53 protein-coding genes (1 of these 53 cut by a window edge) are annotated in these 57,149 nt (G+C 72.0%); 32 read left to right on the forward strand and 21 right to left on the reverse strand.

Translation table 11 applies throughout. The features are described 5' to 3' along the window. Positions 1-21: 21 nt before the first annotated feature. The 4 genes from prmC to O7635_RS15770 are packed head-to-tail and all read left to right on the forward strand — an operon-like array spanning position 22 to position 2,824. The gene (gene prmC, locus O7635_RS15755) at positions 22-882 is read left to right on the forward strand and encodes a peptide chain release factor N(5)-glutamine methyltransferase (protein WP_278081177.1); all 861 of its coding nucleotides are present in this window, start codon (positions 22-24) and stop codon (positions 880-882) included. Further along, the gene (locus O7635_RS15760; RefSeq protein WP_278085490.1) at positions 882-1,523 is read left to right on the forward strand and encodes an L-threonylcarbamoyladenylate synthase; all 642 of its coding nucleotides are present in this window, start codon (positions 882-884) and stop codon (positions 1,521-1,523) included. The genes prmC and O7635_RS15760 overlap by 1 nt, the downstream gene beginning before the upstream one ends. Positions 1,524-1,525: 2 nt before the next feature. Beyond that, positions 1,526-2,146 carry a phosphotyrosine protein phosphatase gene (locus tag O7635_RS15765; protein WP_278085491.1) on the forward strand — a complete coding sequence of 207 codons (621 nt, stop codon included), beginning with the start codon at positions 1,526-1,528 and terminating at the stop codon, positions 2,144-2,146. Between the two features lie 18 nt (positions 2,147-2,164). Beyond that, positions 2,165-2,824: an L-threonylcarbamoyladenylate synthase gene (locus O7635_RS15770; RefSeq protein WP_278081178.1), complete on the forward strand. Its 660-nt coding sequence runs from the start codon at positions 2,165-2,167 to the stop codon at positions 2,822-2,824. Here the strand turns inward: O7635_RS15770 and O7635_RS15775 are convergent. Next, positions 2,745-4,268, reverse strand: coding sequence for an SDR family oxidoreductase (locus O7635_RS15775; RefSeq protein ID WP_278081179.1), 1,524 nt, complete (start codon positions 4,266-4,268; stop codon positions 2,745-2,747). The genes O7635_RS15770 and O7635_RS15775 overlap by 80 nt on opposite strands. Before the next feature lie 79 nt (positions 4,269-4,347). On the opposite strand from O7635_RS15775, the gene O7635_RS15780 reads away from it, so the two are divergent. From O7635_RS15780 to O7635_RS15835, 12 genes are all read left to right on the forward strand, one after another. After that, complete coding sequence (locus tag O7635_RS15780; RefSeq protein WP_278081180.1) at positions 4,348-4,788, forward strand: hypothetical protein; 441 nt, start codon at positions 4,348-4,350, stop codon at positions 4,786-4,788. A 146-nt stretch (positions 4,789-4,934) separates the two neighbouring features. Further along, entirely contained in the window at positions 4,935-5,195 is a 261-nt protein-coding gene (locus tag O7635_RS15785; RefSeq protein WP_278081181.1) for an AtpZ/AtpI family protein, read from the forward strand. 13 nt (positions 5,196-5,208) lie between these two features. After that, positions 5,209-6,003 carry a F0F1 ATP synthase subunit A gene (atpB, locus tag O7635_RS15790; protein WP_278081182.1) on the forward strand — a complete coding sequence of 265 codons (795 nt, stop codon included), beginning with the start codon at positions 5,209-5,211 and terminating at the stop codon, positions 6,001-6,003. 96 nt (positions 6,004-6,099) lie between these two features. Further along, entirely contained in the window at positions 6,100-6,324 is a 225-nt protein-coding gene (locus O7635_RS15795) for an ATP synthase F0 subunit C (RefSeq protein WP_089246440.1), read from the forward strand. A gap of 24 nt (positions 6,325-6,348) precedes the next feature. After that, entirely contained in the window at positions 6,349-6,882 is a 534-nt protein-coding gene (locus O7635_RS15800; RefSeq protein ID WP_278081183.1) for a F0F1 ATP synthase subunit B, read from the forward strand. Further along, positions 6,882-7,703, forward strand: coding sequence for a F0F1 ATP synthase subunit delta (locus O7635_RS15805; protein WP_278081184.1), 822 nt, complete (start codon positions 6,882-6,884; stop codon positions 7,701-7,703). The genes O7635_RS15800 and O7635_RS15805 overlap by 1 nt, the downstream gene beginning before the upstream one ends. A 62-nt stretch (positions 7,704-7,765) precedes the next feature. Beyond that, the gene (atpA, locus tag O7635_RS15810; protein WP_278081185.1) at positions 7,766-9,409 is read left to right on the forward strand and encodes a F0F1 ATP synthase subunit alpha; all 1,644 of its coding nucleotides are present in this window, start codon (positions 7,766-7,768) and stop codon (positions 9,407-9,409) included. 7 nt (positions 9,410-9,416) lie between these two features. Further along, positions 9,417-10,346, forward strand: a complete 930-nt coding sequence (locus tag O7635_RS15815) for a F0F1 ATP synthase subunit gamma (protein ID WP_278081186.1) — start codon at positions 9,417-9,419, stop codon at positions 10,344-10,346. Further along, positions 10,343-11,788, forward strand: coding sequence for a F0F1 ATP synthase subunit beta (gene atpD, locus O7635_RS15820; protein WP_278081187.1), 1,446 nt, complete (start codon positions 10,343-10,345; stop codon positions 11,786-11,788). The genes O7635_RS15815 and atpD overlap by 4 nt, the downstream gene beginning before the upstream one ends. Before the next feature lie 196 nt (positions 11,789-11,984). Next, entirely contained in the window at positions 11,985-13,226 is a 1,242-nt protein-coding gene (locus O7635_RS15825) for an LCP family protein (RefSeq protein ID WP_278081188.1), read from the forward strand. Between the two features lie 145 nt (positions 13,227-13,371). After that, on the forward strand, positions 13,372-13,653 hold the full coding sequence (locus O7635_RS15830; protein WP_278081189.1) for a F0F1 ATP synthase subunit epsilon: 282 nt from the start codon (positions 13,372-13,374) through the stop codon (positions 13,651-13,653). Positions 13,654-13,666: 13 nt separating this feature from the next. Then, entirely contained in the window at positions 13,667-14,125 is a 459-nt protein-coding gene (locus O7635_RS15835; RefSeq protein WP_278081190.1) for a DUF2550 domain-containing protein, read from the forward strand. Between the two features lie 2 nt (positions 14,126-14,127). On the opposite strand, the gene O7635_RS15840 is transcribed toward O7635_RS15835, so the two are convergent. Further along, positions 14,128-14,982, reverse strand: a complete 855-nt coding sequence (locus O7635_RS15840) for a 3-hydroxyacyl-CoA dehydrogenase family protein (RefSeq protein ID WP_278081191.1) — start codon at positions 14,980-14,982, stop codon at positions 14,128-14,130. 243 nt (positions 14,983-15,225) lie between these two features. On the opposite strand from O7635_RS15840, the gene O7635_RS15845 reads away from it, so the two are divergent. Then, positions 15,226-15,459 (forward strand): hypothetical protein, encoded by a 234-nt coding sequence (locus O7635_RS15845; RefSeq protein ID WP_278081192.1) that lies wholly within the window; start codon positions 15,226-15,228, stop codon positions 15,457-15,459. Between the two features lie 897 nt (positions 15,460-16,356). Here O7635_RS15845 and murA read toward each other — a convergent pair. Beyond that, on the reverse strand, positions 16,357-17,685 hold the full coding sequence (gene murA / locus O7635_RS15850) for a UDP-N-acetylglucosamine 1-carboxyvinyltransferase (protein ID WP_278081193.1): 1,329 nt from the start codon (positions 17,683-17,685) through the stop codon (positions 16,357-16,359). A gap of 67 nt (positions 17,686-17,752) precedes the next feature. Here murA and O7635_RS15855 point away from each other — a divergent pair, with 67 nt between their 5' ends. Beyond that, complete coding sequence (locus O7635_RS15855; RefSeq protein WP_278081194.1) at positions 17,753-18,334, forward strand: cob(I)yrinic acid a,c-diamide adenosyltransferase; 582 nt, start codon at positions 17,753-17,755, stop codon at positions 18,332-18,334. Positions 18,335-19,112: 778 nt separating this feature from the next. Here the strand turns inward: O7635_RS15855 and O7635_RS15860 are convergent. Further along, entirely contained in the window at positions 19,113-19,931 is an 819-nt protein-coding gene (locus O7635_RS15860) for an ABC transporter permease (protein WP_278081195.1), read from the reverse strand. After that, positions 19,928-20,779: an ABC transporter ATP-binding protein gene (locus O7635_RS15865; RefSeq protein WP_278081196.1), complete on the reverse strand. Its 852-nt coding sequence runs from the start codon at positions 20,777-20,779 to the stop codon at positions 19,928-19,930. The genes O7635_RS15860 and O7635_RS15865 overlap by 4 nt, the downstream gene beginning before the upstream one ends. 177 nt (positions 20,780-20,956) lie before the next feature. Between O7635_RS15865 and O7635_RS15870 the strand changes: the two genes are divergently transcribed. Further along, on the forward strand, positions 20,957-22,948 hold the full coding sequence (locus tag O7635_RS15870) for a protein meaA (RefSeq protein ID WP_278081197.1): 1,992 nt from the start codon (positions 20,957-20,959) through the stop codon (positions 22,946-22,948). Between the two features lie 115 nt (positions 22,949-23,063). Here O7635_RS15870 and O7635_RS15875 read toward each other — a convergent pair whose 3' ends face one another. The 5 genes from O7635_RS15875 to O7635_RS15895 form a co-directional block, all read right to left on the reverse strand. Then, a complete protein-coding gene (locus tag O7635_RS15875; protein ID WP_278081198.1) occupies positions 23,064-23,732 on the reverse strand; it encodes a hypothetical protein in 669 nt (222 codons plus the stop codon). 17 nt (positions 23,733-23,749) lie between these two features. Continuing rightward, positions 23,750-26,638: an FtsK/SpoIIIE domain-containing protein gene (locus O7635_RS15880; RefSeq protein WP_278081199.1), complete on the reverse strand. Its 2,889-nt coding sequence runs from the start codon at positions 26,636-26,638 to the stop codon at positions 23,750-23,752. 84 nt (positions 26,639-26,722) lie between these two features. After that, positions 26,723-27,445: a hypothetical protein gene (locus tag O7635_RS15885; protein WP_278081200.1), complete on the reverse strand. Its 723-nt coding sequence runs from the start codon at positions 27,443-27,445 to the stop codon at positions 26,723-26,725. Further along, positions 27,442-27,702, reverse strand: coding sequence for a hypothetical protein (locus O7635_RS15890; RefSeq protein ID WP_278081201.1), 261 nt, complete (start codon positions 27,700-27,702; stop codon positions 27,442-27,444). The genes O7635_RS15885 and O7635_RS15890 overlap by 4 nt, the downstream gene beginning before the upstream one ends. Before the next feature lie 95 nt (positions 27,703-27,797). Further along, entirely contained in the window at positions 27,798-28,382 is a 585-nt protein-coding gene (locus O7635_RS15895; RefSeq protein WP_278081202.1) for a DUF4126 domain-containing protein, read from the reverse strand. 44 nt (positions 28,383-28,426) lie between these two features. Here O7635_RS15895 and nucS point away from each other — a divergent pair, with 44 nt between their 5' ends. Together nucS and O7635_RS15905 are read left to right on the forward strand one after the other, a co-directional pair. Next, positions 28,427-29,086 (forward strand): endonuclease NucS, encoded by a 660-nt coding sequence (gene nucS / locus O7635_RS15900; protein ID WP_278081203.1) that lies wholly within the window; start codon positions 28,427-28,429, stop codon positions 29,084-29,086. Between the two features lie 26 nt (positions 29,087-29,112). After that, complete coding sequence (locus O7635_RS15905; protein ID WP_278081204.1) at positions 29,113-30,168, forward strand: hypothetical protein; 1,056 nt, start codon at positions 29,113-29,115, stop codon at positions 30,166-30,168. Here the strand turns inward: O7635_RS15905 and O7635_RS15910 are convergent. Then, positions 30,134-31,645, reverse strand: a complete 1,512-nt coding sequence (locus O7635_RS15910; protein ID WP_278081205.1) for an aldehyde dehydrogenase family protein — start codon at positions 31,643-31,645, stop codon at positions 30,134-30,136. The genes O7635_RS15905 and O7635_RS15910 overlap by 35 nt on opposite strands. Before the next feature lie 90 nt (positions 31,646-31,735). On the opposite strand from O7635_RS15910, the gene O7635_RS15915 reads away from it, so the two are divergent. The 4 genes from O7635_RS15915 to O7635_RS15930 all read left to right on the forward strand — a co-directional run bounded on the left by O7635_RS15915 (position 31,736) and on the right by O7635_RS15930 (position 35,830). Next, positions 31,736-32,785, forward strand: a complete 1,050-nt coding sequence (locus tag O7635_RS15915; protein WP_278081206.1) for an alpha/beta hydrolase — start codon at positions 31,736-31,738, stop codon at positions 32,783-32,785. Then, complete coding sequence (locus O7635_RS15920; protein ID WP_278081207.1) at positions 32,782-33,654, forward strand: alpha/beta hydrolase; 873 nt, start codon at positions 32,782-32,784, stop codon at positions 33,652-33,654. The genes O7635_RS15915 and O7635_RS15920 overlap by 4 nt, the downstream gene beginning before the upstream one ends. Positions 33,655-33,712: 58 nt before the next feature. Next, the gene (locus O7635_RS15925) at positions 33,713-35,500 is read left to right on the forward strand and encodes a 3-hydroxyacyl-CoA dehydrogenase (RefSeq protein WP_278081208.1); all 1,788 of its coding nucleotides are present in this window, start codon (positions 33,713-33,715) and stop codon (positions 35,498-35,500) included. A gap of 111 nt (positions 35,501-35,611) precedes the next feature. Then, a complete protein-coding gene (locus O7635_RS15930; protein ID WP_278085492.1) occupies positions 35,612-35,830 on the forward strand; it encodes a hypothetical protein in 219 nt (72 codons plus the stop codon). Here the strand turns inward: O7635_RS15930 and O7635_RS15935 are convergent. The 6 genes from O7635_RS15935 to O7635_RS15960 are packed head-to-tail and all read right to left on the reverse strand — an operon-like array spanning position 35,821 to position 41,926. Continuing rightward, a complete protein-coding gene (locus tag O7635_RS15935) occupies positions 35,821-36,639 on the reverse strand; it encodes a serine hydrolase domain-containing protein (protein WP_278081209.1) in 819 nt (272 codons plus the stop codon). The two genes, O7635_RS15930 and O7635_RS15935, sit on opposite strands and share 10 nt — an antisense overlap. Positions 36,640-36,649: 10 nt before the next feature. Continuing rightward, positions 36,650-37,483 carry a glycosyltransferase gene (locus tag O7635_RS15940; RefSeq protein ID WP_278081210.1) on the reverse strand — a complete coding sequence of 278 codons (834 nt, stop codon included), beginning with the start codon at positions 37,481-37,483 and terminating at the stop codon, positions 36,650-36,652. Beyond that, positions 37,477-38,298 (reverse strand): glycosyltransferase, encoded by an 822-nt coding sequence (locus tag O7635_RS15945; RefSeq protein WP_278081211.1) that lies wholly within the window; start codon positions 38,296-38,298, stop codon positions 37,477-37,479. The genes O7635_RS15940 and O7635_RS15945 overlap by 7 nt, the downstream gene beginning before the upstream one ends. A 30-nt stretch (positions 38,299-38,328) precedes the next feature. Then, on the reverse strand, positions 38,329-39,666 hold the full coding sequence (locus tag O7635_RS15950; RefSeq protein WP_278081212.1) for an O-antigen ligase family protein: 1,338 nt from the start codon (positions 39,664-39,666) through the stop codon (positions 38,329-38,331). A 2-nt stretch (positions 39,667-39,668) separates the two neighbouring features. Beyond that, a complete protein-coding gene (locus O7635_RS15955; RefSeq protein ID WP_278081213.1) occupies positions 39,669-40,610 on the reverse strand; it encodes a Wzz/FepE/Etk N-terminal domain-containing protein in 942 nt (313 codons plus the stop codon). Positions 40,611-40,654: 44 nt separating this feature from the next. Then, positions 40,655-41,926: a glycosyltransferase family 4 protein gene (locus O7635_RS15960; RefSeq protein ID WP_278081214.1), complete on the reverse strand. Its 1,272-nt coding sequence runs from the start codon at positions 41,924-41,926 to the stop codon at positions 40,655-40,657. 351 nt (positions 41,927-42,277) lie between these two features. On the opposite strand from O7635_RS15960, the gene O7635_RS15965 reads away from it, so the two are divergent. The 3 genes from O7635_RS15965 to O7635_RS15975 all read left to right on the forward strand — a co-directional run bounded on the left by O7635_RS15965 (position 42,278) and on the right by O7635_RS15975 (position 50,899). Then, complete coding sequence (locus tag O7635_RS15965) at positions 42,278-45,955, forward strand: PQQ-dependent sugar dehydrogenase (RefSeq protein WP_278081215.1); 3,678 nt, start codon at positions 42,278-42,280, stop codon at positions 45,953-45,955. A 134-nt stretch (positions 45,956-46,089) separates the two neighbouring features. Next, positions 46,090-49,761, forward strand: coding sequence for a PQQ-dependent sugar dehydrogenase (locus O7635_RS15970; protein WP_278081216.1), 3,672 nt, complete (start codon positions 46,090-46,092; stop codon positions 49,759-49,761). A 70-nt stretch (positions 49,762-49,831) separates the two neighbouring features. Continuing rightward, positions 49,832-50,899 (forward strand): DUF2855 family protein, encoded by a 1,068-nt coding sequence (locus O7635_RS15975; protein WP_278081217.1) that lies wholly within the window; start codon positions 49,832-49,834, stop codon positions 50,897-50,899. Here the strand turns inward: O7635_RS15975 and O7635_RS15980 are convergent. From O7635_RS15980 to O7635_RS15990, 3 genes are read right to left on the reverse strand one after another with little or no spacing between them, the layout of a single operon-like run. Further along, on the reverse strand, positions 50,886-51,404 hold the full coding sequence (locus O7635_RS15980) for an FBP domain-containing protein (protein WP_278081218.1): 519 nt from the start codon (positions 51,402-51,404) through the stop codon (positions 50,886-50,888). The two genes, O7635_RS15975 and O7635_RS15980, sit on opposite strands and share 14 nt — an antisense overlap. A gap of 42 nt (positions 51,405-51,446) precedes the next feature. Then, positions 51,447-52,313, reverse strand: a complete 867-nt coding sequence (locus O7635_RS15985; protein WP_278081219.1) for a class I SAM-dependent methyltransferase — start codon at positions 52,311-52,313, stop codon at positions 51,447-51,449. Beyond that, positions 52,297-52,866, reverse strand: coding sequence for a hypothetical protein (locus O7635_RS15990; protein ID WP_278081220.1), 570 nt, complete (start codon positions 52,864-52,866; stop codon positions 52,297-52,299). Before O7635_RS15990 ends, O7635_RS15985 begins: the two co-directional genes overlap by 17 nt. 110 nt (positions 52,867-52,976) lie before the next feature. Between O7635_RS15990 and O7635_RS15995 the strand changes: the two genes are divergently transcribed. After that, entirely contained in the window at positions 52,977-54,182 is a 1,206-nt protein-coding gene (locus O7635_RS15995) for an MFS transporter (RefSeq protein ID WP_278081221.1), read from the forward strand. A gap of 4 nt (positions 54,183-54,186) precedes the next feature. Here O7635_RS15995 and O7635_RS16000 read toward each other — a convergent pair whose 3' ends face one another. After that, positions 54,187-55,074: a winged helix-turn-helix transcriptional regulator gene (locus O7635_RS16000; protein WP_278081222.1), complete on the reverse strand. Its 888-nt coding sequence runs from the start codon at positions 55,072-55,074 to the stop codon at positions 54,187-54,189. A gap of 47 nt (positions 55,075-55,121) precedes the next feature. Here O7635_RS16000 and O7635_RS16005 point away from each other — a divergent pair, with 47 nt between their 5' ends. The 3 genes in view from O7635_RS16005 to O7635_RS16015 are tightly spaced (each overlapping or abutting the next) and all read left to right on the forward strand, a layout consistent with a single transcriptional unit that may run on beyond the window. Continuing rightward, positions 55,122-55,931: an ABC transporter permease gene (locus tag O7635_RS16005; protein WP_278081223.1), complete on the forward strand. Its 810-nt coding sequence runs from the start codon at positions 55,122-55,124 to the stop codon at positions 55,929-55,931. Further along, entirely contained in the window at positions 55,928-56,905 is a 978-nt protein-coding gene (locus tag O7635_RS16010) for an ABC transporter ATP-binding protein (protein WP_278081224.1), read from the forward strand. The genes O7635_RS16005 and O7635_RS16010 overlap by 4 nt, the downstream gene beginning before the upstream one ends. After that, positions 56,902-57,149: the 5' portion of an ABC transporter permease gene (locus O7635_RS16015; RefSeq protein ID WP_278081225.1), read on the forward strand. Its footprint extends 574 nt past the window's final position; only the first 248 of its 822 coding nucleotides appear in the window; its start codon is at positions 56,902-56,904; the stop codon falls past the right edge of the window. Before O7635_RS16010 ends, O7635_RS16015 begins: the two co-directional genes overlap by 4 nt.

The raw sequence follows: 57,149 nt of genomic DNA on the forward strand, positions 1-57,149 counted from the left end.
ACGACGATCCGCGTCGCACCAATGATCGCCGATGCGACGGCGAGGTTGGCGTCCGCGGGGGTCGAATCCCCACGAAACGACGCCGAGCTGCTGGCGGCTCACGTTCTCGGCGTGTCGCGCGGGCGCCTGTTGCTCGCCGACGGGTTCACCGCGGCGCAGGCCGACGCGTACCGCCGGCTGGTCGATCGCCGTCATGATCGGGAGCCTCTGCAATATCTGACGGGTACGGCGGCCTTCCGGCACCTGGAGCTCGCGGTCGGACCGGGCGCCTTCGTGCCCCGCCCGGAGACCGAGCTGCTGGCCGGCTGGGGGATCGACCTGGCCCGCACCCTCGCCGCGCCGGTGGTGGTCGACCTGTGCGCGGGACCAGGCCCGATCGCCCTGTCGGTGGCCCAGGAGGTGCCGACCGCGACGGTGTACGCCGTGGAGAAGTCACCGGCCGCCCTCGAGTGGCTGCGCCGCAACGCCGCCGACCTCGCCCCCGACGCCCGGGTGGTGGCGGGCGACGTGGCCGACCCGAGCCTGCTGGCGGAGCTGCGCGGCCGGGTGGACGTGCTGCTGAGCAACCCGCCCTACGTACCGGAGGGCACTCCTGTCCCACCGGAGGTGGACAGGTTCGATCCCGCGACCGCGGTGTTCGGCGGCCCCGACGGGCTGGCCGTGGTGCGTCCGGTGATCGAGCGGGCGGCGGCGCTGCTGCGCCCCGGTGGCGGGCTGGCCCTCGAACACGACGAGGAGCACGCGGTGGTGCTGCCGGAGCTGCTGCGAAACGACGGCCGCTTTGACCGGGTCGAGGCGCATGCGGATCTCACAGGCCGTCCTCGATTCACCACTGCCCGCCGTAGGTCGGACAGCTTGTCGTGGCAGACTGGCTCCTCGTGATGCTCTATGACTGCCGGTCGATCGCCGACCGCGACCGGGGGATCGCCGCCGCGATCGAGGCGGTCAAGTCCGGCGAGCTGGTGGTGTTCCCGACCGACACGGTCTACGGGCTGGGCGCCGACGCGTTCACCCCGCACGCGGTGGCGCAGTTGCAGACGGCCAAGGGCCGCGACCGGGGCGCCGCGCCGCCGGTCATGGTCGGCTCCCGGCACACCCTCGACGGCCTGGTCTTCTCGCTGCCGCAGTCGGCCCGCGACCTGGTCGAGGCGTTCTGGCCCGGCCCGTTGACGATCATCATCGAGCACTCGCCCACCCTCCAGTGGGACCTGGGCGAGACCGGCGGGCAGATCGCGGTGCGGATGCCGCTGCACCCGGTCGCGCTCGAGGTGCTGCGCGAGACCGGCCCGATGGCGGTGCTCTCCGCCAACAAGGGCAGCCGGCCCGCGCCGACCACCGCCGAGGAGGCCCGGGAGCAGCTCGAGTACGCGGTCCGCGTCTACCTCGAGGCCGGCCCCAGCGCCGACCCGGTGCCCAGCACGATGGTCGACGTGACCGGCGACGTGCCGCGGCTCCTGCGCGAGGGCGGCATTCCCATCGAGAAGCTGCGCGACGTGGTCCCCGGCATCGCCGTGGAGCTGTGACCGTGCCGCCGTTCACCGTCCTGCACGTGTGCATGGGCAACATCTGCCGGTCGCCGATGGCCGAGCGCCTGCTCGTGCTCGCGGTGCGGCAGCGGTTGGCCCGCGTGCCGGCGGGAGCGGCGGCCCCCGACGCCGACGAGCTGGTGCTCAGCCACAGCGCCGGCACCGGCGGCTGGCACGACGGCGAGGAGATGAACCCGCCGGCGGCCCGCCAGGTCCGCGCCCGCGGTGGCGACCCGGCCGGGTTCGCCGCCCGCAAACTCCTCTCGGAGCACATCGACGCGGCCGACCTGGTGCTGACGGCGACCGCCGACCAGCAGGACTACGTCGTCGCCCTGCGCGCCGACGCCGCACCGCGCACGTTCGTGCTCGGCGAGTTCGGCCGGCTGCTGCCGGTCGTCGACCCGGCGGCCCTGCCCGACGGCGAGCTCACCCCCGACTCCGTGTACGCCCGCGGTGTGGCCCTGGTCGAGGCGGTCGACGCCGCCCGCCGGGGCGCCGCGCCGCTGCCCGGCGACGACCTCGACGACCCGTGGGGCCGCGGCGACCAGACGTTCAGCCGCGTGGCCGACGAGATCGAGGAGACCGTCGTGCCGCTGGCCCGCCTGCTCATCCCGAACTGACGTCCCGAAAGGACAGACATGGTCAACGCCCGCTGGCTCACGCCCGGCTCACCGTCGGGGCTGTTGCGGCTCGGCGACGCCGAGGACGTGGCGGCCGTGCTGGCCGGTGGCGGGCTGGCGGTGCTGCCGACCGAGACCGGCTACATGCTGGCCGGGGCCGCGACCATCGAGGCGGCCGTGCTGCGGGTGTTCAAGGCCAAGCAGCGCGACCTCAACCACCCGATGCACATCGCCTGCGCGTCGCTCGAGATGGCCGCGCACTACGGGGTGCTGACGCCGGAGGCCCGGCGGGTGATCGGCGCGTTCACCCCGGGCCCGCTGACCGTCGTGGTCGAGCAGACCAGCGAGCTGCCCGACAAGCTGGTGACCCACCAGGGCACGGTCGGCATCCGGGTGCCCGACCACCCGGCCACGCTGCAGGTGATCGCCGCGGCCGGCGTCCCGGTGACGGCGACCAGCCTCAACCCGTCGGGCGCGGAGTCGCGGCCGGTCGACGCCGACGTGCTCGCCTCGCTGGAGTGGGAGGCGGGGGAGCAGGTCCCGGTGGTGGTCGACCACACGTCGATCCGGCACACGCTGGCCTCGACGCTGGTGACCCTCACCGGTCCGGACGGTCCGCGGGTGCTCCGTGAAGGCCCGGTCTCGGCGACGCAGGTGAGGGAAGTCCTGGGTCGCTAGGGTTCTCGGCGCCGCGGGCGATGTTGCGGGCCATCCCGCCGAAGATCACCGCATGGAACGGCGAGACCGCCTTCCAGTACGCGTGCCCGGCCAACCCGTGGGGCAGGAACACCGCCCGCTGCCGATAGCGGGACCGACCCGGACCGTCGGGCTCGGCCCGCAGCTCCAGCCAGGCGCGCCCGGGCAACCGCATCTCGGCCCGCAGCCGCAGCAGCTCGCCCGGCACGATCTCCTCGACCCGCCAGAAGTCGAGCGCGTCGCCCGCGTGGAGTCGGTTCGGGTCACGCCGGCCGCGGCGCAGGCCGACGCCGCCGACCAGCCGGTCCAGCCAACCCCGGACCGACCAGGCCAGCGGGAACGAGTACCAGCCGTTCTCGCCCCCGACGCCCTCGATGACCCGCCACAGCATCGCGGCGTCGGCGTCGACCGCCCGCTCGCGCACGTCGGTGTAGACGCTGCCACCGGACCAGCCCGGGTCGGTGGGCAGCGGATCGGCCGGTGACCCCGCGCCGGACCAGCGCGTCTCCACGTCGAAGTCGCGCACCTTGGCCAGCGCGAGCTCGACGGCCCGGTCGAAGCCGATCAGGCCGCCCGGCGGGTCCGGCACGTAGTCGGCGATGTCGTGCTCGTGCGCCACCGCCTCGTGGATCAGGCTCTCCACCAGCGGCCGGGCGATCGAGTTGGGCACGGGGGTGACCAGGCCGACCCAGTGCGAGGACAGGCTCGGGGTCAACGGCCGGACCGGCACGATGACCCGGCGGGGGAGTCCGGCCACCGCGGCGTACCGCCGCATCATGTCGGCGAAGGTCAGCACGTCCGGTCCGCCGATGTCGAAGCCCCGGTTGACGTCGGCCGGCAACGACGCCGCCCCGATCAGGTAGCGCAGCACGTCGCGGACGGCGATCGGCTGGATCCGGTTGCGCACCCAGCGCGGGGTGACCATGGCCGGCAGCCGCTCGGTGAGGTAGCGCAGCATCTCGAACGACGCCGACCCCGAGCCGAGGATGATCGGGGCGCGCAGCACCGCCGTCGGGGTGCCGCTGTCGAGCAGGATCCGCGCGACCTCGGCCCGGGAGCGCAGGTGGGCCGAGCTCTGGTCACCGGGCGGCGGCTCGGGGCCGCCGAGGTAGACGATGCGGCGCACGCCGGCGTCGCGGGCGGCCGTGGCGAACGCGGTGGCGTTGGCCCGGTCGAGGTCCTCGAAGTCGGGGCGGCCGAGGGAGTGGACCAGGTAGTAGGCGACGTCGACGCCCTCGAACGCGGCGGGCAGCGAGGCCGGGTCGCCCAGGTCGCCCTTGGCCACCTCGACCCGGTCGGCCCACGGGACGTCGCGCAGCTTCTCGGGCGAGCGGCTCAGGCAGCGGACCTGGTGGCCGGCGTCGAGCAGGCGGGGGGCGAGGCGGCCGCCGATGTAGCCGGTCGCGCCGGTGACGAGGCATCTCACCTGTTCCACTATGCCCGGGTGTTTCCGAATCAACGGCACGTTCCGGGCGGCTGGCCGGGCCGACGTAGACTGCGACGCGATGTCGACGACCTCTGCCCGTACCCCTGACGCGTCCGCGGCCGACGCGGACCGCAACTGGCGCCTGCGGCACCTGCCGCCCATCCTGATCGCCGCCGCGGTGATGACCGTGGGCGCGGCCGTCCTGGGTGCCGTGTTCGCGGGCGGTGTCGGCGCGTTCGCCGCCGCCCTCGGTGTGCTGATCGCTACGGGCAGTTACCTGGCATCCACTTTGGCCATCGCCTGGGCCGACAAGCTCGACAGCAAGCTGGTCATGCCGTTCGGCATGGGCGTCTACGTCGCCAAGCTGAGCCTGCTGGGCGGCCTGATGCTGGTCGTCGCGTCGACCGGGTGGGCGGGCTTGAAGCCACTCTCCGTAGGCATCGTGGCCGGCGTGTTGGCATGGACAGCGACCCAGATCTGGTGGATCGTGACCGTGCACGCCAGAAGATTTCGTCGTTAACGCGACCCTTGGGTGACCCCACTGCGGGGGCCGGAGGAGTAGCGTGAGCGCAGAGGCAGATCCATCATCCCATTACCCCCGCGCAGCCTGAGCGTGCGGGGGTCGTGTCTTCGCCTCCCTCTACCGGCTGATACGGTTCCCGCGTCATGGCCGGTGACCAACCCTCGCAGCACTCCGACAAGGACCCCGACGCCCGACCGGCGACGGGGGCCGACCTCGGCTGGACCGCTCTGTCCTACCTCATCGGTGGGATGGCGGTGTGGGGGTTCATCGGCTGGCTGGTCGACCGGTGGCTCCACACCGGCGGCGTGATCACCGGGATCGGTGTGGTGATCGGCTGCGCGGGCGGGATCTATCTGGTCATCCAGCGCATCGGCGCCCCACCACCGGGGCCCGGCAGTTCATGAGGGAAGGGACGCGGTGATCGGACAGGCGGTCGCTCTCCAGAGCGACGTTCCGTTTCCACCAGAGGTGGGCGACTTCTACCTGCCCGCGATCGTGCCGTGGGGCGCCCCCGACTCGCTGTGGTTCACCAAAATCACGGCGCTGGTCTGGGTCAGCACCGCGATTATCATGATCTTCTTCCTGCTCGCCTACCGGAAGCCCCAGCTGGTGCCGGGCCGCGCGCAGTGGATCGCCGAGTCGGCCTACGGCTTCGTCCGCAACAACATCGCGGTCGAGATGCTGGGCGCCCGTGGTGTGCGCTTCGCGCCCTATCTCGCCACGCTCCTGCTGTTCATCATCTTCAACAACCTGTGGAGCATCGTCCCGGTCGCCCAGATCTCGCCGAACTCGCACATCGCGTTCCCGGCGTTCCTGGCGCTGATCAGCTACGTGCTCTTCAACTACGTCGGCATCAAGAAGTTCGGGTTCCGCAAATACATGCGCAACTCGCTCATCCCCCCGGCGCCGTGGTTCGTCCTGCCGATCCTGATCCCGATCGAGTTCTTCTCGACGTTCCTGGTGCGGCCCTTCTCGCTGGCCGTCCGGTTGTTCGCCAACATGTTCGCCGGGCACATGCTGCTGCTCGTCTTCACCCTCGGCGGGTTCGCGATGCTGAACGCGAACGTCGCCCTGGCGCCCATCTCGGTCCTGTCCTGGCTGATGACCATCGCGCTCACGCTCCTCGAGCTCCTGGTGGTCTTCCTGCAGGCCTACGTCTTCACCGTGTTGACCGCGAGCTACATCCAGGGCGCGGAAGCCGAGGAGCACTGAGCCCCGGGGCGGCCCCGGAAAGTGGTCCACCCCCCGCACCACAAGTTGTCCGTCCCGCGTGAACGTCACGCGTGATAACCAGGAGGAACCTCAGCAATGGACATCGCCGCAGTTGAGGGCAGCGTTGCCGCAATCGGTTACGGCCTCGCCGCCATCGGCCCGGGCATCGGCGTCGGGCTGATCTTCGCGTCCTACATCCAGTCGACCGCCCGCCAGCCCGAGTCGTCCCGCATGACCCTGCCGTTCGTCTGGATCGGCTTCGCCGTCGTCGAGGCGCTCGCGCTGTTCGGTATCGCGTTCGGCTTCATCTGGGCCGGCTGACCCGAAGCAACCAGGAGGGTTTCCATGTTCCTAGCAGCGGAAGGGGCCGTCGAGCACAGCCCGATCCTGCCGCTCTGGCAGGAGATCGTGGTCGGCGGCGTCGCGTTCGCGGTGCTCTGCTTCGTGCTGATGAAGTTCGTCTTCCCGCGCATGGAGGAGACCTTCCGGGCGCGGGTCGACGCGATCGAGGGCGGCCTCAAGCGGGCCGAAGAGGCCCAAGCCGAGGCCAACCAGCTGCTCGCGCAATACAAGGCGCAGCTGGCCGAGGCGCGCACCGACGCAGCGAAGATCCGCGACGACGCGCGGGCCGACGCCGAGGAGATCCGGCAGGAGATCCAGGCGCGCGCCCGTGAGGAGTCCGACCGGATCATCGCCGCCGGGCGCGAGCAGCTCAACGCCGAGCGCCAGCAGATCGTGCGCGAGCTGCGGGCCGAGGTGGGCACGCTCGCCGTCGACCTGGCCGGCCGGATCGTCGGTGAGTCGCTCACCGACGAGGCGCGCCGCCGTGGCACGGTCGACCGCTTCCTGTCCGAGCTCGAGTCGACCGGGAGCCGTTGATGCAGGGCGTCAGCCGGGAGTCCTTCCGCTCCGCCGCGGAGCGGCTGGACTCCTACGCGGCCGGGGCGTCCGCCGCCGACGTCGCGACCACCGGTGGCGAGCTGCTGTCGGTGGCCGACGTGCTGCGGCGGCAGCCGACGCTCCGGCGGGCGCTGTCCGACCCGGGGCGGCCCGGCGAGGACCGGGCGGAGCTGATCCGCTCGCTGCTCACCGGCAAGGTCGGCGACGAGACGCTCGAGCTGGCCACCACCCTGGCCGGCGGCCGCTGGTCGGCCGCCTCCGAGCTGCTCGACGCCACCGAGCGGCTGGGCGTCGAGGCGTTGCTGGCCAGCGCCGACCGCGCCGACGACCTGGCCGAGGTCGAAGACGAGCTGTTCCGCTTCGGGCAGGTCGTCGACGCCTCGCCGGAGCTGTCCGGCGCGCTCTCCGACGTGGTGGCTCCGCCCGCCCAGCGGGCCGAGCTGGCCAAGGCGCTGCTCGAGGGCAAGGCCAGGCCGATCACGTTGCGGCTGGTCGAGGTGGCCCTCGGCGGCTTCGGTGGCCGGTCGTTCCAGGGGTCACTGACCCGCATGGTGGAAATGTCCGCAGAACGGCGCGATCGCCAGGTCGCCTATGTCACCGTCGCTGCGCCTCTGTCCGATGACGAGGAGCGCCGGTTGGGCACGAAGCTGTCACAACTGTACGGTCGAGACGTCACTGTCAAGCAGACGGTCGATCCGCAGGTGCTGGGCGGCATGAGCGTGCTTGTCGGCTCCGACCTCTACGACGGCACCGTGCTGCGCCGCCTCAACGACACCCGCAAGGCGCTCTCCCAGCGCTGACACCCCCGTCTACGACCCTGACACCGCACCGGTAACCCGGGCCTGAATAGAGGAAGCAGAGGATGGCCGAGCTGACCATCTCGTCGGAGGAAATCCGCGGCGCCCTGGAGCGCTACGTCTCCTCCTACACGCCCGACATCTCCCGCGAGGAGGTCGGCACCGTCGCCGACGCCGGTGACGGCATCGCCCACGTCGAGGGCCTGCCCTCGACCATGGCCAACGAGCTGCTGGAGTTCGAGGACGGCACGCTGGGCGTGGCGCTCAACCTCGACGCCCGCGAGATCGGTGTCGTGGTCCTGGGTGACTTCTCCGGCATCGACGAAGGCCAGCGCGTCAAGCGCACCGGCCGCGTGCTCTCCGTGCCGATCGGGGACAAGTTCCTCGGCCGCGTGGTCGACGCGCTGGGCAACCCCGTCGACGGCCTCGGCGAGATCGAGAACGAGGGCTACCGCGAGCTCGAGCTCCAGGCGCCCAACGTGGTCTCCCGCCAGTCCGTCAGCGAGCCGATGCAGACCGGCATCAAGGCGATCGACGCCATGACGCCGATCGGCCGTGGCCAACGCCAGCTGATCATCGGCGACCGCAAGACGGGCAAGACCACGATCGCGCTCGACACGATCCTCAACCAGAAGGACAACTGGGCGTCCGGCGACCCGAAGAAGCAGGTCCGCTGCATCTACGTCGCGATCGGCCAGAAGGCCTCCACGGTGGCGTCGATCAAGGGCATCCTCGACGAGGCCGGCGCGATGGAATACACCACCATCGTCACCGCGCCCGCGTCCGACCCGGCCGGCTTCAAGTACATCGCGCCCTACACGGGTTCGTCGATCGGCCAGCACTGGATGTACGCCGGCAAGCACGTCCTCATCGTCTTCGACGACCTGTCCAAGCAGGCCGAGGCGTACCGTGCCGTGTCGCTGCTGCTGCGTCGCCCGCCGGGCCGCGAGGCGTACCCCGGTGACGTCTTCTACCTGCACTCCCGCCTGCTGGAGCGCTGCGCGAAGCTCTCCGACGAGCTGGGCGCGGGCTCGATGACCGGTCTGCCGATCATCGAGACGAAGGCCAACGACATCTCGGCCTTCATCCCGACCAACGTCATCTCGATCACCGACGGCCAGATCTTCGTCGAGCCGGACCTGTTCAACCAGGGCGTACGCCCGGCGATCAACGTCGGCACCTCGGTGTCCCGGGTCGGCGGCGCCGCCCAGGTCAAGCCGATGCGCAAGGTGGCCGGCTCGCTGCGGCTCAACCTGGCGCAGTACCGCGAGCTCGAGGCGTTCGCCGCGTTCGCGTCGGACCTCGACCGCGCGTCCCGCTCGCAGCTCGAGCGCGGCGCCCGGCTGGTCGAGCTGCTCAAGCAGCCCAACTACTCGCCGTACCCGGTCGCCGAGGAGGCGGTCGTGATCTGGGCGGGCGTCGAGGGCAAGCTCGACGACGTCGCGGTCGGCGACGTGCGGCGGTTCGAGGCGGACTTCCTCGACCACGTGCGGCGGCACGACAAGGCGACGCTGCAGGCGATCGCCGACGGCCAGTGGGACGACGACATCGCGGGCGCGCTCGACAAGTCCCTGACGGACTTCAAGGCGAACTTCCTGGCCCGCGGCGAGACGACCACGGTCAACGAGCCGCCGGCCGAGGCCACCGAGGGCGAGCTCGAGAGCGAGTCGGTCACCCGCTACACCGACCAGCCGGCAGAGAAGGCGTAGGCACCGCATGGCGGCCCAGGTACGCGTCCTTCGCCAGCGCATCCGCTCGGCGAAGGGCATGAAGAAGATCACCAAGGCGATGGAGCTCGTCGCGACGAGCCGCATCGCCAAGGCGCAGGCACGGGTCGAGGCTTCGCTGCCGTACGCCCAGGCGATCACGGGTGTGCTGTCGGCGCTGGCGTCCAACGCCAGCATCGACCACCCGCTGCTCACGCCGCGCCCGCGGGTGCGTCGGGCCGGGGTGCTGCTCATCACCAGCGACCGTGGGCTGGCCGGTGGTTACAGCACCAACGCGATCCGGACCGCCGAGTCGCTCATCGCGCGGCTGCGCGAGGACGGCAAGGAGCCGGTGCTCTACGTCATCGGTCGCAAGGGCGTCGGCTACTACCGGTTCCGCCAGCGGCCGATCGAGGCCAGCTGGACGGGCTTCTCGGAGCAGCCGTCGTTCGAGGACGCCCGCACGGTGGGTGACACGCTGATCGAGGCGTTCACCCACGGCGCGGACGACACCGACGACGGCCCGGGCGCCGACTCGGTCACCGGGGTCGACGAGCTGCACATCGTCTACACGCAGTTCAAGTCCCTGCTGACCCAGGCGCCGGTGACCCGGATCATCGGGCCGATGGAAGTCGAGGACCGGCCGAAGTCGGAGGGCCTGCTGCCGGCGTACGAGTTCGAGCCCGAGGCCGAGGCGCTGCTCGACGCGCTGCTGCCGCGCTACGTCAACACCCGCATCTACGCGGCGCTGTTGGACTCGGCGGCCAGCGAGTCGGCGGCGCGCCGGCGGGCGATGAAGAGCGCGACCGACAACGCGGAAGAAATGATCCAGACCTACACGCGCCAGATGAACTCCGCGCGGCAGGCCGGGATCACCCAGGAGATCAGTGAGATTGTCGGCGGCGCGAACGCGCTGGCCGCGGCGGGAAGTGAAGCGTGATGACTGCGACTGTTGAAACTCCGACCACCACGGCCACGGGCCGTGTCGTCCGGGTCATCGGCCCGGTCGTCGACGCGGAGTTCCCGCGCGACGCGATGCCCGAGATCTACAACGCGCTGCACGTCGAGGTGCACCTGGCCGAGGGCGACAAGACGCTGACGCTCGAGGTCGCGCAGCACCTCGGCGACAACATGGTGCGGGCGATCTCGATGCAGCCCACCGACGGCCTCGTCCGCGGCGCCGAGGTGAAGAACACCGGCACCGGCATCACGGTTCCGGTCGGCGACATCACCAAGGGCCACGTCTTCAACGCCATCGGCGAGGTGCTCAACCTCAAGGAGGGCGAGAAGTTCGAGGTCACCGAGCGCTGGCCGATCCACCGCGAGCCCCCGAAGTTCGCGGACCTCGAGCCGAAGACGGAGATGCTGGAGACCGGCATCAAGGTCATCGACCTGCTGACCCCCTACGTCAAGGGCGGCAAGATCGGCCTGTTCGGCGGCGCGGGCGTGGGCAAGACGGTGCTCATCCAGGAGATGATCACCCGCGTCGCCCGGAACTTCGGTGGCACCTCGGTGTTCGCCGGCGTCGGCGAGCGTACGCGTGAGGGCAACGACCTCATCACCGAAATGACCGAGTCCAACGTGCTCCCGCAGACCGCGCTGGTGTTCGGTCAGATGGACGAGCCGCCGGGCACCCGGCTGCGCGTCGCCCTCTCGGCGCTGACGATGGCGGAATACTTCCGCGACGTGCAGAAGCAGGAGGTGCTGCTCTTCATCGACAACATCTTCCGCTTCACGCAGGCCGGTTCCGAGGTCTCCACGCTGCTCGGCCGCATGCCGTCCGCGGTGGGCTACCAGCCCACCCTGGCCGACGAGATGGGCCAGCTGCAGGAGCGGATCACCTCTGTCCGTGGTCAGGCGATCACGTCGATGCAGGCGATCTACGTGCCCGCCGACGACTACACCGACCCGGCGCCGGCCACCACGTTCGCCCACCTCGACGCCACCACCAACCTGGAGCGGTCGATCTCCGACAAGGGCATCTACCCGGCGGTGGACCCGCTGGCGTCCTCGTCGACCCTGCTCGCGCCGCAGTTCGTCGGCCAGGAGCACTACAACGTCGCGTCCGAGGTCAAGCGGATCCTGCAGCGCTACAAGGACCTGCAGGACATCATCGCCATCCTCGGCATGGAGGAGCTCTCCGAGGACGACAAGGTGACCGTGCAGCGGGCCCGCCGGATCGAGCGGTTCCTCTCGCAGAACACCTACGCGGCGGAGCAGTTCACCGGCGTTCCCGGCTCGACGGTGCCGATCAAGGAGACCATCGAGGCGTTCAAGAAGATCTCCGAGGGTGAGTACGACCACTTCCCCGAGCAGGCCTTCTTCATGTGCGGCGGGCTCGAGGACCTCGAGCGCAAGGCCGCGGAGCTGATGAAGGACTGAGCATCCTTTACGCAGAGCGATCCAGGCACCCCGCAGGGTGCCTGGATCGTTGGCGTTTGGCCCGTTTTCGCATGGGGTGGACCCGGGCAGCCGCATTCAGACATGAGATATAGGCTCTCGGGCGCAACGGCGGGCCCCGCTGCACACGTCTCCATAACGGAATGCGGCACACGGGGATCGACGACAAGGAGTTTCGATGGCGAGAAGGTCGGGCAGCGGTTCATCGGGCCGCTCGACCGGGCGCGGTGCGACCGGCAAGGCCACACCGGGCGCCGCTCCAGGGGACTTCGGCGCTGGAGGTGCTTCGGCTTCGGCCTCGGCTTCGGCGAAGTCGCGTAAGCGCTCCGGGATCCCGCGCTGGGCCCGCTGGTGCACCGTCCTCGGCGCGATCCTGATGGTCGCGAGCGGCGGTCTGCTGGTCACCTCGGAGGCGCTGCTGGCCCGCTACGAGGGCGCGGTGACCACCGAGGACCTGTTCGGCGACGGTGCCAAGGTCGAGGCCAAGAGCGACATCAAGGGCCCGCTCAACATCCTGCTGGTCGGCATCGACCCGCGCGACGCGACGACGCTGCCGCTGGCCGACTCCATCATGATCATGCACATCCCGGCCGGGCTCGACCGCGGCTACCTGTTCTCCCTCCCACGCGACACGCTCGTCGACATCCCGGCGTTCCCGAAGTCGGGCTACAACGGGGGCCGCGAGAAGCTCAACGCGGCGATGTCGCACGGGGCACGGGTGCCGGGCGGCGGCACACCCGACCGGGCCAAGGGCTTCGAGCTGCTGTCGCTGACGGTCAGCCAGTTCACGGGCATCAAGCGGTTCGATGCCGGCGCGATCGTCAACTTCGCGGGCTTCAAGAAGATCGTCGACGCCATGGGCGGCGTGACGATGTATGTCGACGAGGACGAGGTGCTCTCCGAGCACTTGCAGCCCAACGGTAAGGCCCGGCCGAGGCGCCAGTGCGGTGGCTGTGCCCACCCCTACTACGGCCCCCAGGCGGTCTACAAGAAGGGCACGCACAAGCTCAAGGGTTGGCAGGCGCTGGACTACGTGCGGCAGCGCTACACGGTCGAGGGTGGCGACTACGGGCGCCAGCGGCACCAGCAGCAGTTCGTCAAGGCGATGGCGCAGCAGGTGCTGAGCAAGAACGTGATGACCGACCTGCCCAAGCTCGACAAGGTGCTCCGCGCCGCCGGTGAGTCGCTGGTGTTCAACGGCCGCGGCCACAGCGTCGCCGAGTTCGGCTTCGCTCTCAAGGGCATGCGGCAGGACTCGATCACCATGATCAAGCTCAAGGGCGGCGGCGTCAGCGAGAACGGCAAATACGCCGGTGAGGCGTTGGACGCCTCGGCGCAGGGCTTCTTCGCCTCCATCCGCGCCGACACCGCGGACGCGTACATCGCCCAGCATCCCGAAATGATCAACCGCGACAAGTAACACGATCTCCCGGCAGGGGTGCCTTCGCACACAGGGGGCACCCCTGGTCCGTTCTCGGCGTCCGCGCCGATTAGACTTCTCTCCAATTCCACCGCGACACCGGGGCGACCCCCTCGCCCGGGTCCGGCGTCGAAGAGGAGCCATAGTGGCAAATCAGCTCCATGTCGAGCTCGTGTCCGTCGAAGAGAAGGTGTGGACCGGCGAGGCCGAGATGCTCGTCGCCCGCACCACCGAGGGCGAGCTTGGTGTGCTGCCGGGTCACGCGCCGCTCCTGGGCCAGCTGGCCGAGCCGAGCCAGATCCGCATCAAGCTCGACGGCGGCCAGCAGTTGGCCTACGACGTGGCCGGCGGCTTCCTCTCCGTCACCGAGACTGGCGTCACGGTCCTCGCCGAGAGCGCGACGCCAGCCGAGTCCTCGACCCGCTGACGGAGCCGGGCCGATGCTGATCATCGAGTGGATCGCCATCGGCCTCGCGCTGCTCCTGGCCCTGATCGTCCTGTTGTTCGCCCGCCGGGCCTATTACGCCCGCGCCGGCGGCACGATCCGCTGTGACCTGCGGCTCTCGACGATGCTCGACGGCCGCGGCTGGTCACCGGGCTTCGCCCGCTTCGTCGACGACGAGATGCGGTGGTACAGGCTGTTCAGCTTCGCCATCCGCCCCAAGCGCGTGCTGTCCCGCCGCGGTCTGACGGTGGCGGGCCGGCGGCTGCCCGAGGGCCAGGAACGGCTCACCATGCCCGGCGACTGGGTCATCCTCCGCTGCGTCGGCCACCAGGCCCCGGTCGAGATCGCGATGGCCCTGTCGACGGTGACGGGCTTCTCCTCGTGGATCGAGGCGGGGCCTCCGGATTACCAGAGCCCCCGCCTCTCGGTGCCCGACTGGCCGCCGGCGGCCTAGTTCTAGCTCTCGTACTCGTAGAAGCCCTTGCCGGTCTTGCGACCCAGGTCGCCGGCGAGCACCATCCGCTGGAGCAGCTCCGGCGGGAAGAACTTCTCGTCAGCGGTGTCCGTGTAGATGTTGCGGGCCGCGTGCAGCATCACGTCGACGCCGGTCAGGTCGATGGTCGCCAGCGGGCCCATCGCGTGCCCGAAGCCGAGCTTGCAGGCGGTGTCGAGGTCCTCGGCCGAGATCACCCCGGACTCGACCAGCTTGACCGCCTCCAGCGCCAGCACCGAGATCAACCGGGTGGTCACGAACCCGGCCACGTCGCGGTTGACCACCACCACGGTCTTGCCGATCTCCTCCGCGAACGCCTTGGCCTTGGCCAGCGTCTCGTCGGTGGTCTTGTAGCCGCGGACAAGCTCACAGAGCTTCATCATGGGTACGGGCGAGAAGAAGTGCGTGCCCACCACGTTCTCCGGCCGCTGGGTCGCCCCGGCGATCTGGGTCACCGGGATGGCCGAGGTGTTCGTCGCCAGCACGGCGTCGGCCTTGCAGATCTTGTCGAGCTCCCGGAACACGTCCTGCTTGATGTCGAGCCGCTCGAACACCGCCTCGACCACGATGTCAGCGTCCGCCGCCGCGCCCAGGTCGGTCGTGGTGGTGATCCGCGCGAGCGCCGGCTCGACGTCGTCGCTCTGGATCGTCCCCTTGGCCGCGAACCGCTCCAGCGACTTCCGGATGGTCGCCACCCCGCGCGAGGTGGCCGCGTCGTCCAGGTCGCGGAGCGTCACCTCCCACCCGGCCTGCGCCGCCACCTGGGCGATCCCCGACCCCATCAGTCCGGCCCCGATGACCGCCAGCCGACCCGCCATGCCGCACTCTCCCTTGAGTCAAAGCCCGTATGCGCCTGCCAAGGAACTTAGTCGCCCGGGTGAACGATCGGTCAGCCCACCGCTGTGACGGACTCCACGCCGGACCGGGTCGGTTCTTGACAGACTGTGCCCATGCCGGTTGGCGCCTGGCCGTTCCCTTTTCGCGGGCGCCCGCGGGCGCATCGTTGGTCGGGGCCGGCTGGTCGGCCCCCGGCCGACGAGCCGAGCGGCGGGGGGCCGGGAATGAGCGCGAAACCGACGAACGAGGGACCGGACTTCGGCCTGCTGGTGACGGTGGCGCAGGCAGGCACGGAAGCGGACGCGGGCGAACTACGCCGCCGCCTGACCGCCAACGGCATCCGCTCCACGGTGGCCCCGGGCACGGCCGGCCGCACCCGCATCCTGGTCTTCCGCGAAAACGCGGCCCACGCGCGCCGGTTGGTCGGAGGCGGCGCCCTGGACACGAGCGCCGACTGACCCGGACCCGGGCGTGTCGCCCGGCGGGCCGACCTCTACCGACGGCGGACCGCTTTTCCATGTACGCACATGCCCCGACACGTACGCCCCGTGGACCGACCGGCTCCGTGCTGGCGATGGCCGTTCGCGCGGCGGCGGCAGAAGCCGCCGGGGAGCCGCCAAGCGGCCCAGCCCCGTGGGGGAATGAACAACGCAGTTTCAGGCAGTCACTGGGACGGAGGGCGACCGACGATTGCTCCCGACCGCAGCAGCAGACGTCGCCAGCCGGCGCGGCCGGCCGGCCGCGCGAACGACCCTCCACCACCGCCAGCCGACACCGCCAGCCGGCACCGCCAGCCCGCGCGACAAGACCCTCCACCGCACCGCCAGCCGGCAGCCGCTGCGACACGACCCTCCGCAACGCCGCTGGCCGGCGCGCCGCTGGCCAGTGGGAAGCACCCTTTCGCCGTCGTCCTCGGCCGGCGATCGAAGGCAGGCCTCAATCGTGTTGGGTGGGCTGCTGGCCAGCGGCGGCGGCTGGCGGCGTAGGGAAGGCCGTCTCGGGTCGGCAGCCGACCAGCGGCGCCGGCTGGCGGCGTTCGGGACGGTCGTCCCGGGACGCGAACCGACAGCGCCCGGTTAGCGGCGTTCGCGAGTGTCGCCTCACGCGGCTACGGCAAGCGGCCATCAGAGTCTGGCGCTCGGGAGGGCGGTCTCCGAACGGCCATGAGCCAGAGGCGATTGGCAGGGGCCGTCTGGCCGCGGACGATCGATGACGCACCGCAAGTCACGCCGACAACGGCTCCAGCAGCGTCGTAGAGCCCTGCGCCCGGGCGCGATGCCTCGCCGCCGGCGAGCGGGCTGGCGCGGCTCCTGAGTCCGTTGGCGCTTGGCTTCGGGGTCGGGGTGTGGTGGCGGTCAGAAGGAGAACTGGGGGTCTTCTGGGGCGGCGGCGCGGCGGACCTCGACGCCGAGGGCGGCCAGGTCGCCGACGAAGTCCGGGTAGCCGCGGTCGATGTGGTGGACGTGGGAGACCTCGGTGATGCCGTCGGCACAGAGGGCGGCGATCACCAGGCCCGCACCGGCGCGGATGTCGGTGGCGCGGACGGGGGCGCTGGAGAGGCGGTCGCGGCCGCGTACGACGGCGTGGTGTCCGTCGGTCTTGATGTCGGCGCCCAGGCGGGCCATCTCGTTGATGAACATGAAGCGGCCGTCGAAGATGTTCTCGGTGACCAGGGACGCGCCGTCGCTGACCGAGGCGAGGCCGATCGCCATGGGGAGCAGGTCGGTCGCGAAGCCGGGGAACGGCAGCGTGACGATGTCGACGGCTTTGGGGCGGTCGTCCATGCGTACCCGGACTGCCGTGGGCTGGCTCTCGACCACGCCGCCGGCGGAGGCCAGCTTGTCGAGCGCTATCTCGAGGAAAGCCGGGTTGACGCCGGTCACGAGGACGTCGCCGCGGGTCATGGCGGCGCCGAAGGCCCAGGTGCCGGCGACGATGCGGTCGCCGACGGTGGCGTGGCGTACCGGTGAGAGGGTCTCGACGCCCTCGACTCGCAGCGTCGACGTGCCGACGCCCTCGATCTTGGCGCCCATCGCGATCAGCATCTCGCAGATGTCGACGATCTCGGGCTCGCGGGCGGCGTTGTCGATCTCGGTGCTGCCCTTGGCCAGGACGGCGGCCATGACCAGGTTCTCAGTCGCGCCGACGCTGGGGAAGTCGAGCCAGATCGTGGCGCCCTGCAGGCGCTGCGGCGCGTTGGCGATCACGAACCCGTGCTCGCCGGAGATCTCGGCGCCCATCCTGGCCAGGCCGGCGACGTGCATGTCGAGGCCGCGGGAGCCGATCGCGTCGCCGCCGGGGTGGGCGACCCGCACGTAGCCGCGGCGGGCCAGCAGCGGCCCGAGCACGGCGATGGACGCGCGCAGCCGGCGTACCAGGTCGTAGTCGGCCTCGGTGCCCGGTTCGTCGGGCACGTCGATGGTCACCTCGACCGACGGCGCCGGCCCGCCGCGGCCCGCGGGCACCGCCTCAGGCGCGATCTCCACCTGGCAGCCGAGCCGGCGGAGCACCTCCGCCATGATCGCGATGTCGGTGATCCGCGGAACGTTGGTGATCACGGAGCGGCCCGGCGCGAGCAGGGCGGCGGCCATCAGCTTGAGTGCGGAGTTCTTGGCGCCGACCACGGCGACCTCGCCGGCCAGCCGCGCGCCTCCCTCGACCCGGATCAGATCCACGTCGGCCATCGTAGGAGTCACGGTCGGTGTGCCGGCCTCGAGGTCGTTCCGCGAGGGCGTCCGTAGGCTGTTCGTCATGGCCGTCCACCTCACCCGCATCTACACGAAGGCCGGCGACACCGGCTCGACCCGATTGGTCAACAACGAGCAGGTGGCGAAAACCCACCCGCGGATCACCGCGTACGCCGACGTCGACGAATGCAACGCCGCCCTCGGTGTCGCGCTTGCCCTGGGCGACCTCGACCCGGAGGTGCGCGAGGTGCTGGCCCAGATCCAGAACGACCTGTTCGACGTCGGGGCCGACCTGGGCAACCCGGTGGAGCCGGAGCCGGCATATCCGCCGCTGCGGATCACCGAGGAGTACGTCGAGCGGTTGGAGGGCTGGTGCGACGACTTCAACGACCGGCTTTCCAAGCTCGACTCCTTCATCCTGCCGGGCGGCACCGCGGGAGCCGCGCTGCTGCACGTGGCGCGCACGGTCGCTCGCCGCGCGGAACGCGCCGCCTGGTCGCTGATCGCGGAGGATCCCGACCGAACCAGCACGCTCCCGGCAAAGTATCTCAACCGGCTCTCTGACTTGCTGTTCATCCTGTCAAGAACAGCCAATCCGGGCGGCGATGTGCTCTGGGTCCCGGGGCGCGGGCGCGCCAAGAGCTGAGCGCGGCCTGTCGCGCGCCCCGCGGGTGCGCGGCTGGCTTGGGTGGCCAGGCCGGCGTTGCCGGGTCACCGGTGGGCTTGGCCGGACCCCCGGCGATGGCCGGGTGGCCGGTTGGGCTTGGCCCGACCGCCGGCGCGGCCCTGCGACCGGCTGGCTGGGGCCAAGCCCGGCGTGTGCCAGGTGGCCCGGTTGGGTTTGGGTCGAGCTTTGGATCGGGCCGGGTGCCCGGTTGGGCTTGGCCCGACCGCCGGCGTGGGCCCTGCGACCGGTTGGCTTGGCCACAAGCCCGGCGTGTGCCGGGTGACCGGGGTTGGGTTTGGGTCGAGCTTTGGAGCGGGCCCGGTGGCGGGTAGGGGTTTGGGGCGAGCTTTGGAGCGGGCCGGGTGGCAGGGAGGGCTTGGCCCGACCGCCGGCATGGGCCCCGCAACCGGCTGGCTTGAGCCAAGCCCGGCGCGGGTCGGGTGGCCGGTTGGGTTTGGGTCGGGCTTTGGAGCGGGCCGGGTGGCCGGGTGGGCTTGGCCCGACCGCCGGCGTGGGCGCTGCGACGGGCTGGCTTGGGCCAAGCCCGGCGTGTGCCGGGTGGCCGGTTGGGTTTGGGTCGAGCTTTGGAGCGGGCCGGGTGGCCGGTTGGGCTTGGGTCGAGCCTTGGAGCGGGCCGGAGTGACCGGTTGGCTTGGCCGCCTCCGGCGTGCCGGGTGACTGGTTGCTTTGCCCGACAGCGGCCCGGGGCGGGTGAAGGGCTGGCCTGGCTCGAGGCTGGGGGTGTGCCGGTGTGGTCTCAGCCGTCGCGCTTGGTGGTCCAGCGGAAGGTCGTGATGCAGAGGACTAGGCCGATTACGCACCAGATGCCCAGGACCAGGGCTACCTTGCCCAGCTCCCACGAGCCGCCAGGCTCCTGGGAGGCGAAGGAGTCCGGTAGGAAGACCGACCGGAGGCCCTGGCACATCCATTTCAGCGGGAAGATCGCTGCCACCGTCTGCATCCAGGTCGGCAGGCTGGTGAAGACGAAGAACACGCCGGAGATGAACTGCAGGATCAGGGCGACCGGGGTGACCACGGCGGGGGCGCTGCGGGCCGTGCGGGCGACCGACGAGAACGCGATGCCGCACAGCGTGCACGCCGAGATGCCCAGTAGCGACACCCACAGGAAGGTCAGCCAGCGGGTGCCCGAGGGTAGGTCGAGGTCGAAGAAGATCGTGGAGACCGCCAGCAGGACCACCGTCTCGACGAGGCCGACGATCAGCACCATGATGACTTTGCCGGCGAAGTAGACCCACTTGGGCATCGGCGTGCCGCGTAGGCGCTTGAGCACCCCGCGGTCGCGCTCGGCGGGGATCTGGATCGCCAGGCTCTGGAAGCCCACGGACAGCAGGCCGGTCGCGATCATGCCGGTGATGAAGTATTGGGTGAACTTGACCCCGCCGCCGATCTCCCCGTCGAAGATCGACGCGAAGATCACGATCATGATGGCTGGGAACGCCATCGTGAACACGACGGCCTCGCGGCTGCGGCTGAACTGCTTGATCTCGAGGCTGCCCTGCCGGAGGCCGAGCGCGACCGGACCCGGTGCGGTTGCTGACTGCGTGGCGGTGGTCATCGGTGTCCGATCATCGAGAGGTAGACGTCTTCGAGCGTCGGCCGGGTCACGGTCAGGCCCGGCACCTCGCCGCCGTAGCCGGTCGCGATCTCCGCGATCAGCGCCGTCGGCGTCGAGGTCTCCTTGCGTTCGACGGTGCCCTCGGGGGTGCGCCACGACACGGTCGCCGGCGCGCTCTGCCGGTCGCCGAGCGCCTGTGGCGTCGAGACCGCCAGCAGCGTGCCGCCGGCGATGACGGCCAGCCGGTCGGCGAGCGCCTCGGCCTCTTCGAGGTAGTGGGTGGTCAACACGATGGTCGTGCCGGCCGCGGACAGGTCGCGGATGAGATCCCAGAACTCGCGGCGGGCCTCCGGGTCGAAGCCGGTCGTCGGCTCGTCGAGGAAGAGCAGCTCCGGCCGACCGACGATGCCCAGGGCGACGTCGAGCCGGCGCTTCTGGCCGCCGGAGAGGGTGTGCGTGCGGGCCCGGGCCTTCTCGGTCAGGCCGACGCGCTCGATCACCGCGGCCGGGTCGTCAGGAGAGGGATAGAAGCGCGCGAAGTGGCTGACCACCTCGCCGACGGTCAGGTCGTCGAACTCGCCCGTGCCCTGGAGCACGATGCCGACCCGCGACCGCCACGCCTTGTCGGCATGCTGGGGGTCGGCGCCGAGGACGCTCACGGTGCCGCCGTCGCGGTGCCGGTAGCCCTCCAGGATCTCGACCGTGGTGGTCTTGCCGGCGCCGTTGGGGCCGAGGAGCGCGAACACCTCGCCCCGGCGCACCGTCAGGTCGACGCCGGCCACCGCGACGTTGTCGCCGTAGGCCTTGCGCAGGCCATTCACCGCGATCGCGGGCTCCTCGTGCGTCATGACGGACATGATGCCCTTCGCGTTCACGATCGGGCGCCCCGGGTCAACTGGCTGTGGATAACTTCCATCTGTGGATAACTCATAATGATCTTCGCCACCCCGCCAGACTCGCTGCCATGCACCGTCACCCCGGTCAAACGTCCGAAAAGCGAGTAAATGCCGCCTTAGACTGCGCCCATGGAGGGCCGCCTGCCGGAGCGCGACCGCCCCTGGGTGATGCGCACCTACGCGGGCCACTCTTCGGCGCGGGCCAGCAACGAGCTGTTCCGGCGCAACCTCGACAAGGGGCAGACCGGGTTGTCGGTGGCCTTCGACCTGCCCACCCAGACCGGCTACGACCCCGACCACCCACTGGCCGCCGGCGAGGTCGGCCGGGTCGGCGTGCCGATCTCACACGTCGGCGACATGCGGGAGCTTTTCGACGGCATCCCGTTGGCCCAGGCCAACACCTCGATGACCATCAACGCGACCGCGATGTGGCTGCTCGCGCTCTATGTCGTGGTGGCCGAGGAACACGGCGCTACCGGCGCGGAGCTGTCCGGCACCACGCAGAACGACATCGTCAAGGAATACCTGTCCCGGGGCACGCACATCTTCCCGCCCGGCCCGTCGCTGCGGCTGACCACCGACATGATCGCGTGGACCGTCGCCAACGCGCCGCGGTGGAACCCGATCAACGTCTGCTCCTACCACCTGCAGGAGGCCGGCGCGACGCCCGTCCAGGAGGTCGGCTTCGCGCTGGCGACGGCGGTGGCGGTGCTCGACGCCGCGCGCGACTCCGGTCAGGTTCCCGCGGGGCGGATGGGCGACGTCGCCGGGCGCATGTCGTTCTTCGTCAACTCCGGCGTGCGCTTTGTCGAGGAGATGGCGAAGATGCGCGCCTTCGCGGCGCTGTGGGACGAGATCACCGCGAGCCGGTACGGCATCGCGGATCCGAAGCAACGGCGCCTGCGCTACGGGGTGCAGGTGAACTCGCTAGGCCTCACCGAGGCTCAGCCGGAGAACAACGTCCAGCGGATCGTGCTGGAGATGCTGGGCGTGACGCTGTCCCGGTCCGCCCGGGCGCGCGCCGTGCAGTTGCCCGCCTGGAACGAGGCGCTCGGCCTGCCCCGCCCATGGGACCAGCAGTGGTCGCTGCGGATGCAGCAGGTGCTGGCCTACGAGTCCGACCTGCTCGACTATCCCGACCTGTTCGACGGCTCACCGGTGGTGGCCGCGCTGGTCGACTCGATCGTCGAGGGTGCGCGCCGGGAGCTCGACCAGATCCTGACGCTCGGCGGCGTGGTCGCCGCCGTCGACTCGGGCTATCTCAAGGCCGAGTTGGTGGCGTCGCTGGCCGAGCGCCGCCGGCGGATCGAGTCGGGCGACGAGGTGGTGGTCGGGGTAAACCGCTACGTCGACACCGAGCCGTCGCCGTTGACCACGACCGGGGCCGACCATGTCGAGCAGGTCGACCCCGCGGTCGAGGCCCACGCCGCCGCCGCTGTGCGCGAATGGCGTGCCGCGCGCGACCCGGCGGCGGTTCGGTCAGCCATGGAACGGCTCCGCGCTGACGCCGCGAGCGGTGCCAACCTGATGCCGGCCACCATCGCCTGCGCACGGGCCGGGGTGACCACCGGCGAGTGGGCGGAGGCGCTGCGGGAGGTGTTCGGCGAATACCGGGCGCCGACCGGCCTGTCGGCGGTGAACGGCAGCGGTCAGGACCAATCGCTGGCAGCGGTACGGGAGCGCGTGTTGGGCACCGCGACCGACCTCGGCGGCGGGCGGCTGCGGCTGCTGGTCGGCAAGCCCGGCCTCGACGGTCACTCCAACGGCGCGGAGCAGATCGCGGTGCGGGCGCGGGACGCCGGCTTCGAGGTGATCTATCAGGGCATCCGGTTGACGCCCGAGGAGATCGTCGCGGCGGCCGTCGAGGAAGACGTCGACCTGGTCGGCCTGAGCGTGTTGTCGGGCTCACACCTGGCCGCCGTGCCCGCGGTGCTCGACGGCCTCCGGGCCGCCGGCCGCGCGGACCTGCCGGTCGTGGTCGGTGGCATCATCCCGCCGGGCGACGCCGACAAGCTACGCGCGGCAGGCGTCGCCCGGGTCTTCACCCCGAAGGACTTCGCCCTGACCCAGATCGTCAACGAGCTGGTCGACGTGATCCGCACGGCGAACGCCCTGACCTGATTCGCCCTAACGAGTCGGTTGGTCAACCTGATCTTGCTGGCAACGCTCTGGCCCAAAGGTCGCCGTCAGGCTGGCGGGGCGGCCAGCTTGTCAAAGGCGGCGACGCGACGAGGGGTCAGGTCAGGGTGATGATCACGGCGCAGAGGGCGCTGAGGCCGCCCAGGACGGTCAGGGCTACACCGCCGGTGTCCAGGCGGGCGCCCCAGCGGCGGCGGGTCCAGCGTGAGGCGACGGGGATGCCGGCGAAGGGGGAGGCGAAGTAGGCGAGCCAGGCGATCAGGCGCAAGGCGCCCGCGCCGGGGAGGTCGTGGGTGGCCAGTGCGGCCAGGGCGCTGGCCAACGTGGCGGTGATCGCTGTGGTGGCGGCGCCCAGGAAGGGGAGGAGGGGAGGCACCAGGACAGGGAGCTTGCCGTTGTCGCCGAGGGTGAGGCGCGGTGATCCGCTGTGGATGCGGTTCGCGGCGCGGGCCAGCAGCGCGGTGCTCGCGTCGTCGTCGACCTCGACCGGGGGTTGGGCCGTGGCCGGTGCGGGGTCCGGCGCCGCGCCGGGGCGTTGGCCGGGCCAGGCGCGGGTTCGTCGCAGGTCCGCCCAGAGGCGTTCGGCTTCCAGGTCGACCTCGACCACCGCGGCTGCCGCCGCGGCGGCGTGGCGGTCCGAGTCGTGCGCTTCCTGCTCCGCGCGCCGCAGAGCCGCGGCCGCGGCGGTCATTCCGTCGCGGTAGGCGCGCTCGGCAGCGGCCAGGTCGTTGGTCCGGCGGGCGACGGTCGCAGCGAGCTCCGTCATGAGGCCGTGGTAGTCGGTCATCCGGAGTGTCCGGTAGGGCTCGCAGCGGACGACTGCATTGCGGACTCCTGGCTTGCCGGCGCCGTTGGAACCGAGCAGGCAATCGGGCCCGAGCCGGCCTCGGAGGGTGTCGCGAGGTCACTGCGGGTGTCAGCAGCGGAGGCTGGCGAGGTTGCCGGGCGAACCGTGCGGGCGTGACCAGCCGCAGGATCCGAAGCGGCCACGGCTGCGGGACCGGGACAGGGTTCTGGCATCTCGCGGTTGCCGGAGCGGTCCTGGCCGGGTTGGCGGAGGTCTTGTTGGCGTGGCAGCGGGGATTGGCGGGCGACCAGGCGGTCGGCGGGGATTTCGTATGGGACGACCACCTCGGGAGGGCGGCCTGTGTTGCGGTCGAAGTAGAGGGCTCGGCGGTCGCGAGGGTGCCAGGTGGGGCCGCCGGGCTGGGGCGACAGGGGGGAGAGGTCTGGGCCGTGTATGTCGAGGGCTACCCAGGCGCCGATCGCGTCCGTGCGGGTGCCGGGGCCGCCGAGGTCGTCGCGGAGGCGGGCTACCGTGCGCCACCAGCCGAGGACGTGGGTGCCGTTTTCCGGGCCGCGGGTCAGGAGGGGCTTGAGGTCGATGCCGGGTGGGCGGGCGTCCCAGACGAAGCCGATCACCACGTGTGGACCGCCGTCGGCTGCCAGCGGGGAGGTGACGAGGTCGCTGACGGTGGACCGGTCGTAGAGGCGGGCGTTCGGTAGGGCCGCGGTCAGGGTCGCGGCGGTGGGCAGCAGGGCGTCGTCCAGGCAGGCCACGCTGAAGCGGGACGCGGTCGGGGCGAGCGACAGGGCCGCCGCCGTGAGGATGGCGGTGGCGTCGGAGGCGCGGGTGCCGAGTACGGCCAGGTTGCGGCCGGGGGCGCGGTCGAGCGCGAACGTCGCCGGGCGGGCGCCGACGTCGATCGTCTCGCCGAGGAGGGCGGCCGGCCCGACACACGAAGCGGGCAGGAGGGGCACGGCGTCGCCGTCGAAGAGGCGGGGCGGCGGAGTGTGGACCCCCGGCCCCAACAAGGAAGCGGGCAGGAGGGGCACCGCGTCGCCGTCGAAGAGGCGGGGCGGCGGGGTGTGGGCGGGGCGGCGTTGCCACAGGTCGTGTTGCAGGCGGCGCCACGTGTCGCGGTCGCTGGCGTCGGGGATGCGTACCACCTGGTTGGCGGGGGTTACGCCCGAGTCCGCGTTGACCACCGCCGTGTGGCGCGGGATCGAATCGGCGGCCGGGTTCGTCTCGGCCAGGATGCGGCGGGCCTTGGGGAGGGCTACGCGCAGCGTGAACTGGGCCACCAGGCCCGAGCGCCCCCACAGTGCCTCGATGCCGGAGACGTCCTGCGACGCCAGCACCAGGTGGATGCCTTGCGAGCGGCCGCGGCGGGCCAGGTCCTCCAGCAGGGCGACCGCTTCCGTCGTGACCGCGTCGCGGCCCGCCAGCAGCACCTGGAACTCGTCGATCACCGCCACGATGCGGGGCCACGGCGTCCCGGGATCCTCGGCGCGCAGCTCCGACAGCTTGGTCGCGTCGTGACGTTTGGCGGCCGCGGCTCGGGTGCGGAGCTCCGCGCCGAGGTGACGGAGCAGGGCCAGGCCGAACTCGCGGTCGTTGTTGATGTTCACCCCGACCAGGCGTACGTGCGGCAGCCAGCTCGGATCCCGCCGGCTCGGCGCGAACCGGGCGAAGGACACGCCTTCCTTGAAGTCGAGGAGGTAGAGGGCCAGCTCGTCGGGGGAGTACCGGGCGCACAGGGCGCCGAGCCACGCGTAGATCAGGTTGGTCTTGCCCGAGCCGGACGGCCCGCCGATCAGCGCGTGCGGTGGGTCGTCACCCAACGCGAGCGACACCGGCGCGGCGCCGCCGAGCAGCGTGCCCACCGGCGCCGACACCCCGTCGATCGCCTGGCAGGTCCAGGGTTGTCCGGGCAGCAGGTCGAGAAACGACGCGGCGGGCGGTCCAGACGTCGCCGCCTCGGCCACCGCCCGGCACCGCCCGGCGACGAGAGCCGCCGACGGCGCCGGGTCCAGCGTGATGGGCAGGTCGGCCACCGCCGCGGAGCGCGCCACGCCGTCGGCGACCGACACCTCCACCACCGTCCGGGCGGCGGGCACCGGCAGGCCGCGGACGACCAGGTGGATCCCGCACGCCGGGCCCAGCCGCACGACCCGGTCGAGCTGCGCCTGCTGGGCGGGCGTCAGCTCGGCCGCGGTGGCCGCGTCACCGAGCAGGACCACCACCTGCCACGGCGCCGGCCGCGGACTCAACGCCGTCACCGACGTGTGGCCGGCAGCCAGCACCACGGCGTTGATCCGGCCGATCTCCTCGACCAGCTCGTCCACCATGGACCCCAGCGCCCCCGGCCCCACGAACCGCACCAGCGACGCCGCCCCCAGCGGAGCGAACCCGGACAGCGTGCCGCCGAGCCGCTCGGGGTCGTAGACCGTCAGCCGCACCGACCCGGGCGGAGTCGCCGTCAACACCCGCAGCAGCACGAGCCGCACCACATCGTCCACCATGGACGACGAGAACCAGAGGTGGCCGCGGTCGAGCAGCGGCAGCAGCGCGGGCAGGACCGCGTCGCAACCGGGCGCCGGCACGGTGCCGACCGGCACCAGCGTGTGATCAGGCTCGACATCCGCCAGCGAAGCCGCCAGCCGCCGCGACGACTCGACGAAAGAGGCCTCGATCGCCCGCCGGGCCCGTTCGCGCTCTGCGCCCAAACCCTTGACACAGGCCAGATGCGCCTCGCGCACGGCCCGCAACCGCTCGAGCGCCGAAGCCCGCCGCGACTCGGCCGCCGCCGACGTGGCCCGCGCCTGCCCCCGCGCGGCCGCCAACTCGGCCCGCACCTCGGCCACCAACCGCGCCCGCGCCCCAGTCACCTCAGGCCTCCCCGCCAACCCAGAACGCCGCATACCGACCGCCGCGGCGGCCGACCGCGCCGGCGATGCGAGGCTCGGACAGCATCAGGACTCCCCGATCGAAGCGGCCAGCGACTCCACACTCACGCCGGTCGAACCCACCACCACCGCGGCGATCGCGGCGGCGTCAGCGGGGTGGGCCGAAACGACAACGTCGGACAGCCGCAGCGCCCGATCGACCAGGGCCGCGCCCTCCGCACGAGACAGCCCGGGAAGGACCGAGCCGACAACCGGAAGCGCCCGCTCCCGGACCACCGACGGAGCGACCGCGCCGATGAGACGAGCGGCGGCCGCCGCCAAAGACCAGCCCACCGAAGGCGGCGCCGTCACCAACGCCCGCCGCAGCCCTTCCCGATCACCCGCAGACGCCGCGCCCGCCGCGGCAACCAGAAGGGTGAAGACCGAAACCCCCGGAGAAACGGGAGGCCGCCCAACGCCGACGCACCCGGTCAACACATCCACCCGATCCGCCCACGGACACGACCCCGAGACCACCACGGCCGAAGGCGGCAAGGACGACAACCCGACCGACGCCAGATACCGATCCAACTCGTCACCCGCGAGCCCGAGCGCACCCACCGCCGCGTCCAGATGCGACGCGGCCACCGACAGCAACCGCGCCGACGACGCCATGGAGCTCTCCGCGAGCGTCGCGGACAACACGGAAGTCGCCGCCCGCACCGACACGGACGCAAGGGCCACCTCGGCGGACGGCAGCGACGACCGCACCAGCGCGACCCGGTCGGCCAGCCCCAACACCAGGCTCACAGCGCCGCGGCGTACGTCTGGGCCTGTTCCATCGCCCCTAGCGTCGCGGTCATGCAGTCGTCGAGCTCCGTGGCCGCCTGGGCCAGGGCCGAGCGGGCCGCGGCGACCGACTCGTGGCCGCTGCCGTCGACCGCCGCCGCGAGGCTGGTGCGGGCCGCGTCCAACTTGTCCGTCGCGGCGCGTACCGCTTCCTGTCCTTCCTGGACGTGCGCCATCGCGACGTCGATGGCGGCCTTGACCTCGGCAACGCTCGCCATGGTTCCCCCTCCACGCACCAGCCGAGACGATGACGCTACGTTATCGCCGGAATGCGAGAGGTGAGCGCGCCGCGCCGACCCGGCGTGAGGAACGGTCAGGCCGCGCGTTGTCGCCGGGCGCCGCGCCGCCGCAGCGCCCAGACGAAGAAGAGGACGAGCAGCACCAGGAACAGCAGGATCAGCACCGGAAGCAGCAGCGCCACCACCGACATCACGACACTGAGGACATCCTCGACAGTGCTGGCGACCGGCGCGCCGACGCCGGCCGTGCTGACGTTGATCACCGGGCGGGCGGTCGCCTTCACCCCGTGGACGCCGAGCGCCAGCAGCACACCCACCGCGACCGGCACCCACTGGTGCGAGCCGAAGAAGCCGCCCGGGTCGGTGACCGTCGCGCTGCTCGTGCCGGCGCCGAAGGCGAGACCACCGGCGGTCGGCCGGACCACCGTCTGCACGATGTCGTTGGCCGAGTCGAGCACCGGCACCTTGTCGGCGACGACCTCGATGGCCAGCAGCGCGCCGAGGATGAGGATGACCCAGCCGTTGCCGAGCCAGCCCCAACCGGCCGGCAACGAGATCACGTCGGTGTAGCGCGACAGCACCCCGATCGCGAGGAGCGGGATGTAGGCGTTGAGGCCGGCGGAGGTCGCGAGGCCCGCGCCGGTGAGGGCTTCCAGCACGACCTCAGCATGGCACCACCGCACCACCCGCGTAGGGTTGTGCGGTGCGTCTCGTGATCGCCCGCTGCTCCGTCGACTACGTCGGCCGGCTCTCCGCCCACCTGCCCCCGGCCACCCGGTTGCTGATGGTCAAGGCCGACGGCTCGGTCTCCGTGCACGCCGACGACCGCGCCTACAAGCCGCTCAACTGGATGAGCCCGCCGTGCCGGATCCAGGAGGAGCCCGGGGTCTGGCGCGTGGTCAACAAGGCCGGCGAGGAGCTGCGGATCACTCTGGAGGAGATCTTCCAGGACACGTCGTACGACCTGGGTGTCGATCCTGGCCTGGTCAAGGACGGTGTCGAGGCGCACCTGCAGGAGCTGCTGGCGGCCAACCCGACCACGTTCGGCGAGGGCTTCACGCTGGTCCGCCGCGAGTACATGACCGCGATCGGCCCGGTCGACCTGCTCTGCAAGGACGCGGCCGGCCGCTCCGTCGCCGTCGAGGTGAAGCGCCGCGGCGAGATCGACGGGGTGGAGCAGCTCACCCGCTACCTCGAACTGATGAACCGCGACCCCCTGCTCGCTCCCGTCGCCGGCATCTTCGCCGCGCAGGAGATCAAGCCGCAGGCCCGGGTGCTCGCCGAGGACCGCGGCATCCGCTGCGTGGTCGTCGACTACGACAAGCTGCGCGGCATCGAGCGCGATGAGCTGACGTTGTTCTGACCGCCGGCCGGTGCCACGCTGTACCCGTGAGCGACGTCGAGATCGGACGGTCGGCCACCGCCGTGCACACGGCGGGTCGTGACCTGCGCGACGCGTTGGCCACCGGCACGGCACCGGACGCGGCCGCGGACCGGCTGGCCGACGCGATCGAGAGTGGACTCGCCGCGCTGGAGAACGCCCCGCCGGGCGCGACGGCACGGCCGGCCCAGGAAGACCCGGACGCGATGCTGGCGGTCGTCGCCGACCAACTGCGGCTCGGCGAGGTCGCCCTGGCCGCCGCGGCCGCCGTCGAGGAACGCAGCCCCAGCCCGGCCCTCGACACCGCCCTGCGGCACCTGGACCACACGACGACCCACGGCCGCCACGCGGCCGAGCGCGTCGCCTCCCACGACCTGCCCGAGGCGGTCGCCACCCTGCGGGCCCGGCTCGGCGGCACCCTGGACGCGATCGCCACCGGCACCGCCGACGTCGTCGCCGGTCCACTCAAGAGCATCGCCGGCAAGGCCCCCGCCCAGTGGAAGGAAGCCTGGGACAAGGTCAGCAAGCAGCTGTTCCTCGACAACATCGGCGGCCGGCTGGTCCGCCTCGGCCTGCGCGCCCTGTCCAAGGCCCTCGACGCCCTGCGCCGCCTCATCGACGCCACCTGGCTCGAGACCGCCCGCGACCGCCTGGTCGCGCTGGCCGACAGAGCGGGCGAAGCCGGCGCCGGCCCCGCGCTGGTCGGCGGCATGCTCGGCGCGGAACGCCTACGCGCCGACGCGGACGGCCTGCTGAAGGCGGAGACCTTGGACCGCGCCCGGCTCGACGGCGGCACCGAGGCGCTGGCCGCCCTGGCCGACCGGTTCGGCAGCCTGATCGGGAAGCTGGCCCTCGCCCAGGCCGCGGTCGGCGGCATCCTGGTCGTCCACGGCCACTTCGGCTTCGCGGTGCCCTGGCTGCCGGCCGCGCTCCTCGGCGCCGAGCTGCTGATCGGGGCGGTCGCGGTGGTGCTGGCGATGGACTACGTCGACACCACGGTCAACGTGGGCCGGGTGCGCGGCGCCCGCCTCATCGTCCAGGACGCCGCCCGTAGAGCAGCTTGACCGCCTTGGTGATCCGGGCGACCTGGGCCGGCGTGCGCTCGAAGGTCATCGCCCGCAGGGCCGACGGGCCGCGCCGGGTGGTGATCGCCTTGGCCCGGGAGAACTCCCGGAGCCCGTCGTCGCCGTGGGTGCGGCCGAAGCCCGAGTTGCCGACGCCGCCGAACGGCAGCGACGACATGCCGATGAAGGTGATCACCGAGTTGACCGAGGCCATGCCCGTGCGCAGCCGGCGGGCGGCGGCCACGGCGCGGCGCTTCCCGAACACCGCACCACCGAGGCCGTACGAGGTGGCGTTGGCCAGCCGGACCGCCTCGTCGACGTCGGCGACCTTGTTGATGACCAGCGTCGGACCGAACGTCTCCTCGCGCACGGCGGCCGAGTCCTCCGGCACGTCGACCAGGATCGTGGGCTTCACGAACGGCGGCTCGATCGCCTCGCGGCCGCCCAGCACCGCGCGGCCGCCGCGGGTCAGCGCGTCGTCGATGTGACCCCGGATGACCTCGATCTGCTTGGGCATGGTGATCGGGCCGATGTCGAAGCCGTCGCCGTAGCCGACCTTCAGCGCTCCGGCCCGGCGGACCACCTCGGCGACGAAGGCGTCGTAGACCGGTGCCACCGCGTAGACCCGCTCGATCGCGAGGCAGGTCTGGCCCGCGTTGGTCAGCGCGCCCCAGACGCACGCCTCGGCGGCGGCCGCGACATCGGCGTCGTCGTCGACGATCAGCGCGTCCTTGCCGCCGGCCTCGATCAGCACCGGGGTCAGCGTCTCGGCACAGGCCGCCATGACCTTCTTGCCGGTGGCGGTGGAGCCGGTGAACGCCACCTTGTCGACGCCGGCGTGGCAGAGCGCGGCGCCGACCTCGCCCAGGCCCTGCACGATCTGCAGCACCGGCTGCTCGGGCACGACCTCGGCGAACGTGTCGACCAGCCACTGCCCGACCGCCGGCGTGTATTCGCTCGGCTTGAAGACGACCGTGTTGCCCGCGGCCAGCGCGTAGGCGGCCGTGCCGAGCGGGGTGATCGCCGGGTAGTTCCACGGGCCGATCACGCCGACCACGCCCATCGGCTGGTATTCGAGGTGCGCCGAGAACTCGGCCAGCGTCATCCGGCCCCGCACCCGGCGCGGGCCGAGCACCCGCTTGGCGTTGCGGGCCGCCCAGTCGATGTGGTCGATCGCGCCGGCCACCTCGACGATGGCCTCGGCCACCGGCTTGCCGCCCTCGCGGCTGATCAGCGCGGCGACCTCCTCGATCCGCAGGGCGAGCAACGCCCGCCAGCGCAGCAGCCGCGCCCGGCGGCCGGCATGACCGAGGGCGACCCACCAGTCGGCGGCCTCGCGGGCCCGCGCGACGGCACGGGCGACGTCGTCGGCGTCGGCGACCGGGAACCGGCCGACCTCTTCGCCGGTCGCGGGGTTCGTCGACACCAGCGCGCCGTCCTCGACGACGGGCACACCGGCCACCCGGGCAGCAGTCATGCGGCGAAGTCTATGCCGCCGCGGTTACCCGCCGGTAGGTGTGGGTTCCCCACACAGCGAAGCCGCCGGGTGTGGCGCATCATGACCGCCATGGAGCACCAGCAGGTACGCGTCCGCGCGCACGGAATCGACCAGAACGTCCTCGTCGCCGGGCCGGCCGACGGTCCGCCCGTGCTGATGATCCATGGCAACTGCTCGTCCGCCGACTTCTGGCGGCCGCTGCTCCGCCATCTGCCGCCCCACCTGCGGATCGTGGCCCCGGACCTGCGCGGCTACGGGTCGACCGAGGCGGCCCCGGTGGACGCGACGCGCGGCCTGCGCGACTTCGCCGACGACGTGGCGGCCCTGCTCGACGCGCCGGAGCTGTTCCCAACCGGCGCCAAGCCGCTGGTCGTGGCCCACTCGATGGGCTGCGGCGTGGCGATGCAGCTGCTGGTCGACCACCCCGAGCGGGTCGACGCGCTGCTGCTGGAGGCGCCGCTGTCGCCGTACGGCTTCGGTGGCACCCGTGATCTCGACGGCACGCCGACCACGGCGGACTTCGCCGGCACCGGCGCGGGGACCGCCAACCTCGACTTCGTCGCGCGGCTCGCCGCCAAGGACCGTGAGGCCGAGGCGCCGACGAGCCCGCGCACGGTGATGCGCACCGCCTACGTCGCCGACCCCGCGTCGCTCGGCCCCGACGAGGAGCTGCTGCTCGACACCGTGCTGTCGACCGTGACGGGTGACGACAACTACCCCGGCACCTCGACCGCGAGCCCCAACTGGCCCGGCGTCGCGCCCGGCGACCGCGGCGTGCTCAACACGATGGCGCCCAACCACTTCCGGATCGCCGACGACCTGGTCGCCGTGACCCCGAAACCCCACATCACCTGGGTACGCGGTGACCGCGACGCCATCGTCTCGGACACCTCGCTGTTCGACCTGTCGTACCTCGGCTCGCTGGGTTTCGTCCCGGGTTGGCCGGGCGACGAGGCGAGCCCGTCACAGCCGATGGTCGGCCAGACCCGGGCGGTGTTCGAGCGCTACACCGCGGCCGGGGGCAGCTACCGCGAGGTGGTGTACGCCGACTGCGGCCACTCGCCGCACATCGAGCGCCCCGCCGAGTTCGTCGCCGCGCTGCTGGAGCTGGTGGCATGAGGTCCTACCGGCGCGACACGGTGGCGGTCGACGGCGGCGACCTGACCGTCGGCGTCTGGGGCGACGGCGGCCCGCTGGTGGTCGCCGCGCACGGCATCACCTCGCACCACCTGGCCTGGGGCCTGGTCGCGCCGAGCGTCGGGCTCGACCACCGGTTCGTGGCGCCCGACCTGCGGGGCCGGGGGCGCAGCCGGGACCTGCCCGGGCCGTACGGGATGGACCGGCACGCCGAAGACCTCGCCGCGGTGATCCGGGCCCACGGGGAGCGGGCCGTGGTGGTCGGCCACTCGATGGGCTGCTGGGCCGCGATCGCGCTGGCCCGCCACGAGCCGGAGCTGGTCGAGCGGCTGGTGCTGGTCGACGGTGGGCCGCCGCTGGCGCCGCCGCCGGGCGTGCCGGCCGAGCCGACGGCCGACCAGGTCACGCGGGTGATCACGGAGACGATCGGCCAGGCGTACGCCCGGCTGTCGATGACGTTCCCGGACCGCGCGGCCTACCGCGACCTGTGGCAGGCCCACCCGTCGCTGGCGGAGTGGAACGACGCGATGACCATGTACGCCGACTACGACCTGGTCGACGACGGCGGCGTGCTCCGCCCCGCGTGCCGGCTCGAGGCGGCGCTGCGGGACGCCCGCGACCTCTACGCCTGGCAGCCTGTTCCCCCCGAGCCGTTGCCGGTGCCGGCGATCTTCCTGCGGGCCGAGCGCGGGATGCTCGACCAGCCGGAGGGGCTGTTCGCACCGGGCGCTGCCGGGCGGGCGTTCCCGGGCGTCGTGGAGCGCGACGTGCCGGGCACCAACCACTACACGATCACCCTGTCGCCGAAAGGCGCGGCCGACGTGGTGACGGCGGTGCGAAGCGGCGGCTGACGCCCACCGGGGCATGGCAGACTGACCCTGACCTTATGGATCGTTAGGGGAGCGCTGCGTGTCGCGGGAGATCAACACCGTCGGAGTGGTCGGGCTCGGCACGATGGGCGCCGGAATCGTCGAGGTCTTCGCGCGCAACGGCATCCCCGTGGTCGCGGTCGAGGTCAGCGAGGAGGCGCTCGACCGGGGCCAGGCGACGCTGGTCGGCTCGATCGACCGGGCGGTCGCCAAGGGCAAGTTGAGCCCGGAGGCGCGCGACGAGATCTTCGGCCGGGTCGGGTTCGCGGTGGGCTTCGGCGCGCTGCACGACGTCGACCTGGTCATCGAGGCCGTGCCGGAGCAGCTGCCGCTCAAGCAGCGGCTATTCGCCGAGCTCGACCAGGTCTGCAAGCCCGACGCGATCCTGGCCACGAACACGTCGTCGCTGTCGGTCACCGAGATCTCGGTGGCCACGACCCGGCCCAACCAGGTCATCGGCGTCCACTTCTTCAACCCGGCGCCGGTGATGAAGCTCGTCGAGATCATCCGCACGGTGGTCACCGCGCCCGAGGTGGTGGCCGACGTCGAGGCGTTGTGCGCGCGGCTCGGCAAGACCGACGTGACGATCAACGACCGGGCCGGCTTCATCGCCAACGCGCTGCTGTTCGGCTACCTCAACCAGGCCGTGTCGATGCTGGAGAACCGCTACGCGACGCGCGAGGACATCGACGCGGCGATGCGGCTGGGCTGTGGCCTCCCGATGGGCCCGCTGGCGCTGATGGACCTGATCGGCATCGACACGGCGTACGAGATTCTCGACACGATGTACCGCCGGGGTGGCCGTGACCGCCGGCACGCGCCGGTGCCGCTGATCAAGCAGATGGTCACCGCCGGCCTGCTGGGCCGCAAGACCGGCCGGGGTTTCTACACCTACGAGGGGCCGGGGTCGCCCAAGGTGGTGCCCGACGAGCACACCGCGCCGCCGGCGCCGTCGACCCTCGGCGACGCCGCCGCGATCAGCACGATCGGCGTGGTCGGCTCCGGGGTGATGGCGCGGGGGATCGTCGAGGTGGCGGCCCGGGCCGGGTTCGACGTGGTGTCGGTCACCCGCGGCGAGCCGCAGACGACGGCCGTGACCGAGGCGGTCCGCGCGTCGCTGGCCAAGGCCGTCGTCAAGGGCAAGCTGTCGCAGGCCCACCAGGACGCGGCGCTCGGGCGGATCACCTGGTCCAACCGGCTCGACGACCTCGACGACGTCGACCTGGTGATCGAGTCGGTCGTCGAGGAGATCTCGGTCAAGAAGGCGGTCTTCGCCGCCCTCGACGAGATCTGCAAGCCGGGTGTGGTGCTGGCCACGACCACGTCGTCGCTGCCGGTGATCGAGATCGCGATGGCCACCCAGCGGCCGGCCGACGTGGTGGGCCTGCACTTCTTCAACCCCGCGCCGGTGATGCAGCTCGTCGAGATCGTGCGCACGATCCGCACCTCGCCGGAGGCCACGGCGGCGGCCGACGCGCTGGTGGCGGCGCTGGGCAAGACCGGTGTGCACTGCGCCGACCGGTCGGGCTTCATCGTCAACGCGCTGCTGTTCCCCTATCTCAACGACGCCGTGCGGATGCTCGAGGCGTCCTACGCGACGGTCGACGACATCGACTACGCGATGAAGCTGGGCTGTGGCTACCCGATGGGGCCGTTCGAGCTGCTCGACACCGTCGGCCTCGACGTGGCCCTGGCCATCCAGCGGGAGCTCTATCTCGAGCTGCGGGAGCCAGGCTTCGCTCCGGCCCCGCTGCTGGAACACCTGGTGACGGCGGGCTACGTGGGACGCAAGGCCGGCCGGGGATTTCGGGACCACACTAATCTCTAGGGTGTGAGCCCGCGTCGCAACCGCCCGAAGCCCGGCGACGGTCGGCCGCTCGACGAGGAGGCGCTGCGCCGCGGCGTCGGTTCCGTCGAGGGCGACCGGCACGGCGACTGGATGGTGCGCCTGGTGCCGGGTGGCGGCAGTGCGAAGACCTACCGCTGCCCGGGCTGCGACCAGGAGATCCGGCCGGGCACCGCGCACGTGGTGGTCTGGCCGGCCGACGAGCGCGGTGACCTGACCGACCGCCGCCACTGGCACAGCGGCTGCTGGCGCGCCCGCGACCGCCGCGCCCCGGGCGTCATCCGGTCCCGCAACGCGCCTCGCTATGGCTGAGCGAACTCCGCGAGGACCGCGTCGGACAGGGCCGGCCAGAGCGGGGCGGCCCACTCGCCGAAGTTGCGGTCGGTGAGGCAGGCGCAGGCGAGCCCGGCGACCGGGTCTACCCAGAGGAACGTGCCCGTCTGGCCGAAGTGCCCGAAGGTCTGCGGTGAGTTGTGGGCGCCCGTCCAGTGCGGGTGCTTGTGCGACCGGATCTCGAAGCCCAGGCCCCAGTCGTTGGGGTCCTGCCGGCCGTGGCCGGGCAGCACCCCGGCCAGGCCGGGGAACGCGACCTCGGCCGCCTCGCGGGTCAGCGCCGGGGCGATCGTCGGGTTCAGCAGCTCCCGGCCGAGCGTCGCCAGGTCGCCGATCGAACCGGTGACCTTCGAGGCCGGCGAGCCGTCGAGCACCGTGTCGGGCATGTCGAGCTGGTCGAGCACGAGGTCGATCATCAAGTCGCCGAAGCTGCCCTCGGCCCGGCCCGCGACGAACTCGGCGAGCACCTCGAAGCCCCGGTTGGAATAGATCCGCCGTTTGCCGGGCTGGCTCATCACCTGGTCGTCGCCGAAGTTGAGCCCCGACGCGTGGGCCAGCAGGTGGCGCACCGTGGCGCCGGGCGGGCCGGCCGCGTCGTCGAGGGAGACCAGGCCGTCGTCGGCGGCGGCCAGGACGGTCAGCGCGGTGAGCGGCTTGGTCACCGACGCCCAGGGCAGCGGGGTGTCGGGGCCGGTGCGGGCGAGCACGCCGTCCTTGTTGACCACGGCGACGGCGACGGTCTTCACCGGCCAGGAGTTGACGAGCGCGAGGGCTTGCGAGTCGGCCACGGCGGCCACGTTAGCGGGTGGACTCGTCCCTGGCCCAAGCCGCTCCCGCCGGCGTGCGCCTGGCCCGCCGCTCGGCCAGCAGCGTCAGCGCGGCGTAACACGCCCCGGCCGGCCACAGCCACGGTCGCGGCAGCACGACGTCGACCAGCCAGGACGCCTTTCGCGACGGGCGCACGGCGAGAGTCGCGTCGGCCGCCGCGGCCGCGTCGCGCAGTGCGCTGTTGCCGCCGCGGACCCGGCCGAGCCGGCGCAGCAGGTCCGGCGTGCGGGTCGGCGTCGCGACCACCGAGGGCACCGAGGCGACCTCGCGCTTCTCGCCGGGCGCGAACAGCGCGTCGAGGAACAGGTCGTCGGCGACCAGGTCGGGGAACTGGTCGAACCGGGCCCGCGCCTCCTTGGACAGCACGATCGCGCCGCGGCCGAACAGGGCGTCGCGGAACGCCGGCAGCCGCCCGTTGACGGCGAAGTAGGCCCGGACCAGCAGTGGCCGGCCGGCGGTGTCGAGCACCCGGCGCGGGGACGCGGCGATGACCGGGCCGGTGACCGCGGCCGCCAGGGCCCGGGCGCCGGCGGCCGTCAGCGCGATGTCGGCGTCGAGGTAGATCCGGGGAAAGCTGGCCGCGGCCGCGTCGCCGGCGTTGAGCGCGGCCGGCTTCGACGCCTCCGCCACCTCGACGACCCGGACGCCCGGCACGGAGCGGGCCACGGCCGCGGTGTCGTCGGTGCAGCCGTTGGCCGCCACCACCACGTCGAACTCGCCCGGCTCGGCGCCGTCGAGCAGGTGGCGCAGCGTGCGTTCGATGACCGTCGCCTCGTTGTGGGCGGCGACGACGACGCTCACCACGGCGCGCGCCCGGTGATCGTGCGGCGGATCCGCTTGGACAGCGAGCGGCCGCGCTGCCGCCAGCCGGAATACTCGCGGAGGTCGAGCGAGGCCGCCTGGACCACGTGGGCGGACCGCTTCATCTGCTCGGTCCACTCCGCGACCGTGCGTACGCCGGTCTTCTGCGCGGACAGCGGCCGGCGGGCCAGGAAATCCTCGTCGGTGTGGTAGATCGTGCGCGGGCTGCGCGGATCGTCGAGGTGGTCCTCCGGCAGGAACGGATAGACCCAGCCGTTGACGAAGCCGAGCCGGGCCGCCTTGAGGCACCAGCTGGTGAACGAGTCGTCCTCGGCCAGCAGGCCGGTGCGCTCGACCATCGCCCGCTTGAGCAGATAGCCGCTGCCCTGGACCCAGTGGTTACGCATCAGCTGGTGGCCGCCCGCATAGGTGGCCAGCTTGCGGTCGACCAGATCCTGCCGGACGTCGGAGTCCGGGAACCGCCAGGTGCCGATCACACCGAACTCGGGGACGTCCTCGTGCGCGCGGCGCAGCACGTCGAGCCAGGACTTGTCGGGCAGGCAGTCGTCGTCGACCTTGCTCAGGTAGTCGCCGGACGACTCGGACCACAGCCAGTTGGTCGGCTCGCGCAGGCCGGCGTTGGTCGGGCTGTGGTGGAACCGGTGCACCCGTGGGTCGTGCCGGAACTCCTCGACGGCGGCCAGCGTCGCCGCGTCGGCGCCGTTGTGCCAGAGCCAGACCCGCGCGTCGTCGGTGCAGCTGTCGAGCAGGTGCGGAAGCGACAGCCGGACGTACTCCGGCCGGTCGTACGTGATCATCAGGATGTCGATGCCGCCCAATGTCGCCTCTCAGTTCAGCCGTTGTGCCCGGGTGAGCCGCCACATCGCGCCCGCCAGGCCGAGCAGCAGGTGCATCGTGAACAGGTAGGTCGAGAAGTAGAGCGCGTCGAAGGTGAACGCGGCCACGGCCAGCACGCCGATCGCGACGGCGAGCACGGCGGCCAGGTCGCGGTCGCTGTCGGTCCTGGCGAACCGGCGGACACGGGCGGCGACGAAGATGCCGGCCATGAACAGCCCGGCCAGCCCGACCACGCCGACGATGCCGGTCGTCACCATCGTGACCAGCCACTGGTTGTCGAGCAGTTGGTAGAGCTCCGGCAGCCAGGTGCCGACGCCACGGCCCAGCCACGGTCGTTCCCTGATGAACGGCGCGACGTAGTCGTAGTCCTCGAGCCGGCCCTGCACGCTCGGGTCGCTGGAGCCGGCGAACAGCAGCGACCGCAGCGCGCCGAGCAGGCCGGGCTTGCCGACCTGGATGATCGCGGTGAGGAAGATGCCGACGACCAACACGTTGAACGTCGTGCGCAGCGGCCAGACGAGGATCAGCAGGAGGATCGCGGCGCCGAGGGCCAGCACGCCGGTGCGCGACAGCGAGATGGGGATGACGCCGGCGACCAGCATCGCGATGCCGGCGAAGACCTGCCGTTCCCGCCGGGTCGCGGCGAACCGCGCGTAGTGGATGGCCACCACCAGCGCGACCACCATCAGCACGCTGAACTCGATGTAGTGGCCGGCCGTGCCGGCCACCCGGACCAGGCCGCCGCCGCCACGGTCGTCGAAGCCGACCAGGTCACGCTGGAACTGCAGGACCGGCGGCAGCTTGAGGTAGCCGGTGAAGTCCTGGCGCAGCGCGAACTGGGCGAACGCGAACAGCGCCATCACGGCGGAGCCGTAGCAGAGCCAGCGCAGCACCGTGTCGATCCGCTCGCGGGTCAGCACGCCGTCGCAGGCGGCGAGCAGGATGCCGCCGGCCGCGAAGGCCATCAGCACCGTGCGGTCGGCCTGGTTGGCCTCGAGCGGGTCGAGGCCGCGGGCCTGCCCGGCGATGTAGGACGTCGCCATCGTGACGAAGTAGAAGGCCAGCGCCCAGCGCATCGGCTGCTGGCCGCGGGTGACCAGCGACGGGTGGAAGCGGGTCAGCACCCACCAGACGAACAGCAGCAGACCGGCCACGACACCGGGCCGGCCCAGCGTGGTCAGCGGAGGGAAGATCAGCCGGGCGGGCAGGAAGTACATCGCGAAGATGGTGAAGCTCACCCAGGCGGTCGCGTCCCGGAACTCGATGACGCTGGGTGTCACGCCGTCGTAGACGGTCGCCGTTCTCCGCGCGGATAGGTAGGTCTGCACTATTACTGAGCGTCGTCGTCAGGCCTGGGCGTCCGCACCGCGGTGAGCAGGATGGTGTCGTCGGTCTCCGGCGCGCGCACGTAGTCGGCCGAGACCTGCTGCGGAGTGCCGCTGGGGGAGTGGCCGTTGGCGGTCACCGGCGTGCTGTTGATCCGGATGATCTGGGTGGCCTCGGCGGGCTCGTCCGGCTCGGCGTCCGACGTCCGGGCCGGGACGTTCCTGTTGAGCGGGCCGACGGCCTTGGCCGGGGGCTGCGGGCGGCGCTGCTCGACGCTGGCGGTGCCGGCGGTCGCGTTGGCCCGCAGACCGGCGCGGGTGTTGACCTGCTTGGTCAGCCGGCGCCGGGCGATCGCGTCGTAGGCGACCACGGCGGCGGCCATCAGCAGGAGGCCGATGGCGAGCACGACGATCTGGGCCCGCAGCACGTTGGACCGCGACGGCGTCACGTTGAGGCCCGGGTCGAGCACCTGGGTGGTGATCTCCTCGCCCGCCTTGGGCTTGTATTTGGCCTGCTGCGCCACGACCTCGTCGCTGATCAGCTTGGTGACCGCCTCGACCGTGGCGAGCGCCTTGGCGCTGCTCTCGCTGGAGACCTCGGCGGTCATGATCGAGCTGCGGGTGACCAGCGTGATCTCGTAGGCGGAGTCGCCGCCCGCCGCGACGACCTTCTGCCGCGCCTCGCCGGACGACACCGCGATCTGCACGGCCTGCGCCATCTGCGCCTCACCGATCCGCAGCCACGGGTTGCCGGGCGCCGGGGTGGCGCCGTTGGCCGGGCTCGCCGCCGAGGTGGTCGGCGGGACCAGGATCACGGTCGCGGCGGTCTTGTATTCGGGCTGGATCGCGCTGCCCAGCGCCACCGCCGCGGCGAGCGTGAGGATGACGATCGGAACAGCGACGTACCACCGCCGGACGACGAGCTTGAGGAGGTCAAGGAGGTCCATGGAAAGGCCCTTTGATCGAAGCGGCGGAAGGAGGCGTCAGGTCGTCAGGAGACCGTCTGGTTGGTATCACGAGGGCTCGCCGGTCGGTTGCCTCCCCCCACCGGTGAACCTGATTTGTAACCGTTTCGCGTCTGGCCCAGCAACCGATCCCACAGTCGGATGTACGACTTGGCCTGGTGGTCCCAGGCGAGCTGCTCGACGAAGCGCCGGCGGGCGACCTCGCTCATCGATGCCCGCGCGGCCGCGTCGCTCAACAGCAGGTCGAGCGCCTTCGCGAGCTCGTCCGGCGAGCCGGTCGGCACGTAGAGGGCCGCGCCCTCCGCGGTGCGCCGGGTCTCCAGCAGGTCGACGGCGACCACCGGAAGCCCGCGGGCGACGTATTCGACGGTCTTGGCCATCGTCGACAGCTCCGCCATCTTGGTCGGCGGGTCCGGCTGCACGGCGACGGTGGCGGAGTTGAGCAGCGCGTCGACCTCGTCGGCCTCGAGCCAGCCGCGGAACTCGACGACGCGGTCGAGGTTGCGGGCGGTGGCCAGCTCGCGCAGCCCCGGCAGGCACTCACCGTCGCCGGCGACGACCAGTCGCCAGTCGGTGTCGCCGCGCAGGCCGATCAGCTGCTCGGCGGCGAGCACGGCCGCGTCGACGTGGTCCTGGGGGTTGATGACGCCGAGGTAGACGATCGTGTGCGGGCCGCTGCGCGGCGCGTCGGGCCGGTAGGCGACCTCGGCGATGGTCGGGCCGTTGCGCACCACGACGACCTTGTCGGGCCGCAGGCCGCCGCGGCTGATCGCCAGATCGCGGTAGGACTCGTTGGTCGACACCACCGCCGTCGCCCGGCGCCACGACATCTTCTCGAACCACTTGAGGATGGCCAGCACCCGCGGGTTCGGGGTGTCGGTCTTGCACTCGTAGAGCTCGGGACTCAGGTCGTGGTGGTCGAAGACGAACGGTTTGCCCATCGCCCGCAGCAGGACGGCGAGCACCCAGAAGACGTCGGGCGGGTTGCAGGCCTGGACCGCGTCGACCCGGGTGCGCAGCATCAGGCCGAGCAGGCGGGTGGTGACCGCGAGCAGGGCCCAGGCGAACTCGAAGGCGAACGACAGCACACCGGAACCGGCCAGCGGCTGGGGGAACGACCGGATGTCGGTCGACCGGCTGCCGGGCAGCCTCGTCAGGCCGGCTGAACCCCGCGGGCAGATCACCGTGACGCGATAGCCGGCCTCCTCCAAGGCCAGGCACTCGCGGATCACCCTTCGGTCGCGCTCGACCGGCAGGTTGACCACCACGATGACCACGTGCCCCCGCGACTTGGTCATCTCCACCTCTGGATACTGTGGACAGATTGTGCGCTCCCTTAAGGGAGCCTTAACACAGGCGACGATGCTCTATCCGGGCCGCGCGTGGCAAGGGCGTCGGAAGGACGAACTGGTGTCGACTTCACTACATGCCCATGGCCGATCGGTCGATTGCTCGTCGGAGTACCGGACCATAGTTGCTGGCGGGACGGATGGCCAAATCCCCGTTGCGCCGCCGGATGGTGGGGGTGCGCCGGTTTTGGCCGCAAAGGGTGGTCAGCTATCGGACATCGTCTCCTCTTGATCCAGTAGCTAGCCTGTGCGCCTGCGCACCGCATGTGCGTACGTGGATCTTCTGGGGGAGGTGGCGCGATGACGCGCCCACGACGTCTGCTGCGCACGGTGCTCGCCGCGGCGTTGGTCGCCGGGGGGCTGGCGGCCCTGGGTCCGGCCGGGCCGGCCGCGGCGACGACGCTGCCGAGCGGCTTCCAGGAACAGATCGTGTTCAGCGGTCTGAGCCAGCCGACCAACATCGAGTTCTCCCCCGACGGCCGCGTCTTCGTCGCCGAGAAGGGCGGCCGGGTCAAGGTCTACGACAACCTGGCCGACCCGACCCCGACGGTCTTCGCCGACCTGTCCACCAACGTCTTCAACGTGTGGGACCGCGGCCTGCTGGGCCTCGCGCTGCCGCCGGACTTCCCGGCGAACCCGTACGTATACGTGCTTTACACCTACGACGCCCCGCCCGGCCAGACGGCGCCGTACTGGAACGACAACTGCGGCGACGCCAACAACGGGCAGTGCGTGGTGCAGGGCAGGCTGTCCCGGCTGCAGGCCGCCGGCAACGTGATGACCGGTGCCGAGCAGGTGCTCATCACCGACTGGTGCCAGCAGTTCCCGAGCCACTCGATCGGCGACCTCAAGTTCGGCGCCGACGGCATGCTCTACGTCAGCGCCGGAGACGGCGCCAGCTTCAGCGCCACCGACTACGGCCAGCTCGGCAACCCCCGCAACCCGTGCGCCGACCCGCCGTCCGGCGTCGGCGGCACGATGAACCCGCCGACCGCCGAGGGTGGCGCGCTGCGCTCCCAGGACGTCCGCTCGACCGGCGACCCCACCGGTCTCGACGGCACGGTGCTGCGGCTCAACCCGGCCACCGGCGCGGCCGCGGCCGGCAACCCGCTGGCCGGTTCGGCCGACGCCAACGCCCGCCGGATCGTCGCCAACGGCCTGCGCAACCCGTTCCGGCTGACGATGCGGCCCGGCACCAACGAGGTGTGGTCGGGCGACGTCGGCTGGAACGTCTGGGAAGAGATCAACCGGGTGAGCAACCCGACGGCGGGTGTCACCAACTTCGGCTGGCCCTGCTACGAGGGCATGGGCATCATGGGCTCGTACGACAGCGCCAACCTCAACCTCTGCGAGTCGCTCTACAGCGGCGGCGGGCACACCCAGCCGTACTACACCTACCACCACAGCGGCGCCGTGGTGCCGGGGGAGAACTGCGGCAACGGTGGCGACGCGGTCAGCGGCCTGGCGTTCTACCCGAGCAGCGGCGGCAACTACCCGGCGGCGTACGCGGGCGGGCTGTTCTTCGCCGACTACTCGCGCAACTGCATCTGGGCGATGAAGCCGGCCACCGCGGGCGGGCTCCCGTCCACCGGGGCGATCGAAGCGTTCGGGCAGGCCGCGGCCGGTCCGGTCGACCTCGCCGTCGGGCCGGGCGACGAGCTCTACTACGTCGACCTCGGCGGCACGGTCCGGCGGATCCGCTACTTCCCGGGCAACCAGCCGCCGTCCGCCACGTTCAGCGCCACTCCAGTGGTCGGGCAGCCGCTGCGGGTCGCCTTCGACGGCAGCGCCTCGACCGACGCGGACCCCGCCGACCAGGGCCGGCTCACCTACGCGTGGGACTTCACCAACGACGGTTCCACGGACGCGACCGGCGCGACGGCGGCCTTCACCTACGCGGCGGCCGGCAGCTACACGGCCAAGCTCACCGTCACCGACACGCTCGGGGCGACGGACACGCACCTGGTGACCATCCAGCCCGGCCGCACCGCGCCGGTCGCCGCGATCGACACCCCGGCCGCCACCACCACGTGGAAGGTCGGCGACTCGATCGGGTTCACCGGGCACGCGACCGACGCCGAGCAGGGCACGCTGCCCGCCTCGGCGCTGTCGTGGCGGCTGCGGATGCACCACTGCGAGAGTGTCGGCAACTGCCACATCCACGAGGTGCAGCAGTGGTCCGGGGTGGCGAGCGGGACGTTCGTCGCGCCAGACCACGATTATCCGTCCTATTTGGAGCTGGAGCTGACCGCGACCGACGCCGACGGGCTGAGCAACACGGTCTCGCGGCAGCTCGACCCCAAGACGGTCGACCTGACGTTCCGCACCAACCCGGCCGGGCTGCAGCTCAACGTCGGCCCGTTCACCGGCACCACACCGTTCACGCGTACGGTCATCCAGGGTTCGACCAACACGGTCAGCGCGCCGTCGCCGCAGAGCGCGAGTGGCTCGATCAACACGTTCGCGAGCTGGTCCGACGGCGGGGCCAACAGCCACGTCATCACCGCTCCGACGGCCCCGGCCACCTACACCGCCACGTTCACCAGCGCGGCCGGCTGCGCCGACAGCTTCGGCTACGTCTGCACCACGCAGACCGGCCAGCCGTTCGCCGCGGCCGACGGCCCGGTGCTGCCGCTGACCGGCGACGACGCGGTCACCCAGGTCGCCATGCCGTTCCCCTTCCGGCTCTACGGCCAGGAGTACGGCAACGCCTGGGTGTCCACCAACGGGTTCGTGTCGTTCGTCGACCCGGCCGGCGCGCTCGGCGCCAACGGACCGCTGCCGTCGACCGCCGTGCCGAACGCCGCCGTCTACCCGTTCTGGGACGACCTCGTGCAGCGGGCCGACTCGACGGTGCGCACCGGCGTGAGCGGCTCGGCGCCCAACCGCAAGTTCACTGTGGAATGGCGCAACAGCGGTTACTACGGCTCGAGTTCCGCGCGCATCCGGGTCTCCGCCGTGTTCGGTGAGGACGGCAGCATCACCTACCACTACGCCGACCTGTCCACCAACGACCGCGAGGAGGGCAACTCGGCGACCGTCGGCATCGAGGACGCGTCGGGCACCGTGGGGCTCGCGTACTCGGTCGACCAGCCGGTGTTGCGCGACGGCACCACGGTGACGTTCTCGCCGCCGGGCGGCACGCCGCCACCGACCTCCGGCACCATCTCCGGCGTGGTCAGTGCCAACGGCGGGCCGCTGGCCGGCGCCACCCTGACGCTCTCGCCGTCGGGGCGCACGGCGACCAGCGCGGCCAACGGCGGCTACCAGTTCACCGCGGTGCCACCGGGCCCCTACACGGTCAGCGGCACGGCGCCGGGCGGGTTCACGGGCTCGGCCAACGTGACGGTGACCGCGGGCGGCACGCACACGGCCAACCTGACGCTGACCGGGCTGCCGCCGGGGTCGGGCGACTACACGAAGACCACCCAGGCGCGGCCGTACGTGTCGACGGCGGACGGCACGGTGCTGCCGCTCACGGGCGACGACGCGGTGGCCCAGGTGACCCTGCCGTTCGGCTTCGAGTTCTACGGACAGCAGCAGAACACGGCCTGGGTGTCCACCAACGGCGTGCTGTCGTTCGTGAACCCCAACGGGGCCACGCCGGACAACACCGCCATCCCGGCGGCGGCGCTGCCCAACGCTGCTCTCTACCCCTACTGGGACGACCTCGTGCAGCGCACCGGCAGCGCCGTCCGGACCAAGGTGGTCGGTTCGGCGCCCAACCGGCAGTTCGTCGTCGACTGGTTCAACACCGGGATGTACGGCTCGTCGTCGGCGCGGATCTCGGCGCAGGTCGTGCTCTCCGAGTCGGGCGAGATCGCCTTCAACTACGCCGACCTGGCGACGTCGGCGCGTGAGCGCGGCGACTCGGCGACGGTCGGCATCGAGGACGCGGCCGGCGCCAACGCCGTGCAGCACTCGTTCAACCAGGGCGTGCTGTCCAACGGCACGGCGGTCGTCTTCACACCGAACTGAGGCGGCCCGTTGCCGGACGGGCGGCCAAGTTCGCCCGTCCGGTCAACGGGACCGGTCACGAAGCTGACGATCAGATGTCGCTCAGGGCGTCAGCATGTGTTGTCGTCGTCCGCATCGCGGGATGGAGCAGAGCGGTGTCGTTGCGCGTTCGGCGGTTCGTCGCCGGCTTGCTGGCGTTGGTTCTCACCGTGCCGCTGACCGCGGGCGTAGGCGCCGCGCCCGTCGCGGCCGGGCCACCGCCCGCCGGGTTCACCGAGCAGGTGGTGATGTCGGGGCTGTCCAGCCCGACCAAGCTCGTGTTCGCGCCCGACGGGCGGATCCTGGTCGCGCTGAAGAACGGCGTGATCAAGATCTTCGACAGCCTGTCGGACACCACCCCGACCGTGTTCGCCGACCTGAGGGACGAGGTCTTCACCTACGGCGACCTCGGCCTGCTCGGCATGACCGTGCCACCGAACTTCCCGGACTCGCCATGGGTCTACGTCAGCTACACCTACGACGGCCCGATCGGCGGCAGCGCGCCCACCTACAACGACCAATGCGCCGTGCTCGGCGACTGCATGGTCAGCAACCGGGTCTCCCGGCTGCGCATCGCCGGCGACGTGATGACCGGCAGCGAGCAGGTGCTGCTGCACGACTGGTGCCACATGTACGAGACGCACGCGGTCGGCGACGTCAAGTTCGGTCCCGACGGCGCGCTCTACGTCAGCGGCGGCGACGGCGCCTCGCCCTCGTTCCCCGATTACGGCCAGCGCGGCGCGGTGCCCAACTCCTGCGGCGACCCCGGCGCCCCGGTCGGCGGCACGATGACCCCGCCGACCGCCGAGGGCGGCGCGCTGCGGTCGCAGGACGTGCGTACCCCCGGCGACCCGACCGGCCTGTCCGGCACGTTCATCCGCGTCGACCCTGACACCGGCGCCGCGCTCCCGGACAACCCGATGGCCGGCAGCGCCGACCCCAACACCCGCCGGATCCTCGCGTACGGCCTGCGCAACCCGTACCGCTGGGCGTTCCGGCCGGGCACCTCCGAGGTCTGGTTCGGCGACGTGGGCTGGCGGCTCTGGGAGGAGATCGACCGGCTCGCCGACCCGCTCGCCGGGCCGGTGGAGAACTTCGGCTGGCCCTGTTACGAGGGCGAGGGCCGGCAGAACGGCTACGACTCGCCCAACCTGGCGCTCTGCGAGAGCCTCTACGCGCAGGGCGCCGGCGCGGTGGTGGCGCCGCAGTACACCTACCACCATGCGGCCGCGGTGGTGTCCGGCGACGGCTGCCCGACCGGTGGCTCGTCGCCCAGCGCGCTGGCGTTCTACCCGACCAGCGGCGGCAACTACCCGGCGACGTACCGCGGCGCGCTGTTCTGGGGCGACTACGCGCGGCAGTGCATCTGGGCGATGCTGCCCGGCGCCGGCGGCGTGCCCGACCGCGACCACATCGTGCCGTTCACCTCGACCGCGGCGACGCCGGTGGACCTGCAGATCGGGCCCGACAACCGGCTCTACTACGTCGACCACAGCGGCGGCACGATCCGCCGGTTCGACTACAACAGCGGCAACCAGCCGCCGACCGCGGCGCTGAGCGCGTCGCCGACCGCCGGCAACGCCCCGCTCACGGTCAGCTTCGACGCGTCGGGTTCCACCGATCCCGATGCCGGCGAGGTGCTGTCCTACCAGTGGGACTTCACCAACAACGGCTCGTGGGACGCGTCCGGCGCGACGGCGTCGTTCACCTACCCGAGTGTCGGCACCTACACGGCGCGGCTGCGGGTCAGTGACCTCGGCGGGCTGTCGGCCGAGAAGACCGTGCAGATCCTGGTCGGCACCGGCGCACCCACCGCGGTCATCGACACACCGGCGGGCAACCCGGACTTCAAGGTCGGCGACACCATCTCGTTCGGCGGGCACGCCACCGACCCGCAGCAGGGCAACCTGCCGGCCTCGGCGCTGCACTGGCAGCTGCTGCTCGAGCACTGCTACGCGGCCGACAACTGCCACACCCACAACGTGCAGGAGTGGGACGGCGTGGCGTCCGGCACGTTCACGGCGCCCGACCACGAGTATCCGTCCTATCTGGAGCTGAAGCTCACCGCCACCGACAACGGCGGGCTCACCCACACCGTCACGCGCCGGCTCGACCCGCGCAGCGTCGACCTGACGTTCACCAGCAGCCCGCCGGGGTTGGAGCTGAGCGTCAACGGCGTCCTGGTGACGACACCGGCGACGCGTACGGTGCTGGCCGGTTCCACCAACGCGATCAGCGCGCCGAGCCCGCAGTCCGGCTACGCGTTCGGCAGCTGGTCCGACGGCGGCGCGGCGACCCACGTCATCACCGCCGGCACGGCCGCGGCCACCTATCACGCCACGTTCAACGGCACCCACAGCGGCGGCGACGGCTACGAGATGAGCGACGCGACCGGGCAGCCGTTCGTCGGCGCCGACGCGACCACCCTGCCGCTCGCCGGCGACGACGTGAAGCAGCAGGTGTCGGTGCCGTTCGCGTTCCCGTTCTACGGCGTGCCGCAGAGCAGCGTCTGGGTCACCAGCAACGGTTTCCTGTCGTTCGCGGACCCGGGCCAGGCCGGGCTGATCGCGGTCAACGGCGCCCTGCCGAGCGGCAGCGCGCCCAACAACGCCATCTACCCGTTCTGGGACGACCTGGTGCTGCGCGGCGACTCGTCGATCCGCACGGAGACGCTGGGCTCCGCGCCCAACCGGCGGTTCGTGGTGGAGTGGCACAACACCGGCCACTACGGCTCCAACTCGGCGCGGCTGTCGGTCAGCGCGGTCCTCCACGAGTCGGGCCGCATCGACTTCAACTACGACGCGCTCAACTCGGCCCGGGAGGACGGCAACTCGGCGACGGTGGGCATCGAGGACGGGGCCGGGGCGTCGGCGCTGACCTACTCGTTCAACCAGGCCAGCCTCGACAACGGCAAGCGGGTGACGTTCACCCCGACCGGCGACGACCCCGACGAGCCGCCCGCGCCGACCACGGGCACGGTGCGCGGTGTGGTGACCGACGCGGCCACCGGGTCGCCGATCGTCGGGGCGGCGGTCACGCTGGCGCCGGGTGGCGGGTCGACGACCACGACCGGCGGCGGGGCCTACGAGTTCGGCGCGGTGCCGCCGGGCGCCTACACGGTGACCGCGACGTCGTCCGGTGAGTCGGCCGCGAAGCAGGTCACCGTGACCGCGGGCGGCACGGCGACGGTCAACCTGGCGGTCGGCAGCCCACCGGCGGGCTACACGAAGACGACCGAGTCGCGGGCGTACGCCCCGGTCACCGGCGGCGTCGACGTCCCGCTCACGGGCGACGACGCCACGACCCGGATCGACCTGCCGTTCGCGGTGCCGTTCTGGGGCCAGCCGAGGTCGGAGGCGTGGATCTCGACCAACGGCTTCCTGTCGTTCGCCGACCCCGACTGGGCGCAACCGGAGAACGTCGGGATCCCGGCGGCCGCGCTGCCCAACGCCGGCGTCTATCCGTACTGGGACGACCTGGTCGTGCGCGGCGACAGCACGATCCGCACCAAGGTCACCGGCGCGGCGCCCAACCGCCAGCTGGTCGTGGAGTGGAACAACATCGGCCAGTACGGCTCCGCGTCCGCCCGCGTCTCGGTGCAGGCCACGCTCGGCGAGAACGGCACGATCGTGTTCAACTACAGCAGCCTGGCACCGTCGAAGACCCGCGAACGCGGCGACAGCGCCACCGTCGGGCTGGAGAACCCGACCGGAACGGCCGCCGTCCAACACTCCCTCAACCAGCCGGTCCTCGCCGACAACCAGGCCATCGTGTTCACCCCCAACTGACGTGCGACGGCTGTCTCACCGTGGGCGGCGGCGCTCGTCAGAGCGTGGCGGCGGACGCTACCGTCGCCGGATGGATCCTTCGTGGACGTTCGCCGTCGGGCGTGACGAGCTGACCCGGACCACCGTCGTCGACGCGGCGGCGGTGGACATCGCCGACGGCGAGGCCCTGCTGCGGGTCGAGCGGGTCGGGATGACCGCCAACAACGTGACCTATGCCGTGCTGGGTGACGCGTTCGGCTACTGGCGGTTCTTCCCGGCGGAGCCGCGCGGGCTCGAGCCGTCGTGGGGGATCGTGCCGCTGTGGGGCTTCGCGTCCGTGGTCGAGTCGCGTGCGCCCGGGGTCGAGGCGGGGCAGCGGGTCTACGGCTACCTGCCGTCCGCGAGCCACCTCGTCGTGCGGCCGGCGCGGGTCGACGACCTCGGCTTCCGGGACGGCAGCCCGCACCGGGCGGAGCTGCCGTCGCCCTACAACGCCTACCGGCTGACCAGCACCGACGACGCCTACCGGGCCGACGAGGAGGACCTGCTGGTGCTCTTCCGGCCGCTGTTCGTCACGTCGTTCATGCTGGCCGACTACCTGGCCGACAACGACTTCTTCGGGGCCGCGACGGTCGTGCTGTCCTCGGCGTCGAGCAAAACGGCGTACGCGGCGGCGCACGAGCTGCGGGGTCAGGGGCCCCGGGTCGTGGGGCTGACGTCACCGGGCAACGTCGCCTTCACCGAGTCGCTGGGTTGCTACGACCAGGTGCTGGCGTACGACCAGGTGGCGAGCCTGGAGCCGAAGCCGGCCGTCTATCTCGACCTGTCCGGCGCCCCCGCGACCCGCGCCGCACTGCGGGCGCACCTCGGCGACCGCCTGGTGCGCGACATCGCGGTCGGGCTGACCCGACAGGAGCCCAACATCGAGGCCGCCGGCGAGTTCTTCTTCGCGCCCGACCAGATGCGCAAGCGGGCCGGCGACTGGGGCCGCGGGGAGGTGGAGCGCCGCTCGGCCGCCGCGTGGCGCCGGTTCGCCGACGCGCTGGGTGCGCAGGTCGAGGTGCGGGTCGGCCACGGCCCTGAGGCCCTGCGCGCGGCGTGGTCGGACGCGGTGGCCGGGCGTACGCCGGCGCGGGTGGGTCAGGTCATCCAGCTGTGACGCGCTCGGCGAACGCGGTCACATTGGCCAGCGCCCGGTCGATGCGCTCCTCGACGCTCAGCGTCTCCTCGCGGCGGACCAGCCGCAGTTTGGGCTGGCGCTTGCCGCGCAGATAGAGCGAGCAGGCCAGGTCGGCGCAGAGGTATTCGCCGACGGTGTTGCCGTTGCGCCCCGCCGGCCCGGCCAGCGGCGCCACGAACAGCGCGACGCCGGAGGCCGCGTGGTCGGTCAGGCAGACGCGGCACATGCTCGACCGGGACAGCGCCGACGCCCTGCGCGCCTCGGGCCGGCGCAGCACGACGCCGGTCGGTCCGTCCGGCCCGGGCTTCGGCACGACGAGCAGCGCCCGCAGCGGCGCGGCCGGGTCGGTCCAGCCGAGGAAGTCCAGGTCGGCCCAGGGCACCGCGCCGTCGGCGAAGCCCACGGGGAGGCGGATGCGGCTGGCCTCGCCCTTGCTGCAGTTGACGAACGAGCCGCGGATCGTCGCCTCATCGAGTGGTTCCATGCCGCCGAAGCTAACGCGGGAGCGCCCGACCGGTCAGCTCAATTAGCCGCGGTCGGCCACCTGGACCTGGCTCTGGGCCAGGGACCGCCCGCGCCGGATCGGTGTGCCCAGGGTCTCGGCGACGTCGAGGACGTTGTGGTCCTGGGTGACGGTGAAGCCGTGCCGGGCCAGCAGGTCGGCCATGGCGCGTGGTGTCCAGGTCGAGCGCCATGGCTCCCGGCTGAGGACGCTGCGCCGCCCGGTCGAGCGGGCCAGCGCCCGGGCCGCCAGGAAGCCGAGCTTGAGGAGCGGGACGGGCAGCTGGAAGTTGACCACCAGCCGGCTGGCCGGCGCGGAGCAGGAGGTGAGCGCGCCGACGGTGGCCTCCACCTGGCCTGGTGTGAGGTAGGGCACGACGCCCTCCCAGATCCAGGTCGTGGGCCGGTCGGCGAGGTGGCCGGCGGCGGCCAGGGCCGCACCCAGGTCGTCGGTGCGGAAGTCGACCGGCACGTAGGCCGGCGGCGGGCCGGACAGCGCGGCCGCCCGGGCCCGCTTGTCCTGCTGCGAGGCGGGCTGGTCGACCTCGAACACGTCGGCGTCGCGCAGCTCGGCCATCCGCCAGGCGCGCCCGTCCAGGCCGGCACCGAGGATGACCACCTGCGGGGCGGCGTGGTCACGCACGGCGTCGTCGATGGCCACGGTGCGCGGCACCATGAGCTCGGTGATCGCCAGGATCCCCTCGTAGGCCACCCGCGCCCGCCAGTCCCGCGGCGCCTCGCCGTGCCGCACGGCCTCCACCGTCACCCGCTCGTCGGGGCGCAACAGCGGCATCGCGGTCGGATCGGCGAACCGCTCGGGCGCCAGCCGCCCATGCGCCGCAGCCCGCCCCTGACACACCAGCACCGCGGTGCGACTAGCGTTCTCGGCCATCATCTCGACGGTAACGCGGGCGCCGGCGGCGGTAGTAGGACCAGGTGACGGCCAGCAGCAGCGGGCCCCAGAGCAGCAAGGGGACGTAGCAGGCGATGACCAGTGCCTGCCACCACCCGTTCGCGAACTCCAGACCCTCGCCGGGCCGGCCGCCGAGGGTCAGGCGGAAGAAGTTGACGGTGGCGAACGTCCAGATCACCATGAGCGCGACCGCACCCGCCGCGGCGACGACCGTGGCGGGCGTCGGCGGCACGCGACGGCCGCCGACGATGGGCAGCCAGCGGGGGAAGACCTCGCCCCACGGCCGGACCAGGCCGAGCGACAGCAGGCTGACGGCCTCCGCCAAGGCGGTGAGCGCGAGCACGTAGAACACGCCCCAACCGCGCACCAGGCCCGACGACGCGTCGACGCCGGCCGCCGACGTGATGCCCATGGAGAAGCCGAGGGCGAGCCCCACCCGCCACAGGCCCGACGGCAGCACCAGCAGTGTGATCAGGTGAGCGGTCCAGACCGCCCACCGCGGCGGCCGGCGTCCGTCAGGAAAGTCCCGCACCTCCCCAGTCTGGCCGCCGCTTCCGGGAAAAGCGTTTGACGGCACCGATAATCTGATCCTCCGTACCTCGAGTCGGTGGGGGCCCTGCCTCCGCCACCTCGGGAGTACCGATGCGCTTCCTGCTCGTCACCGTGTTCGTCGATCTGCTCGGCCTGGGCATCGTCGTGCCGGTCGTGCCCGCCCTCATGGTGGACCTCACCGGGCGGTCCGCCGACGCCGTCGCCTGGTCGGGTCTGCTCGGGTCCGCGTTCGGCCTGGCCCAGTTCCTCACCGCGCCGTTGCTCGGGCGGCTCGCCGACCGCTACGGTCGCCGGCCCGTGCTGCTCGCCTCGCTGGCCTGTCTCGGCCTCGACTGGGTCGGGCACGCGCTGACGCCCACGGTCGGCCTGCTGCTGGTCTGCCACGCCATCGCCGGCGCCTGCGCGGGCACGACCACCGTCGTCAACGCGTACGTCGCCGACGTCACCCCGCCCGAGCGGCGCGCCGACGCGTACGCCCTGGTCGGGTCGGCCTTCGGGCTCGGGTTCGTCGCCGGGCCGGTGCTGGGCGGCCTGCTCGGCGCCGTCGACCCGCGGCTGCCGTTCTGGGCGGCGGCCGGTCTCGCCCTGGCCAACGTCGCCTACGGCTGGCGCGTGCTGCCGGAGTCGCGGCCCGGTGACCGGACCACGCCGCTGCGGCCGAACGTGGCCAACCCGCTCGGCGCCATCGCGGCCGTGCTGCGCCGGCCCGTCCTCGGCCGGCTCACGGTCGCCCGCTTCTGCGCCGACGTCGCCCGGATGACGCACCAGTCAATGTGGACGTTCTTCGTGACCTGTCAGTTCGCCTGGACCACCGCCCAGGTCGGCGTCACGATGGCCGCGGGCGCCCTGGCCGGGGCCGCCTTCCAGGCTCGGGCGGTCGGTCCGGTCGTGCGGCGGCTCGGCGACCGGCGGGCCGCCGTGCTCGGCGGCGCGGCCGGCGCGACGGCCCTCGGTGGTCTGGCGTTCGCGACGACGCCGGCCGCGGTCTACGGTCTGCAGGCCGTCGGTGTGCTCGGCGCCGTCGGGGCCGCGGCCACCCAGTCCTTGATCTCCCGCGCCACCGGGGATGCGGAGCAGGGCGCGGTCAACGGCGCGCTGACCGGGGTCGCCGCGGTGGCCGAGCTGACCGTGCCGATCACGGCCGGCGCGCTGTTCGCCTGGTCGCTCGGCCACGGCGCACCGGGCGCCGTCTTCCTCGGGGCGGCGCTGTTCGCGGGCGCGTCGGTGACGCTGATCGCCACCAGCGGGGGCCCGCCACCGCAGGCTGATTCGCCGATGGAAGCAGAGCAAGGCTGAGCCGTCACAGCCCGCGGCCCACGGTCAAGGCTTCGTCGACCGCGGCCGGGATGTCGGTCACCGGGAAGATCGTGTGACGGACCACCCGGTCGCGGTCGGCGACCAGCACGAGGCGCTTGAGCCGCTGCTGCTGGGCGATCCGCACCGCCGGCAGGCGCAGCGCCGCCGTCAGCGCCAGGTCCACATCGGACAGCAGCGGGAACGGCACCTTCTCCGCGGCGGCGAACGCGGCCTGCTCGTCGGGTCGCTGGGTGCTCACGCCCCGCACGGAGAGGCCGGCCGAGGTGAACTCCGCCCACCGGTCGCGGAACAGCCGGTTCTCCAGCGTGCAGCCGAACGTGCCCTCGATCGAACCCCAGCCGGCCGGGTGGGGGCCGGTCGCGGGATAGGTAAACAGCACGGTCGGGCCGTCGAGCACGTCGCGCGGCGGACCGTCCGCCGCCGGCAGGGACACCGGCGGCACGCGGGTGCCGACCAGCGCGCGTACCCGGTCGCTCTCGGCACCCGCCGCCGGCGCCGTCGCGGTCAGCGTGCCGTCGCCGAGCAGCCAGCGGTCGGCCCAGTCCTGCATGCCGACGAGCACCGGCAGGAACCCTTCGCCGCGCGGGGTCAGGCGATATTCGTAGCGCGCCGGGCGCTCCTGGTAGGGCGTGCGGTCGAGCATCCCGTGCTCGACGAGGTGCGCCAGCCGCTCGGTGAGCACGCGTCGCGAGACCGCGAGCTCGCCGACCAGCGCATCGAAGCGGTGCCGCCCGCGCGCCACCTCGCGCAGCACGAGCAGGTTCCACCAGTCGCCCATGACGGCGGCCGCCTGGGCGACACCGCACGCCTCGTCGACGGCCCGTACCCGAGCGATCACCACGGCCTCCTCGTGCGCCTCGACTCTGTACATCTTCGACCCGAACCAGTAAGTTCCAAAATAAAACTTAGGAGGAACCAGTGGCCACCGCCATGCCGACATTGCGGCGCAACTGGTTGGTCACCCTGCGGGCCTACCAGTGGACCTACTTCGTCGGGACGCTGGCCACGGGCATCCTCACGGTCGGCCTGGCCTACCTGGCCTACCACGCGATCGGGGGCGGCCGGGCCGGCGGCGACTTCGCGGCCGCCGCCGGCACGGCGGACTACCTCGGCTACGTCACCGTCGGCGCCGCCGCCTCGATGTTCACCGTGCGGATGGTGCTCTGGGTGGCCAAGGCCCAGATCACCGAGCAGCGGGAGGGCACGCTGGAGAGCCAGGTGCTGGCTCCGGCCCGGCGGCTGCCGTACCTGATCGGGGTCGGCCTGCAGGCCCTGACCACGACGGTGGTCGAGGTGGCCGTGATGCTGGCTTTCGCGATCGCGATCGGGGTACGCCTCCCGGCGCCGGACCCGCTCACCCTGCTCGCCGCGTTCGTGGCCGCCTCCGTCGCGGTCTTCGGCATCTCCGTGCCGCTGAGCGCCATCATGATCACCGCAGGCGAGGCGCACATCACGCAGAACACGCTGTTCGTCGCGATGGGGCTGCTCTGCGGGTTCACCTTCCCGCCGAGCTACCTGCCCGACCCGCTGCGCTGGCTCGGCGAGGCGCTGCCGGTCACCTCGGCCCTCCGGGCGCTGCGCGCGGCGACGCTCGACCACGCGCCGCTCTCCGCCGCCGCCCCGGATCTCCTGCTCTGCCTCGCCCTCGGCCTGGCCTATCTGCTCGTCGGGCTCCGCCTGCTCGCGCCCGCGGAGCGCGTGGCCATCCAACGTGGAGGATCAGCGTGATCGTCACCGAGAACCTGCGCAAGACGTTTCCCGCGCAGCGCAAGCTGTTGCGGCGCGCCGGCGTCGAGACCCTGGCCGTCGACGGCCTGTCGTTGACGATCCCGCCCGGCGCGGTGACCGGGCTGCTCGGGCTCAACGGCGCCGGCAAGACCACCACCATCAAGGTGCTCGCCACCCTGCTGCGGCCGACCGCGGGCACGGTCACGGTCGACGGCCTCGACGTGGTCGGCAACGCCCGCGCGATCCGCCACCGGATCAACCTCATCGCCGGTGGCGAGCGCATGGTCTACGCGCGACTCACCGGCCGGGAGAACCTCTGGTACTTCGGCCAGCTCTACGACGTGCCCCGCACGGTCCTCAAAGCCCGGATCGACGACCTGCTGGCGCTGGTCGGACTGACCGACGCCGCCGACACCCTGGTCGAGCGTTACAGCCGTGGCATGCGCCAGCGGCTCAGCATCGCCCGTGGGCTGATCAACGAGCCGGCGTACCTCCTGCTCGACGAACCGACCCTCGGCCTCGACGCGCCGATCGCCCGCGACCTGCGGGCGGTGGTCGCCAACCTGGCCCGCGACGGCGTCGGCGTGCTGCTCACCTCGCATTACCTGGCCGAGGTCGAGCAGCTGTGCGGGCACGTCTACGTCATCGACCACGGCCGGCTGGTGGCCGAGGGCAGCCCGACCGCGCTGACCGCCGGCACCCGCCTGCCGCACACCGTCGAACTCACCCTGGCCGAGCGGGCGGCCGCCGTCGACGCGGCCGTCGGCGCGCTCGGCGTCGAGGTCGAGACCGGGCTGGACGCCGAGAACCGGCCCACCTACGTGCTGCGCAGCCCCGACGACCTGGCCGGCGAGCTGGCCACCGCGGTCGTCCGGGCCGGTGGCGCGATCGTGCGGCTGGAGGTCACCCCGCCGACCCTGGAGGACGCCATCCTGGCGATGGCCGGCACCAGGGCCCCGGCGGTGGCGCGATGAGAGCCGCGCTGCGGGTCTTCGCCGCCGAGGGTCTCAAGCAGCACCGCCGGATCTTCGGCAGCAAGCTGGTCGTGTTCTCGATGCTGCTGTGGCCGGTGCTGACGCTGGCCACGACCTACTACACGGTGCTGCCCGTGGCGCAGTCGCCGGCCGCCGCCGCCCGCTGGCCCCTGGTCGCGGAGCCCGGACGGCTGCTGGCCTTCCTGGCGGCCGGCGCGCTGGCGTACACCTTCTTCTTCTCGCT

The sequence above is a fragment of the Asanoa sp. WMMD1127 genome (genome assembly GCF_029626225.1).
Taxonomy (GTDB): Bacteria; Actinomycetota; Actinomycetes; order Mycobacteriales; family Micromonosporaceae; genus Asanoa.

Excerpts from the sequence above, each read along its gene's own strand:
- prmC (WP_278081177.1), top strand. The coding sequence starts at position 22 with ATGATCGCCGATGCGACGGCGAGGTTGGCGTCCGCGGGGGTCGAATCC.
- O7635_RS15760 (WP_278085490.1), top strand. The coding sequence starts at position 882 with ATGCTCTATGACTGCCGGTCGATCGCCGACCGCGACCGGGGGATCGCC.
- O7635_RS15770 (WP_278081178.1), top strand. The coding sequence starts at position 2,165 with ATGGTCAACGCCCGCTGGCTCACGCCCGGCTCACCGTCGGGGCTGTTG.
- O7635_RS15780 (WP_278081180.1), top strand. The coding sequence starts at position 4,348 with ATGTCGACGACCTCTGCCCGTACCCCTGACGCGTCCGCGGCCGACGCG.
- O7635_RS15785 (WP_278081181.1), top strand. The coding sequence starts at position 4,935 with ATGGCCGGTGACCAACCCTCGCAGCACTCCGACAAGGACCCCGACGCC.
- O7635_RS15795 (WP_089246440.1), top strand. The coding sequence starts at position 6,100 with ATGGACATCGCCGCAGTTGAGGGCAGCGTTGCCGCAATCGGTTACGGC.
- O7635_RS15800 (WP_278081183.1), top strand. The coding sequence starts at position 6,349 with ATGTTCCTAGCAGCGGAAGGGGCCGTCGAGCACAGCCCGATCCTGCCG.
- O7635_RS15805 (WP_278081184.1), top strand. The coding sequence starts at position 6,882 with ATGCAGGGCGTCAGCCGGGAGTCCTTCCGCTCCGCCGCGGAGCGGCTG.
- atpA (WP_278081185.1), top strand. The coding sequence starts at position 7,766 with ATGGCCGAGCTGACCATCTCGTCGGAGGAAATCCGCGGCGCCCTGGAG.
- O7635_RS15815 (WP_278081186.1), top strand. The coding sequence starts at position 9,417 with ATGGCGGCCCAGGTACGCGTCCTTCGCCAGCGCATCCGCTCGGCGAAG.
- O7635_RS15825 (WP_278081188.1), top strand. The coding sequence starts at position 11,985 with ATGGCGAGAAGGTCGGGCAGCGGTTCATCGGGCCGCTCGACCGGGCGC.
- O7635_RS15835 (WP_278081190.1), top strand. The coding sequence starts at position 13,667 with ATGCTGATCATCGAGTGGATCGCCATCGGCCTCGCGCTGCTCCTGGCC.
- O7635_RS15840 (WP_278081191.1), bottom strand. The coding sequence starts at position 14,982 with ATGGCGGGTCGGCTGGCGGTCATCGGGGCCGGACTGATGGGGTCGGGG.
- O7635_RS15845 (WP_278081192.1), top strand. The coding sequence starts at position 15,226 with ATGAGCGCGAAACCGACGAACGAGGGACCGGACTTCGGCCTGCTGGTG.
- murA (WP_278081193.1), bottom strand. The coding sequence starts at position 17,685 with ATGGCCGACGTGGATCTGATCCGGGTCGAGGGAGGCGCGCGGCTGGCC.
- O7635_RS15855 (WP_278081194.1), top strand. The coding sequence starts at position 17,753 with ATGGCCGTCCACCTCACCCGCATCTACACGAAGGCCGGCGACACCGGC.
- O7635_RS15860 (WP_278081195.1), bottom strand. The coding sequence starts at position 19,931 with ATGACCACCGCCACGCAGTCAGCAACCGCACCGGGTCCGGTCGCGCTC.
- O7635_RS15865 (WP_278081196.1), bottom strand. The coding sequence starts at position 20,779 with ATGACGCACGAGGAGCCCGCGATCGCGGTGAATGGCCTGCGCAAGGCC.
- O7635_RS15870 (WP_278081197.1), top strand. The coding sequence starts at position 20,957 with ATGGAGGGCCGCCTGCCGGAGCGCGACCGCCCCTGGGTGATGCGCACC.
- O7635_RS15875 (WP_278081198.1), bottom strand. The coding sequence starts at position 23,732 with ATGACGGAGCTCGCTGCGACCGTCGCCCGCCGGACCAACGACCTGGCC.
- O7635_RS15890 (WP_278081201.1), bottom strand. The coding sequence starts at position 27,702 with ATGGCGAGCGTTGCCGAGGTCAAGGCCGCCATCGACGTCGCGATGGCG.
- O7635_RS15910 (WP_278081205.1), bottom strand. The coding sequence starts at position 31,645 with ATGACTGCTGCCCGGGTGGCCGGTGTGCCCGTCGTCGAGGACGGCGCG.
- O7635_RS15915 (WP_278081206.1), top strand. The coding sequence starts at position 31,736 with ATGGAGCACCAGCAGGTACGCGTCCGCGCGCACGGAATCGACCAGAAC.
- O7635_RS15920 (WP_278081207.1), top strand. The coding sequence starts at position 32,782 with ATGAGGTCCTACCGGCGCGACACGGTGGCGGTCGACGGCGGCGACCTG.
- O7635_RS15930 (WP_278085492.1), top strand. The coding sequence starts at position 35,612 with ATGGTGCGCCTGGTGCCGGGTGGCGGCAGTGCGAAGACCTACCGCTGC.
- O7635_RS15945 (WP_278081211.1), bottom strand. The coding sequence starts at position 38,298 with ATGATCACGTACGACCGGCCGGAGTACGTCCGGCTGTCGCTTCCGCAC.
- O7635_RS15955 (WP_278081213.1), bottom strand. The coding sequence starts at position 40,610 with ATGGACCTCCTTGACCTCCTCAAGCTCGTCGTCCGGCGGTGGTACGTC.
- O7635_RS15960 (WP_278081214.1), bottom strand. The coding sequence starts at position 41,926 with ATGACCAAGTCGCGGGGGCACGTGGTCATCGTGGTGGTCAACCTGCCG.
- O7635_RS15965 (WP_278081215.1), top strand. The coding sequence starts at position 42,278 with ATGACGCGCCCACGACGTCTGCTGCGCACGGTGCTCGCCGCGGCGTTG.
- O7635_RS15975 (WP_278081217.1), top strand. The coding sequence starts at position 49,832 with ATGGATCCTTCGTGGACGTTCGCCGTCGGGCGTGACGAGCTGACCCGG.
- O7635_RS15980 (WP_278081218.1), bottom strand. The coding sequence starts at position 51,404 with ATGGAACCACTCGATGAGGCGACGATCCGCGGCTCGTTCGTCAACTGC.
- O7635_RS15985 (WP_278081219.1), bottom strand. The coding sequence starts at position 52,313 with ATGGCCGAGAACGCTAGTCGCACCGCGGTGCTGGTGTGTCAGGGGCGG.
- O7635_RS15995 (WP_278081221.1), top strand. The coding sequence starts at position 52,977 with ATGCGCTTCCTGCTCGTCACCGTGTTCGTCGATCTGCTCGGCCTGGGC.
- O7635_RS16000 (WP_278081222.1), bottom strand. The coding sequence starts at position 55,074 with ATGTACAGAGTCGAGGCGCACGAGGAGGCCGTGGTGATCGCTCGGGTA.